The organism is Amycolatopsis nivea (assembly GCF_004522235.1).
Classification (GTDB): domain Bacteria; phylum Actinomycetota; class Actinomycetes; order Mycobacteriales; family Pseudonocardiaceae; genus Amycolatopsis; species Amycolatopsis nivea.
Genome location: NZ_SDLT01000004.1, coordinates 164,604 through 220,361, shown reverse-complemented (window position 1 = coordinate 220,361; position 55,758 = coordinate 164,604). Strand labels below are relative to the sequence as shown.

General features: G+C 69.6%; 50 protein-coding genes (2 of these 50 running past the window's edge). 26 read left to right on the top strand and 24 right to left on the bottom strand.

From position 1 onward, the window contains the following. Both EIZ44_RS06860 and EIZ44_RS06855 read left to right on the top strand, forming a co-directional pair. Positions 1 to 524, top strand: partial view of an SDR family NAD(P)-dependent oxidoreductase gene (locus tag EIZ44_RS06860; RefSeq protein ID WP_134728016.1) — the 3' portion only. It extends 235 nt beyond the left edge of the window; only the last 524 of its 759 coding nucleotides appear in the window; the start codon falls outside the window, past its left edge; the stop codon is at positions 522 to 524. A 15-nt stretch (positions 525 to 539) separates the two neighbouring features. Next, positions 540 to 1,925 (top strand): amidase, encoded by a 1,386-nt coding sequence (locus tag EIZ44_RS06855; RefSeq protein WP_134728015.1) that lies wholly within the window; start codon positions 540 to 542, stop codon positions 1,923 to 1,925. Positions 1,926 to 1,930: 5 nt separating this feature from the next. On the opposite strand, the gene EIZ44_RS06850 is transcribed toward EIZ44_RS06855, so the two are convergent. From EIZ44_RS06850 to EIZ44_RS06835, 4 genes are read right to left on the bottom strand one after another with little or no spacing between them, the layout of a single operon-like run. Beyond that, positions 1,931 to 2,602, bottom strand: a complete 672-nt coding sequence (locus EIZ44_RS06850) for a DUF4276 family protein (protein WP_037809254.1) — start codon at positions 2,600 to 2,602, stop codon at positions 1,931 to 1,933. After that, positions 2,595 to 3,713 carry an AAA family ATPase gene (locus EIZ44_RS06845; RefSeq protein WP_134664586.1) on the bottom strand — a complete coding sequence of 373 codons (1,119 nt, stop codon included), beginning with the start codon at positions 3,711 to 3,713 and terminating at the stop codon, positions 2,595 to 2,597. Before EIZ44_RS06845 ends, EIZ44_RS06850 begins: the two co-directional genes overlap by 8 nt. Before the next feature lie 39 nt (positions 3,714 to 3,752). Beyond that, positions 3,753 to 4,613: an HpcH/HpaI aldolase/citrate lyase family protein gene (locus EIZ44_RS06840; protein ID WP_134728014.1), complete on the bottom strand. Its 861-nt coding sequence runs from the start codon at positions 4,611 to 4,613 to the stop codon at positions 3,753 to 3,755. Continuing rightward, the gene (locus tag EIZ44_RS06835; RefSeq protein ID WP_037809257.1) at positions 4,610 to 5,680 is read right to left on the bottom strand and encodes an HpcH/HpaI aldolase/citrate lyase family protein; all 1,071 of its coding nucleotides are present in this window, start codon (positions 5,678 to 5,680) and stop codon (positions 4,610 to 4,612) included. Before EIZ44_RS06835 ends, EIZ44_RS06840 begins: the two co-directional genes overlap by 4 nt. A 419-nt stretch (positions 5,681 to 6,099) precedes the next feature. Between EIZ44_RS06835 and EIZ44_RS06830 the strand changes: the two genes are divergently transcribed. The 3 genes from EIZ44_RS06830 to EIZ44_RS06820 are packed head-to-tail and all read left to right on the top strand — an operon-like array spanning position 6,100 to position 8,398. Beyond that, on the top strand, positions 6,100 to 6,762 hold the full coding sequence (locus tag EIZ44_RS06830; protein WP_037809258.1) for a hypothetical protein: 663 nt from the start codon (positions 6,100 to 6,102) through the stop codon (positions 6,760 to 6,762). A 41-nt stretch (positions 6,763 to 6,803) separates the two neighbouring features. Beyond that, positions 6,804 to 7,454: an SDR family oxidoreductase gene (locus EIZ44_RS06825; RefSeq protein WP_037809259.1), complete on the top strand. Its 651-nt coding sequence runs from the start codon at positions 6,804 to 6,806 to the stop codon at positions 7,452 to 7,454. Beyond that, on the top strand, positions 7,454 to 8,398 hold the full coding sequence (locus EIZ44_RS06820) for a ribose-phosphate diphosphokinase (RefSeq protein ID WP_037809261.1): 945 nt from the start codon (positions 7,454 to 7,456) through the stop codon (positions 8,396 to 8,398). Before EIZ44_RS06825 ends, EIZ44_RS06820 begins: the two co-directional genes overlap by 1 nt. Positions 8,399 to 8,410: 12 nt before the next feature. On the opposite strand, the gene EIZ44_RS06815 is transcribed toward EIZ44_RS06820, so the two are convergent. Continuing rightward, positions 8,411 to 9,712 carry a D-arabinono-1,4-lactone oxidase gene (locus EIZ44_RS06815; RefSeq protein WP_134728013.1) on the bottom strand — a complete coding sequence of 434 codons (1,302 nt, stop codon included), beginning with the start codon at positions 9,710 to 9,712 and terminating at the stop codon, positions 8,411 to 8,413. A 100-nt stretch (positions 9,713 to 9,812) separates the two neighbouring features. Between EIZ44_RS06815 and EIZ44_RS06810 the strand changes: the two genes are divergently transcribed. Then, a complete protein-coding gene (locus EIZ44_RS06810) occupies positions 9,813 to 11,000 on the top strand; it encodes an amino acid deaminase/aldolase (protein WP_134728012.1) in 1,188 nt (395 codons plus the stop codon). A gap of 4 nt (positions 11,001 to 11,004) precedes the next feature. Here the strand turns inward: EIZ44_RS06810 and EIZ44_RS06805 are convergent, their stop codons facing one another. Beyond that, positions 11,005 to 11,664 carry a TetR/AcrR family transcriptional regulator gene (locus EIZ44_RS06805; RefSeq protein ID WP_037806876.1) on the bottom strand — a complete coding sequence of 220 codons (660 nt, stop codon included), beginning with the start codon at positions 11,662 to 11,664 and terminating at the stop codon, positions 11,005 to 11,007. Between the two features lie 114 nt (positions 11,665 to 11,778). On the opposite strand from EIZ44_RS06805, the gene EIZ44_RS06800 reads away from it, so the two are divergent. The 4 genes from EIZ44_RS06800 to EIZ44_RS06785 are packed head-to-tail and all read left to right on the top strand — an operon-like array spanning position 11,779 to position 15,272. Next, positions 11,779 to 13,101, top strand: coding sequence for a GH1 family beta-glucosidase (locus EIZ44_RS06800; RefSeq protein ID WP_134728011.1), 1,323 nt, complete (start codon positions 11,779 to 11,781; stop codon positions 13,099 to 13,101). After that, on the top strand, positions 13,094 to 14,353 hold the full coding sequence (locus tag EIZ44_RS06795) for an MFS transporter (protein WP_037806877.1): 1,260 nt from the start codon (positions 13,094 to 13,096) through the stop codon (positions 14,351 to 14,353). Before EIZ44_RS06800 ends, EIZ44_RS06795 begins: the two co-directional genes overlap by 8 nt. Positions 14,354 to 14,394: 41 nt before the next feature. Then, complete coding sequence (locus EIZ44_RS06790; RefSeq protein WP_037806878.1) at positions 14,395 to 14,859, top strand: MerR family transcriptional regulator; 465 nt, start codon at positions 14,395 to 14,397, stop codon at positions 14,857 to 14,859. After that, positions 14,856 to 15,272 (top strand): carboxymuconolactone decarboxylase family protein, encoded by a 417-nt coding sequence (locus EIZ44_RS06785; protein WP_043831279.1) that lies wholly within the window; start codon positions 14,856 to 14,858, stop codon positions 15,270 to 15,272. The genes EIZ44_RS06790 and EIZ44_RS06785 overlap by 4 nt, the downstream gene beginning before the upstream one ends. A 43-nt stretch (positions 15,273 to 15,315) precedes the next feature. Here the strand turns inward: EIZ44_RS06785 and EIZ44_RS06780 are convergent, their stop codons facing one another. The 3 genes from EIZ44_RS06780 to EIZ44_RS06770 form a co-directional block, all read right to left on the bottom strand. Next, positions 15,316 to 20,478: an RHS repeat-associated core domain-containing protein gene (locus EIZ44_RS06780; RefSeq protein ID WP_134728010.1), complete on the bottom strand. Its 5,163-nt coding sequence runs from the start codon at positions 20,476 to 20,478 to the stop codon at positions 15,316 to 15,318. 535 nt (positions 20,479 to 21,013) lie between these two features. After that, a complete protein-coding gene (locus EIZ44_RS06775) occupies positions 21,014 to 21,436 on the bottom strand; it encodes a hypothetical protein (protein WP_037806884.1) in 423 nt (140 codons plus the stop codon). Between the two features lie 14 nt (positions 21,437 to 21,450). Further along, positions 21,451 to 21,807 (bottom strand): hypothetical protein, encoded by a 357-nt coding sequence (locus tag EIZ44_RS06770; RefSeq protein ID WP_037806886.1) that lies wholly within the window; start codon positions 21,805 to 21,807, stop codon positions 21,451 to 21,453. 328 nt (positions 21,808 to 22,135) lie between these two features. On the opposite strand from EIZ44_RS06770, the gene EIZ44_RS06765 reads away from it, so the two are divergent. Both EIZ44_RS06765 and EIZ44_RS06760 read left to right on the top strand, forming a co-directional pair. After that, a complete protein-coding gene (locus tag EIZ44_RS06765; protein WP_051728579.1) occupies positions 22,136 to 23,536 on the top strand; it encodes a helix-turn-helix transcriptional regulator in 1,401 nt (466 codons plus the stop codon). Positions 23,537 to 23,552: 16 nt separating this feature from the next. Beyond that, entirely contained in the window at positions 23,553 to 24,443 is an 891-nt protein-coding gene (locus tag EIZ44_RS06760; RefSeq protein WP_134728009.1) for a phosphotransferase enzyme family protein, read from the top strand. Between the two features lie 170 nt (positions 24,444 to 24,613). On the opposite strand, the gene EIZ44_RS06755 is transcribed toward EIZ44_RS06760, so the two are convergent. From EIZ44_RS06755 to EIZ44_RS06740, 4 genes are all read right to left on the bottom strand, one after another. Beyond that, the gene (locus tag EIZ44_RS06755; RefSeq protein WP_037806890.1) at positions 24,614 to 25,642 is read right to left on the bottom strand and encodes a CopD family protein; all 1,029 of its coding nucleotides are present in this window, start codon (positions 25,640 to 25,642) and stop codon (positions 24,614 to 24,616) included. Further along, positions 25,639 to 26,202, bottom strand: a complete 564-nt coding sequence (locus EIZ44_RS06750) for a copper resistance CopC family protein (protein ID WP_167754010.1) — start codon at positions 26,200 to 26,202, stop codon at positions 25,639 to 25,641. The genes EIZ44_RS06755 and EIZ44_RS06750 overlap by 4 nt, the downstream gene beginning before the upstream one ends. Next, a complete protein-coding gene (locus EIZ44_RS06745) occupies positions 26,202 to 26,951 on the bottom strand; it encodes a YcnI family copper-binding membrane protein (protein WP_037806894.1) in 750 nt (249 codons plus the stop codon). The genes EIZ44_RS06750 and EIZ44_RS06745 overlap by 1 nt, the downstream gene beginning before the upstream one ends. A 72-nt stretch (positions 26,952 to 27,023) precedes the next feature. Then, positions 27,024 to 27,569 carry a hypothetical protein gene (locus tag EIZ44_RS06740; RefSeq protein WP_134728008.1) on the bottom strand — a complete coding sequence of 182 codons (546 nt, stop codon included), beginning with the start codon at positions 27,567 to 27,569 and terminating at the stop codon, positions 27,024 to 27,026. A gap of 280 nt (positions 27,570 to 27,849) precedes the next feature. Between EIZ44_RS06740 and EIZ44_RS06735 the strand changes: the two genes are divergently transcribed. The 4 genes from EIZ44_RS06735 to EIZ44_RS06720 are packed head-to-tail and all read left to right on the top strand — an operon-like array spanning position 27,850 to position 31,427. Further along, entirely contained in the window at positions 27,850 to 28,497 is a 648-nt protein-coding gene (locus tag EIZ44_RS06735; RefSeq protein ID WP_037806896.1) for an ABC transporter permease, read from the top strand. Beyond that, positions 28,484 to 29,680: an ABC transporter ATP-binding protein gene (locus EIZ44_RS06730; RefSeq protein WP_134728007.1), complete on the top strand. Its 1,197-nt coding sequence runs from the start codon at positions 28,484 to 28,486 to the stop codon at positions 29,678 to 29,680. The genes EIZ44_RS06735 and EIZ44_RS06730 overlap by 14 nt, the downstream gene beginning before the upstream one ends. Beyond that, a complete protein-coding gene (locus EIZ44_RS06725; protein WP_037806898.1) occupies positions 29,677 to 30,456 on the top strand; it encodes an ABC transporter permease in 780 nt (259 codons plus the stop codon). The genes EIZ44_RS06730 and EIZ44_RS06725 overlap by 4 nt, the downstream gene beginning before the upstream one ends. Continuing rightward, positions 30,456 to 31,427, top strand: coding sequence for a glycine betaine ABC transporter substrate-binding protein (locus EIZ44_RS06720; protein ID WP_051728581.1), 972 nt, complete (start codon positions 30,456 to 30,458; stop codon positions 31,425 to 31,427). Before EIZ44_RS06725 ends, EIZ44_RS06720 begins: the two co-directional genes overlap by 1 nt. Before the next feature lie 58 nt (positions 31,428 to 31,485). Here the strand turns inward: EIZ44_RS06720 and EIZ44_RS06715 are convergent, their stop codons facing one another. After that, entirely contained in the window at positions 31,486 to 31,965 is a 480-nt protein-coding gene (locus EIZ44_RS06715; RefSeq protein WP_037806899.1) for a DUF6474 family protein, read from the bottom strand. A 106-nt stretch (positions 31,966 to 32,071) separates the two neighbouring features. On the opposite strand from EIZ44_RS06715, the gene EIZ44_RS06710 reads away from it, so the two are divergent. The 3 genes from EIZ44_RS06710 to EIZ44_RS06700 all read left to right on the top strand — a co-directional run bounded on the left by EIZ44_RS06710 (position 32,072) and on the right by EIZ44_RS06700 (position 36,073). Continuing rightward, entirely contained in the window at positions 32,072 to 33,718 is a 1,647-nt protein-coding gene (locus tag EIZ44_RS06710; RefSeq protein WP_167754008.1) for a TM0106 family RecB-like putative nuclease, read from the top strand. Between the two features lie 882 nt (positions 33,719 to 34,600). Further along, positions 34,601 to 35,236 carry a PadR family transcriptional regulator gene (locus EIZ44_RS06705; protein WP_043837937.1) on the top strand — a complete coding sequence of 212 codons (636 nt, stop codon included), beginning with the start codon at positions 34,601 to 34,603 and terminating at the stop codon, positions 35,234 to 35,236. 156 nt (positions 35,237 to 35,392) lie between these two features. Continuing rightward, entirely contained in the window at positions 35,393 to 36,073 is a 681-nt protein-coding gene (locus EIZ44_RS06700; protein ID WP_134728005.1) for a class I SAM-dependent methyltransferase, read from the top strand. A gap of 54 nt (positions 36,074 to 36,127) precedes the next feature. Here the strand turns inward: EIZ44_RS06700 and EIZ44_RS06695 are convergent, their stop codons facing one another. Continuing rightward, positions 36,128 to 36,886 carry an SDR family NAD(P)-dependent oxidoreductase gene (locus EIZ44_RS06695; RefSeq protein ID WP_134664552.1) on the bottom strand — a complete coding sequence of 253 codons (759 nt, stop codon included), beginning with the start codon at positions 36,884 to 36,886 and terminating at the stop codon, positions 36,128 to 36,130. A gap of 171 nt (positions 36,887 to 37,057) precedes the next feature. Here EIZ44_RS06695 and EIZ44_RS06690 point away from each other — a divergent pair, with 171 nt between their 5' ends. After that, the gene (locus tag EIZ44_RS06690) at positions 37,058 to 38,365 is read left to right on the top strand and encodes a UDP-glucose dehydrogenase family protein (protein ID WP_134728004.1); all 1,308 of its coding nucleotides are present in this window, start codon (positions 37,058 to 37,060) and stop codon (positions 38,363 to 38,365) included. Between the two features lie 136 nt (positions 38,366 to 38,501). Next, positions 38,502 to 38,882 carry a VOC family protein gene (locus tag EIZ44_RS06685; RefSeq protein WP_037806911.1) on the top strand — a complete coding sequence of 127 codons (381 nt, stop codon included), beginning with the start codon at positions 38,502 to 38,504 and terminating at the stop codon, positions 38,880 to 38,882. A 27-nt stretch (positions 38,883 to 38,909) separates the two neighbouring features. Here EIZ44_RS06685 and EIZ44_RS06680 read toward each other — a convergent pair whose 3' ends face one another. The 4 genes from EIZ44_RS06680 to EIZ44_RS06665 are packed head-to-tail and all read right to left on the bottom strand — an operon-like array spanning position 38,910 to position 42,244. Beyond that, on the bottom strand, positions 38,910 to 39,293 hold the full coding sequence (locus EIZ44_RS06680; RefSeq protein WP_043837928.1) for a hypothetical protein: 384 nt from the start codon (positions 39,291 to 39,293) through the stop codon (positions 38,910 to 38,912). 52 nt (positions 39,294 to 39,345) lie between these two features. Then, the gene (locus EIZ44_RS06675; protein WP_134728003.1) at positions 39,346 to 40,239 is read right to left on the bottom strand and encodes a VOC family protein; all 894 of its coding nucleotides are present in this window, start codon (positions 40,237 to 40,239) and stop codon (positions 39,346 to 39,348) included. Further along, complete coding sequence (locus EIZ44_RS06670; protein ID WP_037806918.1) at positions 40,232 to 40,756, bottom strand: RNA polymerase sigma factor; 525 nt, start codon at positions 40,754 to 40,756, stop codon at positions 40,232 to 40,234. Before EIZ44_RS06670 ends, EIZ44_RS06675 begins: the two co-directional genes overlap by 8 nt. Before the next feature lie 45 nt (positions 40,757 to 40,801). Beyond that, positions 40,802 to 42,244: an MFS transporter gene (locus EIZ44_RS06665; RefSeq protein WP_134728002.1), complete on the bottom strand. Its 1,443-nt coding sequence runs from the start codon at positions 42,242 to 42,244 to the stop codon at positions 40,802 to 40,804. 103 nt (positions 42,245 to 42,347) lie between these two features. Between EIZ44_RS06665 and EIZ44_RS06660 the strand changes: the two genes are divergently transcribed. Continuing rightward, positions 42,348 to 43,193 carry a helix-turn-helix transcriptional regulator gene (locus tag EIZ44_RS06660; RefSeq protein ID WP_037806921.1) on the top strand — a complete coding sequence of 282 codons (846 nt, stop codon included), beginning with the start codon at positions 42,348 to 42,350 and terminating at the stop codon, positions 43,191 to 43,193. On the opposite strand, the gene EIZ44_RS06655 is transcribed toward EIZ44_RS06660, so the two are convergent. After that, positions 43,154 to 43,762 carry a dihydrofolate reductase family protein gene (locus tag EIZ44_RS06655; RefSeq protein ID WP_134664544.1) on the bottom strand — a complete coding sequence of 203 codons (609 nt, stop codon included), beginning with the start codon at positions 43,760 to 43,762 and terminating at the stop codon, positions 43,154 to 43,156. The genes EIZ44_RS06660 and EIZ44_RS06655 overlap by 40 nt on opposite strands. A gap of 135 nt (positions 43,763 to 43,897) precedes the next feature. On the opposite strand from EIZ44_RS06655, the gene EIZ44_RS06650 reads away from it, so the two are divergent. Together EIZ44_RS06650 and EIZ44_RS06645 are read left to right on the top strand one after the other, a co-directional pair. Continuing rightward, on the top strand, positions 43,898 to 45,019 hold the full coding sequence (locus EIZ44_RS06650) for a sensor histidine kinase (protein WP_134728001.1): 1,122 nt from the start codon (positions 43,898 to 43,900) through the stop codon (positions 45,017 to 45,019). After that, on the top strand, positions 45,016 to 45,693 hold the full coding sequence (locus EIZ44_RS06645; RefSeq protein ID WP_037806926.1) for a response regulator: 678 nt from the start codon (positions 45,016 to 45,018) through the stop codon (positions 45,691 to 45,693). Before EIZ44_RS06650 ends, EIZ44_RS06645 begins: the two co-directional genes overlap by 4 nt. Positions 45,694 to 45,773: 80 nt before the next feature. On the opposite strand, the gene EIZ44_RS06640 is transcribed toward EIZ44_RS06645, so the two are convergent. Then, a complete protein-coding gene (locus EIZ44_RS06640) occupies positions 45,774 to 47,336 on the bottom strand; it encodes an acyltransferase family protein (RefSeq protein ID WP_134728000.1) in 1,563 nt (520 codons plus the stop codon). A 194-nt stretch (positions 47,337 to 47,530) separates the two neighbouring features. Between EIZ44_RS06640 and EIZ44_RS06635 the strand changes: the two genes are divergently transcribed. Then, on the top strand, positions 47,531 to 48,682 hold the full coding sequence (locus tag EIZ44_RS06635) for a putative hexosyltransferase (protein ID WP_134664540.1): 1,152 nt from the start codon (positions 47,531 to 47,533) through the stop codon (positions 48,680 to 48,682). A gap of 21 nt (positions 48,683 to 48,703) precedes the next feature. On the opposite strand, the gene EIZ44_RS06630 is transcribed toward EIZ44_RS06635, so the two are convergent. The 3 genes from EIZ44_RS06630 to EIZ44_RS06620 form a co-directional block, all read right to left on the bottom strand. Beyond that, positions 48,704 to 52,378, bottom strand: coding sequence for an FkbM family methyltransferase (locus tag EIZ44_RS06630; RefSeq protein WP_134727999.1), 3,675 nt, complete (start codon positions 52,376 to 52,378; stop codon positions 48,704 to 48,706). Further along, positions 52,371 to 53,549 (bottom strand): flagellar basal body-associated FliL family protein, encoded by a 1,179-nt coding sequence (locus EIZ44_RS06625; protein WP_134727998.1) that lies wholly within the window; start codon positions 53,547 to 53,549, stop codon positions 52,371 to 52,373. Before EIZ44_RS06625 ends, EIZ44_RS06630 begins: the two co-directional genes overlap by 8 nt. 134 nt (positions 53,550 to 53,683) lie before the next feature. Continuing rightward, complete coding sequence (locus tag EIZ44_RS06620; RefSeq protein WP_134727997.1) at positions 53,684 to 55,309, bottom strand: hypothetical protein; 1,626 nt, start codon at positions 55,307 to 55,309, stop codon at positions 53,684 to 53,686. Between the two features lie 143 nt (positions 55,310 to 55,452). On the opposite strand from EIZ44_RS06620, the gene EIZ44_RS06615 reads away from it, so the two are divergent. After that, on the top strand, positions 55,453 to 55,758 hold the 5' portion of the coding sequence (locus EIZ44_RS06615) for a hypothetical protein (RefSeq protein ID WP_134727996.1). It continues 186 nt past the right edge of the window; 306 of the gene's 492 nt are visible here — the first part of the coding sequence; the start codon lies at positions 55,453 to 55,455; its stop codon lies beyond the right edge, outside the window.

The following is a 55,758-nucleotide window of genomic DNA, read 5'->3' as shown; positions in this document are numbered from 1 at the left end:
CTGTCGTGCTGACCGCAGCCACCAACGTCCGGAAACGCCTTCTGGACTACACCCGCGACGAATTCGACCGCGTGGTGGAGCTGAACCTGGGCGTCGCCTTCGAGGTGCTGCGCGCGTTCGGTGCCCCGATGGTCGAGCAGGGCCGGGGAAGCATCATCGGCTTCTCCTCAATCCGCGGCACCACTGTCGAACCCGGCCAAGGCCCGTACGCAGCCACGAAGGGCGGCTTAGTGCAGCTGTTCCGCACAGCGGCCGCTGAGTTCGGACCGTCCGGCGTACGCGTCAACGCCATCGCCCCTGGCGTTGTCGAGACGCCCTTGACCGCACAGATCAAAGCGCGCCCCGACTGGTACGACGCCTACGCCCAGAAAGGCGCCCTCGGCCGCTGGGCGCGCGCGGACGAACTGGCCGGCGCCGTCGTGTACCTCGCTTCGGACGCTTCGACCTTCGTCACCGGCTCCGTCCTGGCCGTCGACGGCGGCTGGACCGCAGTCGACGGCCGCTTTGACCCACCCGCTTCGTGAATCGGAGGTTCCGCGATGACCGAATTGGCTGACCTGACCGCTAACGAGCTGGTAGCCGGGTACCGCGCGCAGACGTTCTCGCCCGTCGAAGTCACCGAAGCCGTCCTCACGCGCATCGATGCCCGCGAACCCGAACTGCGTGCCCTGTACGCGTACGACGCCGCTTCAGCGCGCGAAGCAGCGAAGGCGTCCGAAGCCCGTTGGCACGCCGGTGAGCCTTCCGGTCCCATCGACGGCGTCCCCCTGACGCTGAAGGAAAACATCGCCTCCGTCGGCGTCCCCACGCCCCTAGGCACTGCTGCCACGGCCTTGAAGCCCGCCGCTGCAGACGCCCCCGCCGCAGCCCGCGTACGCGAGTCAGGCGCAGTACTGCTGGCAAAGACGACCATGCCCGACTACGGCATGCTCACCTCAGGTCTCTCGAGCTTCCACGCCGCTTCGCGCAACCCGTGGGACGTCACGCGCACCCCCGGCGGCTCCAGCGCCGGCGCCGCCTCCGCAGCCGCCGCGGGCTATGGCCCCTTGCACGTAGGCACCGACATCGGCGGCTCAATCCGCCTCCCCGCCGGTTGGTGCGGCTTGGTCGGCCTGAAACCCAGCTTCGGCCGCGTCCCGGTGGACCCGCCCTTCCTAGGCCGCGTCGCCGGGCCCCTGACCAGGACCGTCGCCGACACCGCCCTGCTGATGAGCGTCCTGGCCCAACCCGACTCGCGAGACCACCTCAGCCTGCCGCCCGAGCCCATCGACTGGCTTTCCCTGACGGGTTCGCTAAACGGTCTCCGCGTCGGCCTGCACCTCGACCCCGGCGTCGGCCTCCCGGTGACTCCAGCTGTCGCCGACGCGGTCACCGCAGCCGCCGATGTGTTCGCCTCCGCCGGTGCGATCGTGGAACCGGTCGCCCCGTTCCTGACCCGCGAACACCTGAACGGCCTGGACACCTTCTGGCGAGTCCGCGCCTGGTCGGACCTGGCCGCGCTGTCGGAGGAACAGCGTGCGCAAGTCCTGCCGTACATCGCGGAGTGGGCAGCCGGGGGAGCGAATGCGTCCGGTGTGGACACTTACCGAGGTTTCGCCGCCATCGACGCGATCAGCGTGGCAGCCCTGCGAGCGACGGAACCGTACGACGTCGTGCTGTCGCCGACCTGCCCCGTCCTGCCCCCGCCCGCCGACTGGCCATCCCCGACAAACGACCCGACGCGGCCGTTCGAGCACATCGCTTTCACCGTGCCGTACAACATGTCCGGCCAGCCCGCGGTGTCAGTGAACTGCGGCTATACGACGGAGGGCTTGCCGATCGGGCTGCAGATCGCGGGACGCCGGTTCGCGGACCTGGAGGTCCTGCGGGTCGCGGCGGAGTTCGAGAAGCTGCGCGGGGAACAGCGTCCTTGGCCGGTCAGTTGACCCGGCTAGCGTTTCGCCTGCTCCTCGAGTTTGGTTAACCACGCCTTGAAACGCGGGCACTTGCCTTTCAAACCGACTACGCCAAGATCGGCGATCGCCAGCGGTCCTTCGATCACCTTCTGGTAGCCCGCACAGTACTGGAGGAGGCGTTTGGAAGGTGCTGTCTTCGCTCCTCCATTGATCAGTTCCGGGCCTCCGGCGGCGTCGCAGTCCGCGCGGAGACGCTCGGCCAATTCCGGCTCGCCTCTCAGCTCGCTGAGCTGATCAGCAGCCGCGAAAACCCACGATTCGAGTTCGTGCAAGACCAGATTCGGGAGAAAGCGGCGGTCGGGGATGGCCGCCGCGATCTCGTGCTCAACGTGTTCCACCTGGAGTTCCGCCGAACCAGCCGGACGATCGGAGACTCCAGGTGCGTCGGAGGGAAATCCGTAGAAATCGAAGATCGTGGTCAGCGTGGTGAGGGACTTCTGCCCAAGCAGGTGCTGGATCTCCCGGCGGATCTTCGCCCAGGAAGAAACGCCGCCGCGGTGGGTAACCGACGAGGTCTGTGTTCGCACGACCGACACGGTTACGGTTGCCCAGCCGGCCTCCCGCAAATGGTCGACCAGGAGTTCCTGCGCGACTGTCAGTTCCGACTGCCCTTCGACCAACAGGTGAAGGCGTTTGGGGTCAGTCATTCAGGACGCTGCCCCTCGAACCGGGCTGTCCTCCGATGAGGTTCTTCTCCCACAGTTCACCAAGCGAGTAATCCTCGAGCCAGGTCCGCAGCGCGTCGGGATTCGGCTTCCCGAAGGAAGAACTGCCGTCGTGTTGTTCGACCACGATGAGGTCGTCGACAGTGAACTGGTTCATGAGCGTGACCGATTGAGTGGCGATCAGCACCTGGCTGTGCGCCGCCGCTCGCCGAAGCATGTCCGCCAGCACGACGATCGCGTAAGGGTGCAGGCCAAGTTCCGGCTCGTCCAGGACGACCAGGCCGGGCAGCTGCGGCTGCATCAGCAAGGTGGCCAGGCAGACGAACCGCAAAGTGCCGTCGGACATCTGTTCGGCGGAGAAGACCCCGTCGAGGTCTTTGTGGATCCAGCGGAGCCGGACGCGGTCGGTTCCGTATTCGTCGTCGAGGACGAAGTCCTTGAAGAAGGGCGCGACCAGCCGGACTGTGCTGGTGATCCGGCGGTAAGCCGCTTTGTCCTCCGGCCGGTCGCTCCGTCGCAGCCTCAGGAGAACGGGCGCGAGGTTGGCGGCGTCGTCTCGCAGCGCGAGGTTGTCCGCTGTCGGGGCTTGACGTTTGACTGGCGCGTCCCGGCTCGTGTCGTCGAAGTGATAGACCCGGCAGCCCTTGAGCACGGTGTGAATGAGTTCAGCGGCCTCGTCGTGCTCGTCTATCGCTTGTTCTAGGCGCGATTCGCGGTGCCCTTGACCGAGCTCTCGTCGGTACTGCGATTCAGGAGTCGCGCTGCTGATCTCCTCGAGATCGAAGATCAGTTCGTCGTTGGCCGCGGGCACGAGCCGGATGCGGTATTTCGCTGGTGACAGATCGAGGGCCAGTCCAATGCTGGACAGGGCGCTTCCCTTGTAGCCCATTTCGGCGGCCCCGCCGTGGAGACCGACGTACAACCCGAGGTCGCCGTCGACAACGCTGCTCAGCAGACCCAGCGCCTGGATGAAGTTGCTCTTGCCCGCGCCGTTCGCGCCGACCAGCACATTCATGCTGCCGAGAGGCACACGTGCCGAACGGATCGAGGTGAACCCCTCGATGGTGATCGCGCTGAGCGAGTGCCGAGCCATGCGCACACTGTACGGCCGGGCCCCGGCACCCGGCCCGCGTCACTTCGCCCCGATCGCCTCCGCCAACGCCAGCACTCGCCGCGCGTTCTCCACATGCAGGTTCTCGATCATCCGCCCATCCACCGTCACCACGCCGCGTCCCGCAGCCGAAGCCTCCTCGAACGCCGCGATGATCCGCTTGGACCGGTCGATCTCTTCCTCCGACGGCGCGAAGACCCGGTTGCACGGCTCCACCTGCGAAGGATGGATCAACGTCTTCCCGTCGAACCCGTACTGCCGCCCCTGCAAGCACTCCGCCTCGAAGCCCTCAGCGTCCTTGACGTCGTTGTAGACCCCGTCGAGGATCACCTTCCCGGTCGCCCGCGCGGCGAGCAGGCACAGCGAAAGCCCGCCCAGCAACGGGCCCCGGCCCGGTACGAACTCCGCGTGCAGTTCCTTCGCCAGGTCGTTCGTGCCCATCACCAGCACGGTCAACCTTTCCGACGCTCCCGCGATCTCCTCCGCGTGCAGCATCGCGACCGGAGTCTCCACCATCGCCCAGATCTTCGTGTGCTCCGGCGCTCCGCCAAGCTCCAGCGCGCGCTCGATGTTGTGCACCTCAGCCGCCGAGTTCACCTTCGGCACCACCACCGCGGCGGGGCCGGCGGCAGCGGCGGCGCGCAGGTCGGCGTCGTGCCATTCGGTGTCCAGGCCGTTGACCCGGATCGTCACTTCCCGCGAGCCGTAAGTGCCAACAGCGGCGCAGACCCGCTCCCGCGCGGCTTCCTTCGCATCGGGGGCGACGGCGTCTTCCAAGTCCAGGATCAACGCATCCGCAGGCAGAGACTTGGCCTTCTCCAGCGCGCGTTCGTTCGCGCCGGGCATGTACAGCACGGACCGCCGCGGCCGGAGTTCGGTCATGACTGGATCTCCTTCGTCGCGGCGTCGTACGCGGCGGCCAGTTCGGGGTCGGTGGCGGCCAGTTCGTCAGCCAGTTCCACGACCACCCGGCACTGCTTGACCGAGGCGTCGTCCTGCATTTTCCCGTCGATCATCACCGCGCCGGTGCCGTCGCCCATCTCGGCGATCACGCGCCGGGCCCAGGCCACGTCGGCGGGGGACGGCGAGAAAACCTTCTTCGCGATGTCGATCTGCACCGGGTGCAGGCTCCACGCGCCGACGCAGCCGAGCAGGAACGCGTTGCGGAACTGGTCCTCGCAGGCCACCACGTCGCGGATGTCCCCGAACGGCCCGTAGTACGGAAGGATTCCGTTCATCGCGCACGCGTCGACCATCCGCGCGACCGTGTAGTGCCACAGGTCCTGCTGATACGTCGAGCGGCCCTCGTTCAGGTCCTCGCCGACCGGGTCGGTGCGCACCAGATAACCCGGGTGGCCGCCGCCGACGCGGGTCGTCTTCATCCGGCGGCTCGCGGCCAGGTCGGCCGGGCCCAGCGAGATGCCCTGCATGCGCGGCGAGGCGCCGGCGATCTCCTCGACGTTCGCCACGCCGCTCGCCGTTTCCAGGATCGCGTGCACCAGCAGCGGTTCGGTCAGCCCGGCCCGCGCCTCCAACTGCGCCAGCAACCGGTCGACGTAATGAATGTCCTGCGCGCCTTCGACCTTCGGGATCATGATCACGTCGAGCTTGTCGCCGATCTCGGTGACCAGCGTGATCAGGTCGTCGAGCACCCACGGCGAGTCGAGGCTGTTCACCCGCGTCCACAGCTGCGTGCGGCCGAAGTCCGTCGCCTTCGCGATCGACACCAGCCCGGCGCGGGCGGCTTCCTTGCGGTCCGCGCGGACCGCGTCCTCGAGGTTGCCGAGCAGCACGTCGGTCTTCTTCGCGAGGTCGGGGACCTTCGCGGCCATCTTTTCGTTGCCCGGATCGAAAAAGTGGATCATGCGCGACGGGCGCACCGGGATCTGCCGCGGCGGTTGCGGCGCTCCGACGGCGAGCGGGGCGAAGAAGTCCTTCGGCGAGCGCATCCTGGTCCTCCCGGCGGGTACTTGACCGACGGGTAACCCTAAACCGGAGACGCGAACCCCCGCTGCGGCGAAGCTCACCCGCCAACCGGGTGACGCCCGTGACCAGCGGAAGTCCACTGTGGAACCGCGTTGATTAGGCCGATCGGAGTAAGGAACTGCGCCGCTTGCCCTGCCCCGCGAGGGGTGGCGCGACACCCGGCGGAAGCGCTCCGTGCCCACCACTCACCCCCGTCTCACTCGGTTGGCCGCACGGTCGGGCTGAAGTCGAACGACCGCCCACCGACCGGTCACCGACCGCTGAGCGCCGCCGATCGCACGCGGCGGGGCAACCCGGAGACCTCGCGTCTTTGCCCTGGTACTCAGTTCATGTACCGGTTTTCGCCGGTACACGGGAACAGGTGCTTGAAGGAGGCGGACTCGTGGCGGCTACCCCACAGAACACCGAGCGCTCGACGGTCGCCGGCGGTGCGAAGCGCAGCCGGACGACGGCGAGCCGGGTGCTGCCGCCGATCGAGCTCCCCGCGAGCGTCGACGAGCTGGCGCGCAAGGCCGCGGCCCTTCTGGGCTGGAACGGCGTGGTGCTGCCCGCGACGACCCTGCTCGGCCGCAAGGTCAGCATCGTCGCGAAGCTCAAGACCGACGTGCACGCGGAGCGGATCGCGATGGGTGTCGGTCCCGTCGCCGATCGCGCCCTCGTCGACACCTGGACCTGGCCAGAGCTGGCCGCGACCGCACCCGCGCCGGCCGCCGAGATCATCGGCGTCCTCGCGGTCGCCCGGCACTGGCGGACCGCGATGGCCTCCGCGGTGCCCTTTTCGCGCTACGGCGAGGCCGCGATGGTGCTCCCATCGCCTGCCGTGCTGACCGATGACTACGTGACGAACTGCCTGCCGCGCGCCCGCGCGTACGGGCTCGCGGTCGTCACCGCCGACCCGTACGCCACCGCCGACCTCGACCTCGACACCCACCACGACCGGGTGCTGCTGCAGGAGGACCCGGTTTCGCGCTGGGTCAACGAGATGGCCTACGACCTGCTGCTGCGCGAGGACTCCGACGCCCCGGTCCCCGCCGAGGCGGACTGAAGCACCGGCCTCGGGCCGCGCGCGGCGATAGAGTCAGGCTCATGCGAGTCGTCATTGCTGGCGGACACGGCCAGATCGCCCTGCACCTGGAAAAGCTGCTCGCGCAGCGGCACGACGCGCCGGTCGGCATCGTGCGCAACCCCGAGCACGAAGCCGACCTCACCGCCGTCGGCGCCGAGACTGTCGTGCTCGACCTCGAAAAGTCCGATGTGGACGCTGTGGCCAAGGTGCTCGAGGGCGCGGACGCCGCGGTGTTCTCCGCCGGGGCAGGCCCGGGCAGCGGCGAAGGCCGCAAGGACACCGTCGACCGCGGCGCGGCAGTGCTGTTCGCCGACGCCGCGCAGCGGGCGGGCGTCCGCCGGTTCATCCAGGTCGGCTCGATCAACGCGGACAAGGCGGACGACCCCGGCTTCGAACCGGTTTTCGCCGCCTACCTGCGGGCCAAGCGCGCCGCGGAGGAGGACCTCAAGGCCCGCGACCTCGACTGGACGATCCTGCGCCCCGGCCGCCTGACCAACGATTCCGGCACCGGCCAGGTGAAGATCGCGGAGAAGGTCGGGGGTGGGGAGATCCCGCGCGAGGACGTCGCCGCGGTGCTGCTGGCGCTGCTCGACACTCCGGCGACGGCCCGGCGCACGCTGGAGCTGGTCTCCGGCGACGCTTCCATCGCCGACGCGTTGTCCCGGATCTGATGCGCGACATCGCGGTTTTCAGCGGCAGCGCCCACCCCGAACTCGCCGCGGAAATCTGCGTCAACCTGGGCGTTCCGCTGCTTCCGGTGGAGATCGACCGGTTCGCCAACGACTGTCTTCAGGTCCAGCTCCAGGCCAACTGCCGCGAGCGGGACGTCTTCCTGATCCAGCCGCTGGTCAAACCGGTGCAGGAGAACCTGGTCGAGCTGCTGCTGATGCTCGACGCGGCCCGCGGCGCCTCGGCCGCGCGCACCACCGTGGTGATGCCGCACTATTCGTACGCGCGCTCGGACAAGAAGGACGCGCCGCGGATCTCCATCGGCGGCAGGCTGGTCGCCGATCTGATGGTCACCGCGGGTGCGAACCGCGTGCTCACCATGACGCTGCACTCGCCGCAGGTGCACGGGTTCTTCAGCGTGCCGGTCGACCATCTGCACGCGCTGCACGAGCTGGCCCAGTACTTCCGGCAGTACGACCTCTCCGAAACCACGGTCGTGTCGCCGGATTTGGGCAACGCCAAGGAAGCCGCGCATTTCGCCCGGCTGCTCGGCGCCAAGGTCGCGGCGGGCGCGAAACAGCGGTTCGCCGACGACCGCGTCGAGATCACGTCGGTGATCGGCGAGATCGCCGGACGCGACATCATCGTGCTGGACGACGAGATCGCCCGCGGCAGCACGGTGCTGGAACTGCTGGACCGGCTGCGCGAGATGGGCGCGCGGTCGATCCGGGTGGCCTGCACGCACGGGCTGTTCGCCGACGGCGCGCTCAAGCGGATCGGCGGCCAGGAGGACGTCCTGGAGATCGTCTGCACGAACACCGTGCCGGTGCCCGCCGAGGAACGCACGGAGAAATTGCGGATCCTGTCCATCGCCCCGGCGCTGGCCGAGGCGATGCGGCGAATCCACAATGGAGAGTCGGTCAGTTCGCTGTTCGAGCCGAACTGATCCCCGGGCTGATCAGACGCTGCCGAGTACCCGGTCGAGATAGGTGTTGGTGAACGTCCCGGCCGGGTCGCACTCCTTGCGGATCCGCAGGAAATCGTCGAAGTGCGGGTAGCGGGTGCGCAGCACGGACGCGTCGAGGTCGTGCATTTTGCCCCAGTGCGGTCGTCCGCCGACCTGGCCCACGACGTTTTCGAACGCAGTGAAGTACTCGCGGTAGGGCATGCCGAGGAACTGGTGGATCGCGATGTAGGCGGAATCGCGGCCGTTCGCGGTGGACAGCCAGATGTCGTCCGCCGCGGCCACCCGCACCTCGACCGGGAACGCCACCGGATCTTTCAGCCGCGGCACCACCCCGCGCAGCTCGGCCAGCACGTCGAGCACGGATTCGCGCGGCACCGCGTACTCCGACTCCACGAACCGCACCCCGCGATGGGTCACGAACACGCGATGCGACAGGTCGCTGTACTCCCGCGGCGAGGACACCTGGGAGGCGAACGCGCCGAGCGGCCGCACCAGCTTCGGCACCGCGCGGCCGAGCCGACACAGCCCGCCGAACGCGATGTTCTCGGTGAGCTCGTAGTCCACGAACTGCTTCAAGCGGGACAACGGTTTCCGCTCGGCGTCCAGCGGCAGGCGGTTGTTGCGCTTCACCAACGCCTTGCTGCCGTAGGGAAACCAGTAGAACTCGAAGTGGTCGTTGCTCGCCGCGTTGTCGTCGAAGCCGTCGAGGACCTGCTCCAGCGGCTCCGGGCGTTCCTGCGCGGAGAGCACAAAGGACGGTTCGCACTGCAGCGTCACCGTGCTGATCACGCCCAGTGCGCCAAGACCGACACGGGCGGCGTGGAACAACTCCGGACGCTCGTCAGCCGAGCAGCGGACCACCGACCCGTCCGCGAGCACGAGCTCCAGCGCGACGATCTGCGTCGAGATCCCGCCGAACCGCGCACCGGTGCCGTGCGTGCCGGTGGAAATCGCGCCCGCGATGGTCTGCGCGTCGATGTCGCCGAGATTCGTCATGGCCAGCCCGAGCGCGTCGAGAGCGGCGTTCAGGGTGCGCAAAGTAGTGCCGGAACGGACCGTGACCTGCTGCGTTTCCAGGTCAGCGCGTTCGATGCCCGTCCACGCGGTCAGGTCGAGCGCGTCGGAATCAGCGGCGGCGATCGCGGTGAACGAATGCCCGCTGCCCCACGCCCGCACGCGGCGCCCGGCGTCGGCGACCCCGGCCACGACCTCGGCGATCTCCGCCGTGCTGCGCGGCCGGTGCACCCGCTGCGGGGTGGCCTTGGCCGTTCCGGCCCAGTTGCTCCACGTCATTGCGGCACCTGTTCTTCGCTGGAAGGTTCCCACGATAGATGCCGGAACCGTAAGTGAATACTATTCGCGTTTCAAGCGTTGTTGTCGTACCGTAAGTGGCGTGACCACCTCAGCGCACGGGTACGACCTCGCGACGAAGGACCTGGATCCGCCGCTCGCGATCGTCGACCTGGACGCCTTCGACGCCAACGCCGACGACCTGCTGCGCCGGGCCGCGGGCAAGCCGATCCGGGTGGTCAGCAAGTCCGTGCGCTGTCGTGCGCTGCTGGAACGAGCGCTCGCGCGAGACGGCTTCGAAGGCCTGATGTGCTACTCGCTCGCCGAGGCCGTTTGGCACGCTGGGCTGGGCACTTCCGACGACATCGTGGTCGCGTACCCGACTGCCGACCACGAAGCGCTCCGCCGGCTGGCCGCGAGCGAACGCGCCCGCGCGGCGATCACGATCATGGTCGATTCGACCGAACACCTCGACCTCGTCGACGCCGCGCTCGGCCACGGCCACCCGGACATCCGAGTGTGCCTCGAACTCGACGCGTCCTGGCGTCCGCTGCCCGGCGTGCACGTCGGCACTCGGCGTTCGCCGGTGTTCAAACCGGCGCAAGCCGTCGCGGTGGCGCGGAAGATCGTCGCGCGGCCGGGTTTCCGTCTGGTCGGGATGATGGCGTACGAAGGCCAGATCGCCGGACTCGGCGACGCCGCCGGAAAAGGCCTGCAAAACCGGGTGATCGGCTGGATGCAACGTCGTTCCGCGGCTGAACTCGCCCGTCGCCGAGGGGCGGCGGTGCGGGCCGTGCGCGAGGTCGCTGACCTGGAGTTCGTCAACGGCGGCGGCACCGGAAGCATCGAGACCACCGGCGCGGAGGACGTGGTCACCGAGATCGCCGCCGGTTCCGGCTTCCTCGCCCCGACGCTGTTCGACGGCTATTCGCACTTCCAGCCGCGCCCGGCCGCGTTGTTCGCGCTGCCGGTGGTGCGCCGCCCGGCGAAGAACGTCGCGACGCTGTACTCCGGCGGATACATCGCCTCGGGACCGACCGGCCCGTCGCGCGAACCGTCGCCGTACCTGCCGGAAGGCTTGCGCCTGCTGGGTTTCGAGGGCGCCGGCGAGGTGCAGACCCCGGTGACCGGCGAGGCCGCGCGCACGCTGCGCCTCGGCGACCGGGTCTGGCTGCGCCACGCGAAAGCCGGGGAACTGGCCGAACGGTTCCTGGCGTATCACCTCGTCCGCGGCAGCCAGGTGGAGCGAACCGTCCCGACTTACCGCGGCGAGGGCCAGAACTTCGGTTAAGCGTTCAGTCGCCGAATTTGCTTGCCAGGTAACCCTTCACCACGTGCTTGGCCTCGGCGACGATCCGCTCGTCCCCGTTCGGGTCGCGGCGGAAGGCGAGTTTCAGCAGCGCGTCCGCCGTTTCGTTGGCGATCGCGATGGCGAACCGGAGTTCGTCGGCGGGGCGGTCGACGTGTCCGCGCAGGATTTCGACCAGCGAATCCGCGATGACCGAGTTGTTGTCGCGGTCGTCAGCCAGCAGCCGGACGTCGATGACGTCTCCGAAGTGGACCTTCGAGAATCCCGGCACCTCGCGGTGCATCTGCAGGTAGATGTCGAGCACCGAGTCGACGATGTTCCACCAGTGCTCCGGGCTCAGCTGCTGCAGCCGCTCGTTCACCGCGGCCACGAACCGTTCCAGGTTCCGTTGCGTCAGCGCCTGCACGACCGCGCGTTTGTCCGGGAAGAACTGGTACAGCGACCCGACCGCGACGCCCGCGCGTTTGGCGATCAGCGTGGTGGTGAGCGCGTCGTAGCCCAGCTCGTCGATGAGCACGGCGCTCGCGTCCAGCATCTGTTCCACTCGCCGGGCGCTGCGTTGCTGAACCGGCTTTCGCCGCAGCGGTGTGGGTTCAGCCTGGGTCTCGGCCACGTCGTTCCTCGGAGTCTCTCGCGATTCACTCATCTGATCTGGGACTTTAGCGCCCCGCGGGGCTTCCCCCGAGACGAGTGACGACCTAACATATGAGAACTTTTCACGTTCACCCGCGAGGGTGTCCGAAGGCAAGGGGTGCTCAGCGTGGACCATCCGACCTTCCCGCCCGACTTCCTGTGGGGTGTCTCGACCTCGGCGTTCCAGATCGAGGGGGCGACGGCCGAGGGCGGTCGCGGACCGTCCATCTGGGACACGTTCACCGCCGCCGAAGGCAAGATCGCCCGGGGCGAGGACGCCAAGGTAGCGGCCGACCACTACCACCGCTACTCCGAGGACATCGCCCTGATGGCGGAACTCGGCGTCGGCGCCTACCGGATGTCGATCGCCTGGCCGCGCATCCAGCCCGACGGCTACGGCAAGCCCAACGCGGAGGGACTTGCCTTCTACGACAAGCTGATCGACGAGGTCTGCGCCGCCGGAATCGCCCCGGCGATCACGCTGTACCACTGGGACACGCCGCAGGCGATCGAGGACAAGGGCGGCTGGCGCTCCCGCGACACCGCCTTCCGGTTCGCCGAATACGCCACGATCGTGGGGGAGCATTTCGCCGATCGGGCGAAACTCTGGATCCCGCTCAACGAGCCGATGGTCATGTCGATCTACGGCTACGGCATCGGCGAGTACGCCCCCGGCGAGTTCCTGCTGCTCGACGCGCTCCCCACCGCGCATCACCAAAACCTCGCGCACGGACTGGCCGTGCAGGCGCTGCGCGCGGCCGGCGCGACCGGCATCGGCTCCGCGAACAACCACTCGCCGATCTGGCCCGAGCACGACACCCCCGCCGACCGCGAAGCCGCGGACTGGCTCGACGCGCTGATCAACCGCACCTTCGCCGACCCGATGCTGCTCGGCAGCTACCCCGAACAGGTCCACCCGCACCTGCCGGACAACTTCGCCGACGACCTCGCCACGATCGCGCAGCCGCTCGACTTCTACGGCGTCAACTACTACGAACCCCAAGGCGTGACCGCCCCCGGCGAGGGCAACCCGCTGCCGTTCGAACTGCGCCCGATCGAGGGTTATCCGATGACCACCAACGATTCGCCGATCGTCCCGCAGGCGCTGCGCGAACTGCTGGTGTCCTTCCACGAGCGCTACCGCGAGCACCTGCCGCCGGTCCAGATCACCGAGAACGGCTGCAGTTTCGCCGACGAACCCGCCGCCGACGGCAGCGTCCCCGACCCCGAGCGCATCGAATTCCTCGACAGCCACCTGCAAGCCCTGCGCGAAGCGATGGATGCCGGCGTCGACGTGCGCGGATACTTCGTCTGGTCGCTGCTGGACAACTTCGAATGGTCCAAGGGCTACGCGCCCCGCTTCGGGCTCGTGCACGTGGACTACGAGACACAACGCCGCACGCCCAAGGATTCCTTCGCCTGGTACCGGAAGCTGGTCCGCCATGAGTGACACCGCCGCCGCTGTCCCGGAGGTCTTCGCCGAGCCGGTCAAACGCGTCCGCGCCGGGTGGATGACGCTGCTGTTCCTCGCGAACATCGCGCTGTGGCTGGGCGTTTACGCGCCGATCCAGGTTCTGCTGCCGCAGCAGGCCGAACTGCTCGACGCCGCGCACAAGGAAGCCGTCTTCGGCATCGTGACCGGCATCGGCGCGGCCGTCGCGCTCGTCGCGAACCCGGCGATCGGCCTGCTCTCGGACCGCACCTGCTCGCGGTTCGGCAGGCGGCATCCGTGGACGATCGCGGGCGGCGCGCTCGGCGCGGCCGGGCTGCTGGTGCTGGCCGAGGCCCCGAACGTCGTCGTGATGACGATCGGCTGGTGTCTCGTGCAGGCCGGGCTCAACGGCATGCTCGCGACGCTGATGTCCGGCATCGCCGACCGGGTCCCGGTCGGGCAGCGCGCGCAGGTCGGCGGGCTGGTCGGCATCGCGCAGATGCTCGGCACCGTGCTCGGCGCGGTGGTGGTCGTGGTGATGCTCGACCTCGCCGGACTGCCGCTCGGCTACGCGGCCTGCGCCGCGATTGTGCTCGCCGGCGCGGCGGCGTTCGTGCTGCGCACGCCGGACGCGCGGCTGCCGGTGGAGTTCCGGCCGAGCGGGCGGATTCGCGAAATCCTCGCCGACCTGTGGGTCTCGCCGCGGCGGCATCCGGACTTCGCGTGGGCGTGGGCCTGCCACTTCATGATCAACCTCGGCAACGCGTTCGGCACGCTCTACCTGCTGTTCTTCCTCAAGGACGCGGTGCATTACCCGGATCCGGACAGCGGCCTGCTGATCATGATGGGCCTGTACGGCGTGGCTTTGGTGATCGGCGCGGTGCTGGCCGGGCACTTCTCGGACAAGTCCGGCAAACGCAAGCCGTACGTCCTCGGCTCGGCGGCGATCATGGCGTTGGCCGCCCTGCTGCTGGTGATCTGGCAGAGCTGGCCGGTGGCGCTCGTGGCGTCACCGCTGCTGGGAGTCGGCTTCGGCACGTACATGGCGGTGGCGCTGGCGATGCTCACGCAGGTGCTGCCCGCGGCGCAGAACCGGGCGAAGGACCTCGGCGTGGTCAACATCGCGAACTCGCTGCCGCAGGTGGTCGCGCCGCTGCTCACGACGTTGATCCTGCAGTGGCTGGGCGGGTATCCGGGACTCTTCGCGGCGTCCGCGGCGGCGACCTTGCTGGCCGGGGTTTTGGTGACTCGCGTGCGGTCGGTGGGTTAGCGCTTGCGTTTGAGCGCGCTCACAGGCTTAGCGTCTTCGGCATGGAGAAGGAAGACGCGCTGACCGAAGCGCTGCGGCTGGCGATCGACCCGCCGGGCACGGTGTCGGTCGAAGCGCTGCGGGAACTGGCCCGGGACGACGACGCGAACGAGTGGGACATCGCGACCACGGCGGAGCACCTCGGGCTGAACCCGCACACGCTGCGGTACTACGAGCGGATCGGGCTCGTCCAGGTCGCCCGGGACAGCGCCGGGCACCGCGTTTACGACGCCGCGTCGGTGCGCCGGCTGGTGTTCCTGACGCGGATGCGCGTGTCCGGCATGTCGATCAGCGACCTGCGCCGCTACGTCGAGCTGATCGAGTCCGGCGCGGACACCGTGCCCGAACGGCGCGAAATGCTCCTGGAGCACCGCGACACCTTGCGCGCGCAGATCGCTCAGCTGCAGCTCTCCCTCGCCGCCACCGAATACAAGATCGCCACTTACCAGGAAGGCCCCCTGCCGTGACCCAGTACGACATCGACAGCCCGGAAAACCTCGCCCGCCGCAAGCACGGCATCGAGGTGCTGTCCCGCATAGACGGTCACCAGGGCGAAGCCGTCATCGATTCCCTCGCCGACATCAACCCCGCGCTCGGGCACCACGTGGCCGCGTTCGCGTTCGGCGACATGTACGACCGGCCCGGCCTCGACCCGCGCAGCCGCCAGCTCGTCACCCTCGGCGTGCTGACCGCGCTCGGCGGCTGCGAACCGCAGCTGAAGGTGCACATCGGCGCGGCGCTGAACGTCGGGCTCAGCCGCGAGGAAATCACCGAGGCGCTCATGCACTCGGCGGTCTACGCGGGATTCCCGCGAGCGCTGAACGCCACCTTCGCCGCGCGCGAGGTGTTCGCCGCCCGCGACGCGGAGGAAACCGCCTGACGTCCGCGGAGCCCGGCCCGGTTCTCGTGCCGGGCTCCGGAGATCACCAGCCGCGGTTCTTCCGCGCGTCCTCCGCCAGCTTGTCGGACTTGGCTTTCGCCTCCGCGGCGGCGTCCTTGACGTCCTGTTTGCTGGGCTCGCCGACCTCGTCCAGGTACTTCTTCTTGTCCGGGTCGTTCCACCCCTCCGGGTCGTACTTCCCGTTTTCGAGGTCGTCCCAGTCCTTCTTGGTCGGTCCGATGCCCTGCTCGTTCCGGTTGCCCCATTCGGTGCGCATCTGGTTTCCGTCGAGCGGCTTGTCCGGGCGCTTCCAGTCCGGATGCGAGTCCTTGTTGATGTCCACCGGGTTGCCCTTGTCGTCAAACCGGTGCGGGTTGCCGTCCGGGGCCTTGTTGTACTCGTCGATCGTCGGATGCCGCCCGGACGGCGAGGGCAGATCGTGGAACCGCTTGATCATGTCGTCCACGTCTTTTTCGGTGTAGTTCTTGGGGTTTTCCTTGAGGTCGGTGAAGTCGAGGAAGGACTTGTGCCACTTCTCGAATTCTTCCTTCGTGCCGCCGGGCCAGTCGAAGTCCGCGCTGTCGCCGATGTCGCGGGTGGCCCGGTTCATTTCCTTCGGATCGGTGATGCGGTCCGCCTGCTGCCCGATCGGACGCCAGTTCTTGTCGAGATCCGGGTGGTCCTTGTGCTTGTAGCCGCCGCTCTTGTCCAGCGAATCGCTCGGCCACTTCGGGTTCTCGCTCTTGATCTCGTCATCCTTGCCGACCTTGAGCTTGCCCGCGATCCCGTCCTCGATGTTGCCGATCCTGGTGGAGACGCCGCCGATCCCGGCGTTGGTGTGCTGCGGGCCGAGCGGCAGGTTCTTCGGCTGGTTGTGCAGCTTCGGCAGTTCGTCCTCGCCGTATTTCTTCGTCAGCGCGCTCTGCTTGTCGACCGGCTGCTCGTGCACCCAATTCTTCAGCCCGTCCCGCATTTTCTGGAACGAGATGATGTGCCGCTGCGCCACGTCGCTGCCGGCCTTGTGGAACGGGTCGTTCTTGTCGCCGGTCTGGTTCTTGCGCGCGTTCTTGGCGTCCGAGTTCCACGCCATCCGGTCCCAGACGTCCGGGTCCTTCTTTTTCTTCGCGTTCGACTTGCCGCCGGAGCCGCTGGAGCCGTCGTCGTCGGCGTCGCGCTTGCGCTTGCCTTTGCCCTTGCCGCCGTCGGCGGCGGCGGATTTGCTGCTGCCGCCGCCGTTGCCGGCGTTGTGCTTGGCCGTGGAATCCGCGGGCGGCGGGTCCGTCGCCTTGCCTTTGCCCTTTCCGCAGCCTTCGAGGCCGAGCGGGTCGTAGGCGGCGAACGGGTCGGAGACGTAGGCGGCCGGGTTCGGCCCGCCCTCCAGCCCGAGCGGGTCCTGGCTGAGGTAGCGCGCGGCGGCCGGGTCGTAGTAGCGGAAAACGTTGTAGTGCAGGCCGGATTCCGCGTCGGCGTACTGGCCGGGGAACTGCAGCGGGATGCCGCCGGGCTGGACCCGGCCCCACAGCGAACGGTGCGCGGTCCAGGCGAGGCCGCCGTGCTCGTCGATCAGTTCGGTCGGCGTGCCGATGGCGTCGGTGACGACGGACGCGAACCGGTCGCCGCCGGGGCCGCGTTCGAGCTGGGTGACCGGTTCGTCGCTGCCCGGCCTGCGTTCCCAGGTGGTCGTCCGGCGCACTCCGGCCGGATCGGTGTGCACCTGCTCGATGAGCACGAAGCCGTCCCACACGAACCGGGTCGATTCGGCGACGGAACCATCGGCGAGCAGCCGTTCCTTGGCGATCCGGCGGCCGAGCGGGTCGTACCGGTAGCGCCACTGCGCGCCGTCCGGCGTGCGCAGGCCGGTGAGCAGATCGCCGGTCCAGGCGTATTCCCACACCCGCACGCCGCCCGGATGCACCTCGCGGTGCCGGATCCGGCGGCCGAGGGAGTCGTAGTCGGCGGACAGGCCGGGGCTGCCTGACCAGGCGGTCAGTTCTCCGGCCGGGTTGTAGCGCAATTCCTCCCGGCCCGTCGGGGAGGACACCGTGACCACGCGGCCGGCGGGATCCCGGGTGAAGGCGGTCTTCCCGGCGAGACTGTCCTGCACCGCGGCGAGGCTGCCGTCCGCGTAGTACTCGAGACCGCGCCGCTGCACCGGCGTTGTTCCACGGGAAACCTGCTGCGCGGTGACCAGCCCGCGCGGGCCGAACGCCTGCTGCAGGATGCTGATCCCGTCGGTGTCGCGGGCGAGCACACGGCCCTCGTCGTCCAGCCGGTAGCGCACGGTGTGTCCCGCCGTGGTCAGCGAAACCGGCCGGTCTTCCTCGTCGAGGGTCCACACGCTCTCCGCGCCGGACGGCGTGCGGCGGCGGATCGTCTGGCCCTGCTCGTCGTAGGCGAAACGCACCTCGACGCCGTCGATCGCCTCGCGCACGACCCGGCCGTACAGGTCGCGGTCGAACTCCACCACCGAATCCGCGGACTCGACCCGCACGACGTTGCCGACCGGGTCGTAGGCGTAGCGCACGGTGCGGTGCGGGCCGCGGACCTCGACCCGGTTGCCGAGCAGGTCGTACTCGTTCTCGGTGACCGAACCGTCCGGCTCGGTCACCCGGATCGGCTGCCCGGCCGCGTCGTAGGCGTAGGTGCGGGTCCGGCCGTCGAAATCGGTCTGCGCGACCAGCCTGCCGAGCGGGTCGTAGGTGTAGGTCCAGGTGCGGTTCAGCGGATCGGTGACCGAGGTCAGCCGGAGTTCGGTGTCGTAGGTGTAGCTGGTGCGCGCGCCGGAGGGGTCCACGACCGCGGTGACCACGTCGAACGGGCCGTACTCGCGCCGGGTCACCCGGCCGAGCTCGTCGACGTGCTCGATCTCGTTGCCCTCGCGGTCATACCGCCACAGCGCGCGCTCGCGGCGCACCCCGATCCGCGACGCGGGTTTGCCGTCGACCGTCCAGCCCAGCTGCGTCCGCCCGCCGCCGACCTCGGGCGCCGAACGCGGCCTGCCGAATTGGTCCAGTTCCGCGGCCGGGTCGGCTGCCTCGGGCTCGGTCGCGAAGAACTCAGGCAACTCGAGCGCGGACCCGGGCTGGTCGTACCGGCGCTGCCAGCTCCTTCCGTTGCCGTACACCGTGATCGCGGCCAGTTCGGCGCCGTCGTGCTCCAGTTCGGCGAGGCTGCCGTCGGGACGGGCGATGGTGAGCGGCGTGCCGTCGTCGGCGTAGGTGTACTCGGTGACCCGGCCGAGCGGATCGACCCGGCGGAGCAGATTGCCGTAGCGGTCCCATTCCGACAGCGTCATGTTGCCCAGCGGATCGGTCTCCCGGACCGGACGGCCTTCGAGGTTGTACTCGTACTCCGAAACGTGGCCGAGCGAGTCAGTGAACCGGGTGATGCGGGCGGCGGTGTTGTACTCGAACGCGCCGTTGTAGAAGCCTTGCGCGCCTTCGGTGCGCACGCAGCGGCCTTCGGCGTCGTAGACGTAGCGATAGCTGACGCCGTTGCGGTCTTCCCAGCTCGTGACCCGGCCGTCGGGGTCGTAGGTGTAGCGCTTCGCGGTTCCCGAGGAGTTGACGACCTCGGAGAGATGGCCCTGGTAGTTGTAGCGGTATCCCCGCACGACGACGTCCGGAGCCGGGCCGGCGCCGATCATCCGCAGTTCGGTGATCCGGTGCCCGTTGGTGCGGAAGCCGACCTGGATCCCGCTCGAATGCGTGAGCAGCACGGGCGCGCCGGTGTCCGAATAGGACAGTTCGGTTCGCGAGCCGTCGGCGTCCTCGATCGAACGCAGCGGCAATGTCTTGCCCTCGCCGGAAAACCGCATCGTCCGGTCCGGCCGCACCTGCTCGATGGTGCAACTGCCGTCAGCGTGTTTGGTCAGCGGCCAGCGCGCGCCCTCGAGCGGCAGCACCGGTTCGTCCCCGGCGGGCATCGGGTAGTAGAGGATGACGCCTTCCGGCCCGTAGTACCGGAGGTATTCCTCGCCGTACTCCAGCCGCTGGTCCACAGTGGACGTCCACGTCGAGCCGAACCAGCGCCCGGAGCGGTAGGACGAGCGATGCGTCCGCCGCACCAGCAGGTGCGCCAGTTCGAGGTCGAAGTCCTCGACGAGCACCTCGCCGCTGGAGATGACGACCGGGTCGGTCAGGCAGGGCGGATCGCCGTCGCCCTCGTTTTTCGCGTTGGACGCTTCGGTCTTGTCTTTGTCCTTCGCCGGATCGGAACGCTCGTTCCCGCCGCGGTCGTTCGTGCCCGCTCCGCCACCGGATCCGCCCTTGTCTTTCCCCGGTTCGCGCGGCGGCGGCTCGTGGTTCGCGCCGCCCTTGTGTTCGCCCGGACCGTCGTGCGCGCCGGAAGTGTGGGTGGATTCGTCCTTGCCGGGCGGCGGTTTCTCGTTCGGCGTGTCCTTCGCACCGGAGGTCTTGATGTCCTTCGGCGGGTGCGTGGCGTCCTTGCCGCCGGACTTGATGCTCTTCATCGACTTGGCGACATCGTCGAACAGACCGCGCGCCTTGGTGAGCAGCTTGCCGAGTTCCTTGAGCGCCTTGGTGAGGTTCTTGACCAGTTCGGCGATCTGCTTGGCGGTCTTGGCCACCAGGTTGACCACCTGCGGCACCACCCAGGCCATCCCGATGCCGAGGGTGAACAGCACCTGCAGCGCCCACGAGATCAGGTGCGCCACGACCTGGGCGATGATGTCGCGCACCAGCATCCGCACCGCGCCGACGACGTCGCCCGCGGTCTTCACCCCGCTGCCCGCGCCCTCGCACGCCTGCGCGGCGCCTTCGAGCGTCTTGGCGACCTCCTCGGCCTGTTTGCGGTAGGCGTCGGCGCTGCCGCCCTCCCAGGACTCGATGTCCTTTTTGACCTGTGCGGCCAGATCCTGCGCGACGGAACTGACCTCTTTGGAGACGTTCTTCCAGGTCTCGGAGTACGCGTGGACCTGGTCCGGGTCCCCGGCCAGCTTGTCCAGTGCTTCCTTGAGCGGACCGACGTGCTCGATCAGCCAGCCGACGCCCGCGGCGAGGATCGCGCCGAACGGGTCCATCACCGCGGCGAGCGCTTCCATGCCGACCCCGACCGCGCCCATCACGGTCGCCGCCCAGTCGCCGGACTCGATGCCGTCCTTCAGGCCCTTTCCGGCCTCGAGGATCGAGATGCCGGAGATCGCCGAGGTCGAGTCCTTCTTTTCGGCAACCAAAGGATTCGACATGCCCGGCCTTTCTCCCTGCTCACCACGATCTCGCGCGCGGCCGAATGCGAACGGACACGCCCCCCGCAGCAGATTACCGACGGCCGGAGAACGTTTGCCGTGGTGTTGCGCGGAATTACCGCGCCGGTGCCCATGCGCCGCCGCGAATACGACAAACCCGCAGCGGGCTCCGAGGAACCGACGGCGGGTCTGGGAAGTGGAACCGCGGGCCGGTGCCGGTCGGGGGAGGGGAGTGCAACGGCACCGGCCCGCGGAGTTCTGGGTCGCGACCGGCGCGGGGCGGCCGGTGCGATGATCTTCAACCTAGCGTCCGATTACTGCGTCCGCTAGGTGTTCTGCCGGACATTTTTCGATTAATCGCGTTAAGGCTGGGGGTGGCCGAGGGCGGTCCGTCTCGCTCGGGGGGACGGACGGACCCACCCTCGGCCGGGCGAGGATGCCGGGCGACCTGACCGGTCGGGGAAGCCGGACGATCGCGCGCTCGCCAGTCGAACCCAGGTGGGGCGATCCGCCCGGAAGCACCCCACCCGAGAGGTCAGGCGCTGACCGGACGCGGCTTCACCAGCGCGTGCCTGCCGGTCGTCTCCGCCGGCGATTCGGCTCGCCGGTTCTGCCCGGGAACCGCCGGGACCGCGGCGCGGCGGCGCGCCGGGCGGTGTCCGGCAGCCGACAGCGCCTGCGGGGCCAGCCCGCCCGCGACCAGGTGCTCGTGCGCTACCTGCCACACCGAGCACGGGGCCTTGCAGCGGTGCCAGCGCGTCGAGCAGGTGGGGCAGTCGCCGCGCTCGTCGGGCTCGTGCGCCTGCAGCATCGCGCGCCAGCCCTCGGCGAGCCGGGGAAGTTCGGAGCGGGCGACCGAGACCAGCGACGGGGCGTCGGCGCGTTCCGCCAGGTCGGACAGCATGTCGAGGCGCTCCCACACGGCGTTGCGGAGAACCTGACCGAGAACCTGATCCATGGGGAAACTCACCGTCACCTTTCCGCCATAGTGGCGGCTTCGTTGAGCGCGGCCCGGAGCTGGCCGAGCTGGCCGGACGTGAGGCGGGCGGTCTCCCCAGGCGGAGAAACCACTACGACCTCGTCGTCCTCGACGAACACCGTGACAGCGCGCTCGCGGCTGATGAGATCTCCGCACTGCACGCGCCACACGACCTGGCCGCCCTCGAAATGCCGCACGCCCGCGGTACGCGGGTCAGCGGACACCGAGGCGGCGACGGCGGAAGCGACAGTAGGCGGCACCGGACGTGCCGTGGCGATTCCCGGTGCGGGCCGAACGGACCGCACCGCGGTCCCGGCTTGTCCTCCACCGAGCGAATCCACGAACTCCACTGTCCCTCCACGCTTTCTCGTCCCGGGCCGCTGCACCTTGCGGGATGCATCAGCGCCGGCAGATCTGTGTCGTCGGGTCCATCGCTCTCCGTGATCGCCGCGGGTGACCGGGCGCTGACGGAGATCTGGCAACTACAGTGAAGTGAAACCGGGTGCGAGAGAAGGTCGAAACCGCGTCATAGCGGTGACCGGACCGCGTTCCACGGTAAGCGGTCAGCGGAGTTCGGCCCTGCCGATCAACGCGTGCGTCCGCGCGTTTCACAAGGTTCTCGCGTGTGCTTAGGGTGCTGATCAGACGCCCAGGAGACGGTGAGGGGGCGCAATGGCAATGGATGCCAGTGCTGGCAGTGGTTCCGGAGTCGCTAACACCGACGCCCGGTCAGGCAATCCGGTTCCGGCCGACGCCTGGGAACAGCCCGAGATGCGGGAGGCGCTCGCCGCCCGCGAGGTCAGCGCCGTGTACCGGCTGTTGCGCAAACACGGGGTATCGCAGCGCCAGATCGCCGCGATGACCGGCCAGTCGCAGTCCGAGGTGTCGGAGATCCTCAAGGGTCGCCAGGTCATGGCCTACGACGTGCTCACGAGAATCGCCGACGGCCTGGGTGTCCCTCGTGGATACATGGGTCTCGCCTATGACGAGACCACGGCGATACGGGTCGTCGGCGCGTCCGACGGCCGGCAGGCTGAGGAGGACGAGTCCGTGAAGCGACGGAGGTTCCTCGCGCACGCCGCCCAGGTCACGATGGGTGCGGCGGTGTTCGGTCCGGAATCCGGCACGTGGTCGGAGGCGCCCGCGCGCACTCCCGCCCCCGGGCGCATCGGGACGACCGACGTGCGCCAGGTCGAGGCGGCGACCAGAGCGTTGCGCGCGCTCGATTACCAGTACGGCGGCGGGTTCTGCCGCGACGCCGTCGTCGCGCAGCTGTCCTGGGGCCAGCAGATGCTCGACTCCAGCGCGGCCGAGCAGGTGAAGAACCGGCTGTACACCGCGATCGCCGACCTGCACAGCCTCGCCGGATGGACGTCGTTCGACACCGGCCTGATGGACTCCGCGCGCGGCCATTTCGCGCAGGCGCTCGACCTGGCCAAACAGGGCGGCGACCACCACCTGGTGGCGAACGTGCTGTACCGGATGGGCCGCGTCTACCTGCACCAGGACGCCGCGAACGACGCGCTCAAACTGTTCCAGCTCGGCCAGATCGCCGCGCAGGAATCCGGTTCCGAGCTGGCCGTCGCCGTGCTCTGCGCCAACGAGGCGTGGGCCTACGCGATGATGGGCAACGAGGAGCAGTCGGTGAAGCTGCTCGGCCGGTGCAAGGACGAATTCGCGCGCGCCGACCTGGCCACGGCCGAATCGTGGGTCAAGTTCTTCAACGAGACCGACGTCTACGCGATGACCGGCACCGTGCACACCGTGCTGGCGATGAAGAACCCCGAGCACACGAAGTACGCGATCCCGGCGCTGAGCCGGGCGGTCGACACCTACACCGACGACATGGCGCGCAGCAAGGCGTTCATGCTCAGCGCGCTCGCCACGAACCACCTGCTCGAGGGCGACATCGACCACGGCGTGAAGATCGGCGGCAAGGCCATCGAATGCGCGGAGAGCATCAAATCCGCGCGGGTCAAGGACCGGATGCGGCCGCTGCTGGCCGAAGCCGAACGGCGGCGCAACAACCCCGACGCCCGCGACCTCGCCGACCGGCTCAAGATCTTCTACGCGGCCTGAGCCGACCGGATTCGCCTTGCCCGAAGGCAGGTTCACCCCTGCGAAACTGCGCCAGGTGCTGGCGGATGTCTGCGCTCGGCTCGGCTTCGACCCGGCGGGCGCGCGGCTGCTGCGGTTCACCAACAACGCGGTGTTCGCGCTGCACGGGGCACCGGTCGTCGTGCGGATCGTCGGCTCCACCAAGCTGCGCCACCGGGTCGGCACGGTCGTGCGCGTCGCCGAGCATTTCGCCCGGCACGACGTGCCCGCGGTCCGGCTGCTGTCCGGGGTCGAGCAACCGCTTGACGTGCACGGATATCTGGTCACCGTGTGGGATCTGGTGCCGTTCGCCGGACCGTCGCCGACGCCGGCCGACCTGGCCGGACTGCTGCGGCGGGTGCACGCGCTGCCCCCGCCGGACGGCCTTCCCGCATGGGAGCCGCTGCGTTCGATCGAGGCCAGGGTCGCCGACGCGGAGGAACTCGCCCCGGCCGACCGGCGGTTCCTCCTGGAGCGCTGCGCCGAGGTACAGGACCGCCTCGACACCCTGGATTTCCCGCTGGCCAGGGGATTCGTGCACGGCGACGCGCATCCGGGAAATGTCCTGCCCGGCCCGGACGGCCCGGTGCTGTGCGATTTCGATTCCTCCTGCGTCGGCCCGCCGGAATGGGATCTGACGCCGCTCGCCGTCGGCCGCGAACGGTTCGGCGACCCTCCGGCCCGGTACGCCGAGTTCGCCGCCGCCTACGGGTTCGACGTGACGGTTTGGCCGGGGTTTTCGGTGCTCAGGGCGGTGCGGGAGCTGAAGCTGACGACGAGCGTGCTGCCGATCCTGCGCAGTCATCCGCCGGTGCGGGCTGAACTCCGCCGTCGGCTGGCGGACCTTCGCGCCGGCCGGACGGCCACCGCGTGGACGAGATACCGCTGAACGGCATTCTGCACGTGCATTCGCCGACTGCAGATGACCGTTCGCCGCTTTCCGTCGATGGCTCACGAGGTATCGCTGCGCAGCGATAATTCGGTCCGGCAGATCGCCCCGGATAGCGTACTGCTAGTCCCATTGTGCAAGTTGCGGCTACCCGCCGTCACCTCGGCCGGTCAGGACACCGCGACCGGGGCTCGGGTGAGCACCACGGCGAACCCGAAGGCGAGCCCCATGACGGTCAATTCCAGCGTGGCCCACGAGGCGAGCGCCGTCCGCTGGTGTCGCACGATGCGCGGCATCAGCCGCCACCGCAAGTTGGCGGCCAGCAGCGCGATCGCGCCGGTGCACAGCACCTTCAGCACCATCAGCTGGCCGTACGGCGTGGTGAACACGCCTGCCCAGAAGCCGATCGTCGGGTTGGCCAGGATTTCCACGATGCCGTTGAACAGGCCGGTCACCGCGGAGAGCGCCAGGCACAGCGTCGCCAGTTTCGAGAACCGCGGCAGCGCGTGCGCGAGCAGCGTCCGGTTGGCCGCCAGCAGCACGATCATCGCGCCGAGGCCGCCGCACCAGGCGACCGCGCTCATGACGTGCAGCTCCATCGAGATCATCGTGTAGTCGTGATAGGCCCAGTTCGACGCGTGGCCGGTGACCGGCAACGGCAGCAGCGCGAACATGCCGAGACCCACCCGCACCTCGGCGGGCACCTTCTCGCCCTTGCGCAGCGCGACAAACCCGAGCACGGCGTGCAGCAGCGCGAGCACGGCCACGATCACCAGCGCCTTGCCCGCGCCGACCTCGGCGATGTAGTTGCCGATGTCGCCGCCGGTCAGCATCCGCTTGCCCGGCTTGTACTCCGCGGTCTGCAGGATCAGCGCGACCACCGCGGTCGCCGCCCAGACCAGCGCGGCGGCGACGGCGGCGGGACGGGCCCGGCGCATGACCGGTTCGGTGAGTTTCGGCCGGTCGTACCCGACCAGCACGGACAGCAGGGCCAGCCCGATCGTCGCGACCGCCGCCAGGTCCAGCAGCACGCGCACGATCGGGATGGCCGCCGAGACCACCTCGCTGGGTTCCACGACACCCGGAATGGGCGAGGACGCGGTGAGCGCGATGCCGATCAGCGCGCCCAGCAGTCCCGCGACGACCACGCAGGCGAGCGTGGCCCAGCGGACCGCGGAGGTGGTCTCGGCTCGCGTCACTGGTCCGCCTTGTCCGATCCGGGGTCGCGGCCGGTGCGCAGCGCGACGGTGAGGCCGATCGCGAGCAGCACCACCGCACCGGCGATCCACACCCAGATCGGCACGCCGCTCGACGACGAGGACGCCGCCGGGGCCGACTGGGCCGGAGCACCGGCCGCCTTGGCCGCGTCGCCCTTGGCAGGGGTGCCGTTGCCCGCGGTGGTGAGGGTGAACGGGATCTCGCCGGACACCGGGTGCCCGTCGGCGGAGAGGACCCGGTAGCCGACGGTGTACTTGCCCGCCGGGCCGAGCGGCCGCAGCGGCGCGCTGAGCACGTTGTTCTCCACCGTCACCGGACCCTCGGCCCACTGGCTGCCGTCCGGGCCGGTCACCGCGATCTGGTTGACGTCGGCGTTCTGCACGTACTGGTCGAACGTGAGCGTGACCTTCGCCGGGCCCTTGGCGAGCGACGCGCCGTTCGCCGGGTCGGAGTTGATCAGCACGTTGTGCGCCAGCGCCGGGGTGGCCACGGCGAGCAGGGCCACCCCGGAGATCGCCAGCGCGAGGAGCGCTTTACGCATTACTTGGTTCCTTCGGTCTTTCCTGCGGCGGGACGGCGGGAACGCAGCACCGCGCCCGCGCCGACGCCGAGCCCGAGCGCGCCGACCACGAGGCCGGCCCCGCCGAGCCAGCGCGCCGTGTTGTCCGACGACGACGCGGCCTCAGCGTTCTCTCCGGCAGCTGTGGTCTGCGTGTGGCCGCCGTGCTCCGAGGATTCGGCGGCGGCGAGCTTGATGGTCGGGGCCGGGTGCTCCGGCTCCTCGCCGCTGGGCGGGGTGGGCTGGTTCCAGTCCACCACTTTGCCACCCTCGTACGTCTGGATCGCCGGGAACTCCAGCTGGTCGACGTTGGACGGCAGCGGGCCGCCGCTGATCTCGAACTCCTGGAATTCGGTCGAGCCGATCTTGGTGCCCGGCTGCGCGGTCCAGACGACCTTCGTGACCGCCTCGGTGATCTTCGTGCCGGACGCGGTGGTCACCGGCTGCGGCAGCTTCGACTTGGTGACCTCGGCGGTCCAGCCGGGGATCGGCTTGGTGCGGATGTTGCCGATGCCGTAGTCCGGTTTGACGTCGATCTCGACCTTGATCGTGCCGAGCTTCGCGTCCTCGTTCGGGACGCGGAAGAAGATCGTGCCGTAGCCGCCCTTGGCCGGCTGGTCGCCGTAGACGTTGGCGGTCACGTGCGCGGACGCGATGCCGGCGCCGAGCAGACCGGTGGCGGCGACGGTCGCGGCGAGCACGCCGGCACGACGGAAGACATGGTGGGACACAAGTTCTCCTGAACAGGGAAGGGCCGGCGGAGGACGAGGCCTGCGCCGGAAAAGGGAAAAGAAGGTGCGGGTTCAGGAGAGCCGAGGAGGTCCGCGTCGGCCCCGGACGCGGCGAAGTTCGACAGTCAGCAACGGCATCGCCCCAGCCGCACGCGACCGCGCGATCCCGGCAGCCGCCACCGGAACCGGCAACGGCCGGACCAGCAGCGGAAGAATGACCCGCAGGACGTGCAGCACCGCGAGCAGCATCGCGTCCGCCCGCGCCAGCACCAGCGCGGTGAGCAGCGTCGCGACTGCGTGCGCGACGGTCATCGCCCAGCCGTCCGGCGCGGCGGGCGCACCGGACGGGTCGTGCCCGCCGAGCGTCGTCAGCACCAGGTGCATCACGAGCTGCCCGCCGCCGAGCACGGCGATCGTGCCGAGCGGTCCTCGGGCGCGCCCGGCGAGCGCGGTGGCGGTCCAGCCGAGCAGTCCGGTGAGCAGGAGAGTGAGCGCGGGATCCGGCAGCCCGCCGTCGGCGACCGCGTGCGCGGTGACGGCGAGTGACGCCGAACTCAGCGCGAGCAGTCCGCCGCGGACAGCGGCGAGTGCGCCGCGATGCCGGGCTGGAGTGCTCATTCGGGCAGCTTAACGGCACTCCGGTGGGTGACTGAAGCGTCTCGAATGGTGAGCACCTGCGGAAAACGCACAGGTAGGCGGGTCTCGATCCGGTAAAAACCGCTCGGTGGAGCGCTGTGCTTCGGTTGCCGACCCCTCGCTGATGCGAAACGGTGGGTAATCACAACCGAGAAGTGGGGGTTTCGACCGTATCCGTTCCGGGTAGTCACCCTGCCGATTGATGGGCTACTCCGAACGGGTGACGTCCGGGGCTCGCAAGCTGGCGGGAGAACGAATACGGATGAACCTCTTCGAGTACATCTCGGACCGGTGGGGAAGGCTGCTGCTCCAGGCGTGGCTGCACACCAGCATGGTCGTGCAGTGCACGATCCTCGCCGCGATCCTTGGCGTGCTGATCGGCATCGCCGTCTATCGCAGCCCCATCGGCTCCGCCGTCGCCACGGCGCTGGCCAGCACGATCCTCACCGTCCCGTCGTTCGCCCTGCTGGGTCTGCTGATCCCGCTTTCGGGCCTCGGCTCGACGACCGCGGTGATCGCGCTCGTGCTGTACGGCCTGCTGCCCATCGTCCGCAACACGATCGTCGGCCTCGACGCGGTCGACCCGGCGATCACCGACGCCGCCCGCGGCATCGGGATGAGCAGGCTCTCCGTGCTCACCCGGGTCGAACTGCGGCTGGCCTGGCCGGCGATCCTCACCGGGATGCGGGTCGCCACGCAGATGCTCATGGGCATCGCGGTGATCGCGGCCTACGCCAAGGGCCCCGGCCTCGGCGCGGAGGTCTTCTCCGGCCTCACCAACGCCGGGAGCACGAACTCCCTCAACCAGGCCCTCACCGGCACCGTCGGCGTGGTCATCCTCGCGCTGGTGCTCGACGGCATCTACGTCCTGATCAAGCGATTCACCATTTCTAGGGGTGTCCGTGGCTGAGCACACTGCGACCGAAGAAAACGTCTCCGGCGTCGAGATCGAACTCGACCACGTCACCAAGCGCTACTCCGGCACCCGCGCCCCGGCCGTCGACGACTTCTCGATGGTCGTGCCCGCGGGCAAGATCGTGGTGTTCGTCGGCCCGTCGGGCTGCGGCAAGACCACCACGATGCGGATGATCAACCGCTTGATCGAGCCGACGTCCGGCCGGATCACCATCGGCGGGCAGGACGCGCTGAAGCTCGACGTCGACACCCTGCGCCGCCAGATCGGCTACGCGATCCAGCAGGCCGGGCTGTTCCCGCACTTCACCGTCTCGCAGAACATCGCCGTCGTGCCCGGCCTGCTCGGCTGGGACAAGAAGAAGGTGACCGCGCGGGTCGAGGAGATGATGGACCTGGTCGGGCTCGACCCGGTCGATTTCCGCGACCGTTACCCGCGCCAGCTGTCCGGCGGCCAGCAGCAGCGCGTCGGCGTGGCCCGCGCGCTCGCCGCCGACCCGCCGGTGCTGCTGATGGACGAGCCGTTCGGCGCGGTCGACCCGATCACCCGCGGCAACCTGCAGGACGAACTGCTGCGGCTGCAGACCGACCTGAAGAAGACCATTGTCTTCGTCACGCACGACTTCGACGAGGCGGTCAAGCTGGGCGACCGGATCGCGGTGCTCGGCAACCAGTCGAAGATCCTGCAGTACGACACCCCGGAGTCGATCCTGGCGAACCCGGCCGACGACACCGTCGCCGGTTTCGTGGGTGCCGGCGCTTCGCTCAAGCAGTTGACCCTGCTGCGCGTGCGCGATGTCGAACTCCAGCAGGACGCGCTCACCACCACGATCGACGAAGCGCCCGCCGACGTGCGCGAGAAGCTGAGCAAATCGCGCAAGCCGTTCGCGCTGGTGCTTGACCAGCGGCGACGGCCGATCCGCTGGGTGCACGTGCGCGAACTGACCAACGCCACGTCGCTGGGCTCGGTCGGCAAGCCGCTGCGCGACATCGTCAGCCTCCAGTCGACGCTGCAGGACGCGCTCGAGGCGATGCTCGCCGAAGGCGGTTCGGTGCCGGTCACCGGCGCGCGCGGCGAGTACGCGGGCACGATCAAGCTGGACACCGTCATCGCGACCATCCAGCAGCTGCGCGACGAGCACGCCGACGACCACGTCGACGAGGACGGGGCCACGGCATGACCGCTGCCGTCGATACCGGATTCAGCACCGAGTCAGGCTCCCGCCGCGCGGAACGCGTCCGCCTGTTCGCCCAGCCCGCCGTGGTCGTGCTGATCGTCGCGGTGACGCTGATCTGGGTGTTCGCCAGCGGGCTCACCGCGACCGAGAAGGAAACGCTGAACGCGGAGTCGCTGCTCACCGCGCTGCGCGACCACGTGGCGATGACCGTCGTGGTCACCGCGATCGTGGTGCTGGTGGCGGTGCCGCTCGGCATCATCGTCACCCGGCCGTGGGCGAAATGGCTCGCGCCGATCTTCCTGGCCATCGCGAACATCGGACAGGCCGCGCCCGCGCTGGGCGTGCTGGTGCTGTGGTTCATCTTCACCGGCGCGGTCGGCGGGCTGTGGGTCGCCGCGCTGCCGCTGGCGTTCTATTCGCTGCTCCCGGTGCTGCGCAACACGATGGTCGGCATCCAGCAGGTCGACCCGTCGCTCATCGACGCCGGCCGCGGCATCGGGATGTCCGCGCAGAAGGTGCTGTGGCGGGTGGAATTCCCGCTCGCGGTTCCGCTGATCCTGGCCGGCCTGCGCACGTCGCTCGTGCTGGCGGTCGGCACCGCGACGTTCGGCATGTTCGTCAACGCGGGCGGGTTCGGGCTCCTGATCGACACCGGCTACAAGCTCAACCTGACCAAGGTGCTGATCACCGGTTCGGTGCTGGCCGTCGCGCTGGCACTGCTGGTGGACTGGCTGGGCGCGGTCGCCGAGCAGTACTTCGGACCGAAGGGACTGCGCTGATGAACGTCCTGAAAAAGGCGGGCGCGCTGGTCGGCGCCGCCCTGCTCGCCGGGACGCTCTCGGCGTGCGGGCTCGACGTCAACACCTCGATCCCGTTCAAGATCGAACCCGGGTCCATCCGGCCGATCCCGTCGCTCGAAGGCCAGCGCGTGGTCGTCGGGTCGAAGGACTTCACCGAGAACATCATCCTCGGCTACATGGCCGAAATGGCGCTGAGCGCGGCGGGCGCGGACGTCATCGACCTCACCGACATCAAGGGGTCGAACTCGTCGCGGCAGGCGCTGCTCAACGGGCAGACCGACGTGACCTGGGAGTACACCGGCACCGGCTGGATCAACTACCAGGGCAACGAGCTGCCGGTGCCGGGCGGGGAGAAGGCGCAGTACGAGGCCACGAAGAAGGCCGACGCGGAGAAGTACGGCGTCACCTGGCTGAACTACTCGCCGCTCAACGACCAGTACGCCTTCGCCACCACCGAGGCGTACGCGGCGAAGAACAACCTCAAGACCACGTCGGACCTGGCGAAGTTCCTCACCACGCACCCGGACCAGAACCGGTTCTGCCTGGAGACGGAGTTCACCAGCCGCCAGGACGGGTTCCCGGCGGCGGTCAAGGCGTACGGGTTCAAGAACCCGAAGATCGAGAACTTCGGGATCGGCACCATCTATTCGGCGGTGGCCAACGGCACCTGCCCGGTCGGCGAGGTCTTCACCACCGACGGCCGGATCTCCGGGCTGAACCTGCGCGTGCTCGAGGACGACAAGAAGGCGTTCCCGCAGTACAACGCGGCGGCGACGCTGCGCACGGAGTTCCTGAACCAGCACCCGGAAATCCGCGGCCCGCTGGAGACGGTGGCGGCGGCGCTCGACAACAAGCAGATGGTCGAGCTGTGCAAGAAGGTCGACGTCGACGGCAAGGACGCGGGCACCGTCGCGCACGACTGGATGCTGCAGAAGGGCTTCATCAAGTAGCGCTTCCCGGCAGCGGAAAGGGCCCCTTGAGTTCGCTCAAGGGGCCCTTTCGCCGGGTTCAGATGCCCAAGCGGTGCAGCAGCTGCTCTTCCAGCCGTTCGAGCTCGCCGGTGACCGCCCGGTGCGCGGCCTTGCGCCGGCCCGCGGGCATGCGCTCGGCGGCGCGCACCGTGGCCGACAGCTGCTCCAGCGTCGACTGCGTTTCGGCGGCGAACTTCTGGTCCTGCTCGGTCGCCTTCGCCGACTTCTTCAGCTCGCCGAGCCCCTGCACGAGACCCGCGATCCGGGCGTGCAGCGCCGCGCCGCGGCCGGTGTACTCGCCGAGCTGGTCGACGGCGACACCCAGCTTGCGGGCCTGGTAGCGGTCGTACGCCTCCCGCGCCGCACCTGCCGCGCGGACCGCGTACGGCGCGAGCACCGGCAGCACCGCCGGTCCGAGCACCTTGGCCACCGCGACCGCGTTCTTCGCCTTTTTTGGGGTGATCCGGGCTTCACCCTCGTCCTTTTTGGCCTTGTCTTGCTTGGCCTTGCGCGCCATGGCCGTTACCTCCCACGCCTTCTCCGGATGAACTTACTGGTCCCCGACCTGACGGGCATGTCGGCTCGCGCGGGGAATGTCGTACCCACGATCTATTGTGATCGCTATGGGAGACGAGGTGTTGCTCGACGCGGGAGCAGTGAGTCGTTGCCGCCGCCGGGTGCACCTGGAACACGACCCGGCGATGCGCGACGTGCCGCTGCCGCCACCGGATCCGACCGCACAGCAGCGCATCGACGACGCGACCGCGCACCGCGAGGAAATCCTCGAACAGCTGGTCGCGGCGTCGGGGCCGGAGGCGACCTGGGCCCGGGTGCCGCGCACCGCGTCCGCTGGCGAGCGGGTGCGGCTCACCGAGCAGGCGTTCGCGGACGGCACGCAGTACATCTGGGGCGCGCTGCTGCCCGCCGACCCGGTCGGGCACCGGCGCGGCGGCATCGACCTGCTCGTGCGCGTCGACGACGGGTATGTGCCGGTGCTGGTGGTCCGGCACCGGATCACCGACCGCGGCCAGGGCGCGCCCACCACCGCGATGACGGAGCTGGATCCGGCGCGCCGTTCGCCGGACGAGCTGCGCAAGGTGCGCTCGCAGCCGCGAGACCAGCTGCGACTCGCCCACCTGCGGCGAATGCTGGAGACCCGCGGCTTGGCGGCCGGCGGGCGCGCGCTCGGCGGCGTGATCGGTCTGGACGCGGACGTCGTCGTCTGGCACGACCTCACCGCGGGCACCTGGCCGGGCGGCCGCAGCGCACTGGACGAATACGACGCACGCTTCGCGGATCGGCTCGCCGTCGCGACCGCTGCCGCCACCGGTGCCGAAGCGCTGGCCGCGCCCTCGCGGGTGCTGGAGTGCCGGCGGTGTCCGTTTTGGGCCACGTGCGAGGTCGTCCTCACCGAAACACGTGACGTGAGCCTGGTCGTGCGCGGCGAGGACGCGGGCGAGCTGCGCCGCGTCGGAGTGTCCACTGTAGACAAGCTGGCCGCGCTGGACCCGGCCGCCGAGATGCCGCCGATGAACTGGACGGGCGGCACGTTCTCGGACGCGATCATGCTGGCCCGGGCGTGGCTGGCGGATCTGACGGTGGTGCGTCGCACGCCGAAGATCGAGGTGCCGCGCGCGGACGTCGAGGTCGACGTGGACATGGAAAGCTTCGGCGATTCCGGGGCTTACCTGTGGGGGACGCTGCTGTCCGGAGTGGACATCGGAGTGCCGCAGGGGTACCGGGCATTCGCGACCTGGGAGCCGCTGCCGACGGTGGACGAGGCGCGGTCGTTCGCTGAGTTTTGGGCGTGGTTCACCGATGTTCGTGAGCGGACGCTGGCCGCGGGGCTGACTTTCCGGGCGTATTGCTACAACGCGCTCGCGGAGAACCGGTGGCTGTTCGGGTCGGTCGAACGGTTCGGGGAATACTCCGGGATCCCGGAGAAGCGGACCGTTCAGTCCTTTGTGGACTCCGATGAATGGGTCGATCTGTTCCGCAGCGTGACGGATCAGTTCCTGTGCTCTCGGGGCAAGGGGCTGAAGGTGATCGCCCCGGTGGCCGGGTTCGCCTGGCGGGATCCGGAGGCTGGTGGCGAGGCCTCGATGCGGTGGTACCGGGATGCGGTGGGGATGGACGGCGCGGTCCCTGATGACGAGCAGCGGGAACGGTTGTTGCGGTACAACGAGGATGACGTGCTCGCGACCAAGGCCCTGCGGGAGTGGATGAGCGGGCGGGCTCAGGTTGAGGTTCCGTACATGTTGGATATCTGAGGTCTGTTGCTCAGGTGGTGTGGGCTGTGATTCTTGGGCGTTGGGTTCCGGCGCGTCTCAGTTCTCGGGTTTGGGTTCCACCCGCTCCTCGGCTCACTGGATTGGGTTCCACCCGGGCTTGGGTTCCGCCTGCCCCCTCGGCTGGGCTTGGGTCCCACCACCCCTCAGCCTGATTGTGACTACGGGCGGCGGGTGCTTGTCAAGGCGGGAAAGATGCCTTGACAAGCACCCGCCGCCCGTGTTTTTGGCTTCGTATCGGGGTTGTGGGGGTGTGGGTGGGTTGTCCTCGCGCTCGGTGCGGTGTCGCTTCGTGGAGGTTTTGCTAGGCCCGGCGTTGCCGGTCCCCGGGCGTTGCCGGAAGGTTTCGTTGGGCGCTGGTCTTGCCTGGATGACTCGGGCGGTTCGCAGCCCGCGGATTTGGCGGATGTCTCGCAAGACCCGGCCTTGCCGGGCAGTTCGTCGGGGTCTGGTCTTGCCCGGGTGACTCGCGAGATCCGACCTAGCCAGGCGGCTCGTCAGGCTCCGGTCTCGCCGCGTACCTCGCGAGATCCGGCCTTGCCGGGCACTTCCCAGATCCCTGGTTCGTGCACCTCGCCGGATCCCTTGCCCGCCTCCCGTGCTGCTAGGCGGTTCTCGCGGCCCGCTCGAGCTGCGTCCCCGGCTCGCTCCCGCGCCCTGCACCGCCCGTCGGATCGTGGCCGCGCGCCTCAGCCAAACCTGCGGGTGTCTCGTCTGCCTGCCCTGTTGCTCACACCCGGTTCCGTCCTCCAACCCCCGCGTCCAGCCCCAACCTCGCCACCGGCCCGACCTTCCGCCATTGCCGCCAACCCCGCTTCTCCCTATACTCGTCCACGAGTACTCGCCCACGAGGAGGTCGAAAGCGTGAAGCGGCGAAAGGTTTCCAACTTGCTGGGCCTCGCCGTGCTGGCCACCGTGTTCGAGCGGCCGATGCATCCGTACGAGGTGGCCTCTCTCCTGCGGGAACGCGGCAAAGAGGGCGACCTGAAGATCAAGTGGGGCTCCCTCTACACAGTCGTCGGCAACCTCGAAAAGCACGGGTTCCTCGAGGCCGTCGAGAACGTGCGGGACGGGGCTCGGCCGGAGCGGACCGTTTATCGGATTACCGACGCGGGCCAGGCTGAGCTGGAGGATTGGGTCGCCGAGTTGCTCGCGGTGCCGGATTTGGAGGCCACGCGGTTTCACACGGGGCTGTCGGTGATGCTCGCGCTCGGGCCGGACGTGGTCGATCAGCAGTTGCGGCATCGGGTCGGCGAGCTGGACCGGCTGATCGGCGACCGTGTCGAGGCGTTGGCGAAGATGCGGGCTGAGCTGCCTCGGCTGGTTCTCGTCGAGGCGGAGTACCAACTGGCGATGTGGCGCGCGGAGGCCGAATGGGTTCGCGGGCTGCACGAGGAGCTGACCACCGGCGCGATCCCGGGGGTCGAGGAGTGGCGGCGTTACCGGGAGACCGGGGAGCTGCCTGACATGGCCGCCTTCGTCGAGAACGAGGGCGAATAAAGAGGTCCCGGAGGAGGTGCTGGCACACCGCCGCCGGGACCGGGAACCGTCGAACTGGAAACCGCGAGGTGCGGGAACCTGTCTTCAGGCTGCGCTGACAAGGATACGGCCCCGCGGCGAACCGGTTCGGTCTCAACCGAACAGGGAGAAAACACGATGGGGAACACCCAGGTCAAACGCCACCGTACGAAACTGCTGCCGGAGATGGAGGGGCCGGTCGCCCGGGCGTACGCGCGGGGACGCGGTACCGAACCGCAGCGAATTCAGTATCGCGAAACGGCCGAGATGCTGGCTTCGGAGCTGACCGAAGGCTCCGACGTGCTCGAGGTCGCGCCTGGGCCGGGCTTCTTCGCGGTGGAGCTGGCCCGCACCGGGCGGTGCACGATGACGGGGCTGGATGTCAGCCGGACGTTTGTCCAGCTGGCCAGGGAGTACGCGCATGAGCAGGGCGTCTCGGTCGATTTCCGTCGCGGTGACGTGGCGGCGATGCCGTTCGTGGACGGCTCGTTCGACTTCCTGATCTGCCAGGCGGCGTTCAAGAACTTCGCCGACCCGGTGGACGCGCTCGACGAGATGCACCGGGTGCTGCGGCCGGGCGGGGTCGCGCTGGTGCAGGACTTGAGCAAGAGCACGACCGACGCGGAGCTGGACGCTGAGGTCGCGCGGATGAAGCTCGGTCCGGTGGCCACGTTCACCACCGTTCGCACGCTGCGCGCGCTGCGGCGGCGGGCGTACACGCCGGAGCAGTTCCGCGCGACGGTCGCGGAGAGCAAGTTCCGCACCTGCGAGGTGACCCCGGACGGGATCGGCCTCGAGGTGCGGATGCGCAAGGAGTGACCGGGCGAGTGGCTGTGCCGCTGAGGGGGCGGCACAGCCACTCGCGAGGCGGGGTCAGCGCGGGGCCATCCGTAGCGAGCCGTCCATGCGGACGACCTCGCCGTTGAGGTAGTCGTGGTCGATCAGCGACAGGGCGAGCTGCGCGTACTCGTCCGGCCGCGCCAGCCGCTTCGGGAACGGCACCCCGGCGGCGAGTCCGGCGCGGAATTCGTCGCTGACGGTGGCGAGCATCGGGGTGTCGACGATGCCGGGGGCGATCGTCAGCACGCGGATGCCGTGCGAGGCGAGGTCGCGCGCGGCGGGCAGGGTCATCCCGACCACGCCGCCCTTGGACGACGCGTACGCCACCTGCCCGATCTGGCCGTCGTACGCGGCGACGGACGCGGTGTTGATGATGACGCCGCGGGCGTCGTCGGCCAGCGGTTCGGTCTTCGCGATCGCCTCGGAGGCGATGGTGACCACGTTGAACGTGCCGATCAGGTTGATCTGGATGACCTTCGCGTACAGCGCGAGGTCATGCCTGCCCTTGCGGGACAGGATGCGCGCGGACGGTCCGATGCCCGCGCAGTTGACCACCGTGCGCAGCGGTACGCCCGAGCCCGCCGCGGTGTCGACGGCGGCCTGCACCTGGTCCGGGTCGGTCACGTCGGCCTCGACGTAGGTGATGCCGTCGATCTGCTCGGCCTTCTCGATCGAAGGCGCGAGGTCGAGGGCGAACACCCGCGCGCCTTTCGCGGCCAGCGCCTTGGCGGTCGCGCCGCCGAGTCCGGACGCGCCACCCGTGACGAGCGCTGCGGTGTCGGTGATCTGCATCTTCAGCCTTCCTCCTGCTCTCGGTGCCGCGGTGCACCTCCGCGCCCAGGTTAACGTTCGTTCGCATCCCTGTCGGAGTGTGTCGCCTCACCCGCTGTCGTCGCGAGGAGTATTCGGCCGCGACCGCTTCCGTTAGCACTGAGGTCAACTCCGGCTGTCACCTTCAGCGTCATGAGCTCAGCTCGGATCGTGGTGGTAGGGACGGGATACGTCGGATTGACCACGGGGGCTTGTCTCGCGAGCCTCGGGCACCGCGTCACCTGCGTTGACGTGGACGTGGCGAAAGTGAACCGGCTGTCGGCCGGGCGCGTGGACATCCTCGAGCCAGGACTGGCCGAACTGGTCTCCCGCGGACTGGCGAACGGACGGCTGTCGTTCGTCGTCGGCGCGCGGGAAGCCGTTCGCGGCGCGGAGGGCGTGTTCCTCTGCGTGCCGACGCCGATGGGCGCGGGCGGGTCCGCGGATTTGCGCGCGGTGGAATCGGTGACCGCCGAGATCGGCGACGTGCTGCCGGCCGGCTGCGCGCTGATCACGAAGTCGACGGTGCCGGTCGGCACCGCGAAACGGATCCAGGCGATGGTCGGCCGCGCCGACGTGCCGGTGGTCTCCAACCCCGAATTCCTGCGCGAAGGCACTGCGGTGCAAGACTTCCTGAACCCGGACCGGATCGTGGTCGGGTCGGATTCGCACGCGGCCGCCGCGTGGGTCGGGCAGTTGTACGGCGACCTCGCCGCACCCGTCGTGGTCGCGGACGCGGCGAGTGCGGAACTGGTCAAGTACGCGGCGAATTGCTTTCTCGCGCTCAAACTGTCCTATGTGAACTCGATCGCCGAACTGTGCGAACGGCTCGGCGCGGACATCGACCTGGTCACCGAAGGCATGGGCTACGACCGGCGGATCGGCCGCACCTTCCTCAAACCCGGCCCTGGCTGGGGCGGTTCATGCCTGCCCAAGGACACCAGCGCGCTGGTCAAGGTCGCCGAATCGGTCGACTACGACTTCCGGATGCTGACCTCGGCGATCGACGAGAACATCGCCCAGCGCGACCGGATCGTGGCGAAGATCGCAGGAGCCTGCGGCGGAACGCTGGCCGGCGCGCGGATCGGCGTGCTGGGCCTGGCGTTCAAGGCGGGCACGAACGATCTGCGCGATTCTCCCGCCCTGGCAGTGTCTTCGGTGCTGGGCGCGCTCGGCGCGGAGATCACCGCGTACGACCCGGCGGTCTCCGGCGGCATCGCCGGGATGACCGTCGTGGACGACCCGTATCAGGTCGCCAAGGACGCGGATGTCGTTGTGGTGCTTACCGAATGGGCCGAGTTCCGCAATCTCGACTGGGTCGCGATCGCGGACGCGATGGAAGGCGACGACGTCGTCGACACCCGCAATCTGCTCGACCCGCGGATGATTCTCGACGCCGGGTTGTCCTGGCAGGGAGTCGGGCGCCCGCGCGCGGCCCGGCGGCGAGTTCCGGTTTTCTGATTGGAGATCCGCTTCGGTTGCGCTATGCTCCTCGGCGGCATCGCGTGTCGGTCACCGGCTGGGTGAGGCATGGAGGTGCTGGGATGCCTTGTGGAGGCATTGCTTCGTGTCACTTTCTCTTGAACTGAATCACCTGATGGTCCCGTCCCGGAACAACCGGGAATCCGCCGAATTCTTCGCGCACCTGCTCGGATTCGAGATCGGCGAGGAATGGGGCCCGTTCATCCCGGTCGAAACCAGCAACGGCGTGCGGCTCGACTTCGCGACGGTGCCGGACGCCGATCGCAAGCTGCAGCACTACTGTTTCCTCATTCCGGAAGACGACTTCGACGCGTTTTTCCTGCGGTTGAAGGAAACCGGGGTCGACTACCACGCCGGACCGGGCGGGCAGGGCCCCGGCGAGATCAACCACAACCACGGCGGACGCGGCGTGTATTTCCTCGACCCGGGCGGAAACGGGATCGAGGTCATCACGCAGCCGTACGAGCCGGAGCGGAAACGGCCCGCGAGCTGGTAAGTCCTTTGTAGACGGACGGCGGGCGGGTCACAGCGGAAGCGAGGCCCACCCGCCGCCCGCGGCAAGCAAGGTCCGGACGCTCTCCGCGTGGTCGGAGAACGCGGCCAGATCGGCGTGCAACAGCGCGGCCCGCTCGGAATCGAGCGGGTCCGCGTCGTCGCGCCACAGTTCGAGCGTCCAGTTGGCGGCCAGGATCATCGAGCGCACCAGTCCGGCGACCGCGGAATCCGGCCGGTCGTACGCGGCGAGGATTTCGTCGCAGGTGGTGAAACACCGTTCCAGACCGCGGACGGCTTCGGCGGGCGTGCCGTCCCAGTCCGGTCCCGGCCAGGCGCACGAGCCCAGCGCGAGCCACAGCTGCCAGCCGGCGGTCAGCTCGGCTTCGTCGCGGGGCGTCCAGTGCGCGGCCATCCCTTGAGTGTGCGCCCCGCCGGCCGGTTTGCCGCCGGGGTTTTGGCCGAGGTCACGTGCGTGGCTGTTCCCACAGCCAGAACTCGATCCCCTGGTCGTCGGCACAATCCGCCGTTCGGCCGTACGGCTGGTTCTCCACCTCGCCCGCCCGGCCGCCGCCCTCGCGCACCCGGCCGAGCGCGGCCTCGAGGTCGTCGACGGCGAACATCAGCTTCCAGCCGGACTGCAGTTCCGGCCCGCCCCACAGCCCGCCGGGCAGGCCGTCGCCCTCGATGCGCCAGGCGGTCGGCAGGCTGCCCTGGTTGAACTGCCAGCCGAGCACCGCGCCGTAAAACGCCTTGGCCCGGCCGTCGTCGGGCACCTGGAAGGTGAAGTACCCGGCCTCGCCGTGCCGGTACGTGCGCTCCCCGGGCGTTTTCGCTTGTGGCGCGGCCTTTCCGACCAGCCAGCGCTGACCGTAGGGGTCGCGAATCACCCCGTTCAGCCCGTAGCCGCGGTCCTCGACCGGGCGCAGCAGTTCCGCGCCCAGTTCCACGGCCCGCCGCGCCGCGTCCTGCGGATCGGGCACCTCGACGCGCACCAGCGCGCCGCCCTCCGGCGCGACGACATTGCCCAGCTCGGGGAACTCCTCGGCCAGCATCAGCACGCTGTCGCCGATGTCCAGTTCGGCGTGCCCGACCCGGCCGTCGTCCATCACGATCGGCTCGGCTCGGCGCCGTGCGCCGAAGACCTCGACGTAGAAGTCGAGCGCGGCGCGCGCGTCGGTCACGACCAGGTACGGCGTCAGCGCACCCGCTCGGGCCTGCTGCGGCGTGGTTTCGGTGGTGGTCATCTCCGCTCCGTTCAGGATCAGTCGGCGGAGGTCGTCCCGCAGCTGCTCGGCGAAGGCCGGATCGGGGTCGGCCGGAGTCGAAGGCAGTGCGAGCGCGTCGAACGGTTCAGGCATCGCGTCCCTCCTTCTCCTGGTAGCCGCGGCGGAACGCGGTTTTGGCCCGCGTCAGCAACGCCTCCGTCGCGTGGATGGTCCGGCCGAGATGCGCCGCGACGTCGCGCACCGGGAGGCCGTCGACGTACCGCAAGGTGAGCACCGCCCGATGCGAGACGGTCAGCGTTTCGAGCACCTGCCGCGCACGCAGGGCGTCGAGCTGCTCGTCCCAGGGATCCTCGACGTCGCATCCGGCGTCGTGCACGAGCCGCAGCCCGCGCTGTTCCCGTTCGGCGCGCCGCCAGTGGTCGGCCAGCTTGTGCCGGGCCACCCCGATCAGCCAGGGCGTGCTCACCGGCGGCGCGTGCTCCTTGCGGCAGGCGGCGACCGCGCCGAGGAACGTCTCCGACGTCAGTTCCTCCGCCAGCACGCGGTCGCCGCACCTCGCGAGCAGGTAGCCATAGACCTCCGGCAGGGCCTTCTCGTAGAGGCCGAGCAGCGCGAAGGCCGGGTCTGGCTGCACCCGAGGTTCCGTCACATCTCCATCGTCGTCCGGGAGCGGAGTTTTCCGTCGGTCGAATTCTCAGCGAGGATCGGGCAGTTTGCGAGCCAGCCCGCTCACGAGCAGCGCCAGCACCGCCAGAATCCCGATGACCAGCACGAACGCACCCTGGTAGCCCATCGCGCCCGGCACGCTCAGGCTGGCGAACAGGCTGCCCAGCACCGCGACGCCCAGCGCCAGCGACGTCTGCTGGGTTGTGGTCAGCACACCGCCGCCGACCCCCGCCAGGTCGGCGGGCACCCGGGACAGCACGACCCGGAACAGCGTGCTCATCGCGAGCCCGTTGCCGACGCCGATCAGCACCATCGCCGGGGCCAGCTGCCAGATCGACAGGTCCGGCCAGTCGAGCAGCGCGGTTCCGGCGAGCGCGAGCAGCCCGACGGCGAGGATCACCCCGCCGATCGGCACGATCTTGCGGCCGAAGCGGGCGACGAGGCGGCTGCTGACCAGCGAGGTCGTGAAATACGCGACGGCCATCGGGGTCAACGCCAGCCCGGCGCCGAGCGGACCGAGGTGCAGGCCGTTTTGCAGGGTCACCGCGTAGACGAACATGAACGAGCCGAAGGTGCAGAAGAACGGCACCGCGACGGTCAGGCCGTGCCGCACGCTCGCGGTGCGCAGCAGGGCAGGCGGCAGCAGCGGGGTGCCGCCCGCGGCTTCGAGGTTCCGTTCCGTGCGGGCGAAGCCGAACGCCGCGAACGGGAAGATCACCAGCAGCGCGATGCTCCACCACGGCCAGCCGAGCGCGCGGCCCTCCATGATCGGGATCAGCAGCGACAGCAGCGAAACGGCCAGCAGCACGGTGCCCCAGCGGTCGACGCCGAGCGGGTTGCTCGCCCGGCTGTCCGGCACCGTGCGGCGCGCGAGCAGCAACCCGACGATCCCGATCGGCACGTTGACCAGGAAGATCGGCCGCCAGCTCAGGTCCCACACGTTGGCGGCGACCAGTGCGCCGCCGAGCAGCTGGCCGACCACGGTGGCGATGCCGCCGGTCGCGCCGTACATGCCGATCGCGCGCGAGCGGCGTTCGCCGGAGGTCCCGGCTTGGATGATCGACAACACCTGCGGCAGCAACAGTGCCGAAGCCGCGCCCTGTGCGACGCGGGCGATGACCAGCGTGGCGGCGTCCGGGGCGACGCCGCAGGCCAGCGAGGTGAGCGTGAACAGCGTGAGGCCGAGCAGGAAGAGCCTGCGGCGGCCGAAGGTGTCGCCGAGCCGTCCGCCGAGCACCAGCAGCACCGCGTACGCGATGCCGTAGCCCGCGACGACCAGTTCGAGCGTCGCGGTGGACGCGTGCAGGTCGGCATCGATGGTGGGCAGGGCGACGTTGACGATGAAGAAGTCGATGATCGGCAGTGCCGCCCCCAGCAGCACCGTGATCAAGCCGGCGGACGAGAGGCCCGTCCTCTCCGACGTCCCGACAGCGGCGGTGGCCGTCGCCGGGGCAGTGGTGGTAGTCGTCATGAGTACTACGTTCCGCCGCCGCAAACCCTGGTACCAGGTGTGCTTTTATCCTGGTACTGGGACTACCTGGTAACAGGCTTGGCACTGTGCTTACCTGGTACTCGTGACCAGTGGCATCGAAGACCGCCTGCGCCGGACCGAGCTGGGGGAGTTCCTCCGCAACCGGCGCGGACGCATCACGCCCGAGCAGGTCGGCCTGCCGCTCGGCGGCCGCAGGCGCACGCCGGGGCTGCGCCGCGAGGAAGTCGCGCAGCTCGCCGGGGTGGGGGTCACCTGGTACACGTGGCTCGAACAGGGCCGCGACATCAACGCCTCCGAGCAGGTGCTCAGCGCGATCTCCCGCACGCTCCGGCTCGATCCGCACGAGCACGTGCACCTGTTCACCCTCGCCGGCGCGCCGGAGCCGGTGACGGAGAAGAAGCACTGCTCCGCGATCACGCCGTCGATGCAGGACATGATGGTCCAGCTGGAACCGTTCCCGGTCGCGGTCCGCAACGCGCGCTTCGACGTGCTCGGCCACAACGCCGGCTACGACTGGCTCATGGGCGGCGTCGACGCGATCCCGTACGAGGAACGCAACACGCTCGTCCAGTGCCTGCTCAATCCGCAGTGGAAAGAGCGGATGGTCGACTGGGAGCAGAACGTGCCGCGGATGGTCTCGTCCTTCCGCGCGGCGATGGCCGAGCACGTGGGCGAGCCCGGCTGGAAGTCGCTGGTCAAACGGCTTCGGGCGGAGTCTCCGTGCTTCGAGGAACTGTGGAGCCAGCACGACGTGAACACCGAGCTGGCCAAGAGCAAGCGCTACCTGCACCCGGACGCGGGCCTGCTCACCTTCGACTTCACCTACCTCTACGCCGGCCGCCGCTCGGAGATCCGGATGTCGGTCTACACCCCGGCGAACGACGAGACTCACGCGAAGCTGCTGGAGTTCGTGCCCAAGACGCGGTAGTGCAGGTGGGTCACGCCCTCGCCAGGCGTGACCTCGGGCGTGCCGAGCCGCACCGGACCGAAGCCGAATTCGCCGAAGAACGGCACCCCGCCGCCGAGCAGGACCGGCACGAGGTCGATCCGCACCGCGTCGAGCAGCCCGGCCGCCAAGCACTGCCGCGCCATCTCGCCCGCGTTCACGCCGACGTCGCGGCCGTCGGCCAGTTCTTTCGCCCGCGCCACCGCGACCTCGATGCCTTCGGTGACGAAGGTGAACGGCGAGCCCTCCCAGCCGGCAGGCGCCTCGTGCGTCACCACGACCACCGGCCCGCCGAACGGATGCGTCCCGCCCCAGCCCGAGGTCAGGTCGAACAGCCGCCGGCCGACGAGCAGCGCCCCGGTCGACTCCAGTTGTGCGCGCATGACCTTCGCGCTCGCCGGGGACATGCGCAGCGAGCGTCCCGGCTGCGCGGTCGGCACCTCCTCGGTGCCGCTGCCCAGCCAGCCGAAGAGCAGATCGAACCCGGATTCGCCCGGCCCCGCCACGAACCCGTCCAGCGACATGCTCGCCCCGGCCACTACCTCGCCCATCACCGTCTCCTTTTTTCGCCGTTTGCCTGGTGAACGGAGCCGGATGAGAGTTCTCGACATACCGCGCCGCGCGTAGTCCGATCCCGCGCTTCACGACGGACGCGCCCGCCCGGCTTCCCCGGTAGCTTTCGCACCATGCACTACTGGTGGCGGGCGCAGAACCCGTGGTTCGGGCGGGTGTTCCGGACCTTCGTGGTGCTCGCCTTCGTGCTCGGCGGCTCCAGTGCGTCCGGCCGCTGGCAGCACGCCCCGCATCCGCTGAGCCCGCTCGGTGCTGCTTGGCTGGCCGCGACCGTGCTCACCTTGCTGCTCGTCCACCGGTACCCGCTGCCGCTCTTCGTGCTCACCGCGGCCTCGGCGTACGCGTACTACCTGTCCCCGGAGCCCGGTGGTCCGGTGATCATCGTCCCCACCATCGCGTTGTTCGTGCTTACGCGGCGGAAGGGTCCGGTGGTTGCCGGAAGCACCGGTGCGGCGGTGCTGGTGGGGGCGTACGTGGTCCACATCATCACCGCGCAAACGTTTGCGGTCAGCGCCTGGGCACTGTTCGCCGTGGTCTGGATGGCCGCCGTGATCGGCATCGCGACCGCGGTCCGGTTCCAGTTCGCCGCCGTCGCCGCCCGGCGCGAGCAGGCCGACGAGCACCGGCACCGGATGGCCGAGCAGGAGCGGCTCCGGATCGCCCGCGAGGTGCACGACGTCGTCGCGCACAGCCTCGCGATGATCAATGTCCAAGCGGGCGTCGCCGCGCACGTCGCGGACCGGCGGCCGGAGGAGGCGAAAGAGGCACTGCTCAACATCAAGGCCGCCAGCGCGTCCGCGCTCAACGACCTCCGGGCGACGCTCGCCGTGCTCCGTTCCGGTGAGAACCGCGCGCCCGCGCCGAGCCTCGCGCAGGTCGACGAGCTGCTCGACCACGCGCGAGCCGCCGGGTTGGCAGTCGAACTGCACGGCGAAGCCGGCGAGCTGCCCGCGCCGGTGGACGGCGCGGCGTACCGGATCCTTCAGGAGTCGCTCACCAACGTCGTCCGGCATGCCGACGGGGCACAGCGCGTCGAGGTCCGCTTCGAGCGGAAGCCGGGCACGCTGGTCCTGATCGTGCGCGACGACGGCCGCGGCACCGTCCAGCCGACGCCCGGGCACGGTCTGCGCGGCATGCGGGAACGCGCGACGGCGCTCGGCGGCAGCGTCGAGGCGAGCGTCACCGGGCAGGGTTTCCAGGTGCGGGCGGAACTGCCCGTGGAGGGGGAGAAATGACCATCCGCGTCGTACTGGCCGACGACCAGGCCCTGGTCCGCGCCGGATTCCGGCTGCTGCTGGACACCGAGGACGGCTTCGAGGTGGCCGGCGAGGCGAGCGACGGCGAGCAGGCCGTCGCGCAGGCGGTCGAGCACCGGCCCGACATCGTGGTGATGGACATCCGGATGCCCGGCACCGACGGTCTCGAAGCGACCCGCCGGATCACCTCGCACCCCGACCTCGGCGGGGTGAAAGTGCTGGTCCTGACCACGTTCGACGTCGACGAATACGTCTACGAGGCACTCCGCGCCGGGGCCAGCGGGTTCCTGCTGAAGGACACCGAACCGGTCGAACTCCTGCACGCGCTGCGCGTCGTCGCGGCGGGGGAGGCGCTGCTCGCGCCGACCGTCACGCGCCGGTTGATCGCCGAGATCGTCGGACGGCCGGAGCACCGGCGGATCGACACCTCAGCCGTGCAGGAGGTGACCGAACGCGAACGCGAGGTGCTGGCGCTGGTCGCGGGCGGGCTGTCGAACGACGAAATCGCCGCCCACCTGGTGATCTCCACGGCGACCGCGCGCACGCACGTCAGCCGCATCATGACCAAGATCGGCGCGCGCGACCGGGCGCAGCTGGTGGTGCTCGCGTACGAATCGGGCCTCGTCACCCCGCGCCGCGGCTCGCACGAATGAGCTAAGCCGGGAGTGTGAGTTACGCCGTGTCGGTGAACGTCGTCCCACCGTCGCACGCCTTACCGGAAGAGCATCACTGCTCAGCGAGGGGTGTGGCGGAAGGAGTTCCCGTGGCGTGGGAGATCGTCGTGGTCGCCGCGCTGGCCCTGGTTTTCCTGGTCCGGCTGGTAGCGCAGCTCCGGCGGAGCTGACGGACGCCGGCGCGGCGGCATCGGCCGGCGCACCGGCGGCTCGGCGGTGCAGTCGACGGCTGATTCGACAGGACGCGCCCGGTGCGCGCCCCCGTTCGCACGCGGCGGCATCGCGCGCGGCGCGTCGTTCGGCGGCGGAGCTCCGTTCCTCGGCATCCGCCCGTTCTGCACCGGACGCGGCCGGGGCGCCGGACGACGCGGCGGCAGCGGTTCGGCGGGAATCTTCGGGATCTCAGCGGTCACTTCGGCGTCCTCGACGAGCTGAGTCGTTTCGCCCGGAGTTTCGACCGGCGGTTCCACCGGGGGCTCAGGCATTTCCGGCGCGGGCGGAGGCGGCTTCGGCTTGTGCGACAACCGTCGCGCCAGCGAGTGGCTCGGCCGTTCCACGAACCGGTAGCTCAGTTCGACCACCCCGAACACCGCCGGGATCACGATCAGCAGCGCGATCGGCAGCGGCACCGCCGGGCGCAGCAGTTGCAGCAGCACGAACGTGACCAGCATGTGCAGCAGGTAGATCGAATAGCTGCGCTCGGACAGCATGGTCCAGATCTTGCGCTGCTTCAGCCGGTCCTCGGCGAACATGCCCATCAGGAAGCAGGCGACGGCGAACGCCAGCGCGAGGTTGTACGAGCTGTCCACGCGGCCGACGTTGATGACGTCCGCCAGCACGTACAGCGACCAGGCGCAGCCGCCGTACAGCGCGCCCGTCCAGAGCGGGATCTGCTTCTTGGTCGTCGCCCAGACGACCTGGCCGATGACCATCGCGGGCAGGTACGAGACGTTCACCGCGAACAGCGACCACGACGGTCCGAGCTGGGACCGGCTCATCATCACCACGAAGATGAAGGTCAGTTCGACCGCGATCGCGAGCCACACCCATCGGCGCAGCAGCGGCAGCACCGCCATGAGCAGCAGGTAGAAGATGACCTCGACGATCATCGTCCAGGCCACCGGCACCAGCACGATCTGCGGGTAGATCAGGTAGTTGACCAGCGTGGTGTTGGTGAAGACGGTGAGCGGGTTCAGCGTCTGTGCTTGGCCGGTTGACGGCGGGTGCAGGTTCACCAGCAGCAGGAACGCGGTCAGCAGCACCACGAACAGCATCGGCGCGTAGACCCGGATGAACCGGTTGAGCGCGAACCGGCCGGTGCCCTGGCGCAGCGCGATCGGCGTCACGACGAAACCGCTGACCAGGAAGAAGAACGGCACCGCGATCTGCCCGATGCCCTGCTTCGACATGTGCATCGGATCGCTCGTGAGCGCCTCGATGAAGTCGACGTACGGGGCTTTGTCGTTCTTCGCGATCACCCACGGATGGGCGATGTGGCTGTAGAAGACCAGCAGCGCGCCGAGGCCGCGGCCGATGTCGATGAAGACGATCCGGGTTTTCTTCGCGGGCGCGGACGAAGGGTCGGCCAGGGCAGCGGAATTCGGCTCGGCCAGCGTGCTCACCCCCGTCTTCCGCTACCGACAACCTCGTGCAGGTTACCGCCTCGCACCCCCGCCCCGGACGTACTCCCCGCAATTGGCGGTAAGCAGGGGATTAGTCACAACACCCGTTCTGGCCTCGGATTATGTGGTCGCCAGGTACGATCAGGCAGGAATTCGTCCGGTTTCACGCTAGGTAGTTCAGGAGTTCGGGGAGCGTGCAGCAGTCCAGTCTCGACGGTCCCGTCGAGCCTTCGCCGACGCTGCGCGCCGCTTTCCGCCAAGCCGCCCCCGCGATCAGCCTCTACCTGCTGTTCCAGCTCGTCGCGTTCGGCGTGCTGTGGATGATGAGCTGGAAGGCCGACGTGTCGCCGGGCCGGTTCATCGACAACTTCGACGCCAACTGGTTTCTCTCGGTCTCCCAGCACGGCTACGACCAGCCGGTCGTGCACGGCGCCGACGGGCTGCCGGTCGAGAACAGCCTCGTGTTCTTCCCGCTGTACCCGGCGACGGTGGCGCTGCTGACCCTGGTCGGGATCCCGCCGCTGGCGGCCGGGATGACGATCTCGCTGCTGGCCGGGTGCGCGGCGGCGTGGGGCCTGTTCGTGCTGGGCCGCGACCTGGCCGGACCGCGGGTGGGCCTGCTGGTCGCGGTGCTGTGGTCGATCGGGCCCGGTTCGACGGCACTGCACCTGGCGTATTCGGAATCGCTGCTGATGGCGCTCGTGTCCTGGACGTTCGTGATGCTCGCCCGCCGCGAATGGCTGGTCGCGGGCGGGTTCGCGGTGCTGGCCGGGCTGACGCGGGCGAGTTCCGGTGCGTTGATCGCCGCGGTCGGCATCGCCGCGCTCATCGCGGTCTTCCAGCGGCGCGACGGCTGGCGCCCGTGGGCAGGCGGGCTGATCGCGCCGCTCGGCCTGCTGGGCTACCTCGGCTACGTCTGGATCCAGACCGGCCGCCCGGACGGCTGGTTCTGGCTGCAGAACGCCTGGCAGATGCACTTCGATTTCGGCGTTTTCACCTGGACGCAGGTCCGCGAAGGCCTCACCTCGGACAACGCGAGCTGGATCACCGTGACCGCGCTCGTCGTGCTCACCGCGGTGGTGCTGCAGTTCTGGACCTGGGCGACGAAGCTGCCGTTGCCGTGGCAGATCTACGGCACGCTCACCGTGGTGATCGCGCTGTGCTCCTCGAACTTCTTCCAGTCCCGCGCGCGTTTCCTGCTGCCGGCGTTCGTGCTGACCGTGCCGGTCGCGCTCATGCTGGCGAAGCTGCCGAACCGGGTGCTGGCGGTGCTGCTGCCGGTGATCACCGTCGGAAGTGCCTGGTACGGCGCGTTTCTGCTGACCATCGCGCACGTGGCACCGTGAGGCACCACGTGCGCGATCAGGTCAGGGCGCCAGCCACAGCGTGACGAATTCCTTCTCGTCCGCTTGAGCGGCGGCGATGATCGCCGAATCTTCGAGCACCTGGTCGGACGGGCCGTCGTCGGTGACCACCTTCAGCGTGTAGCCGAACGAGCGGTACCCGGCGAGCACGACGGCCGGGTCGTCGCCCAGTTCCGCGATCGCGCCCGGGTCGAACTCGCACACCACGTGCGGCCGGTCGCGGCGCAGCACCTCGGCCAGCCCCGCCAGCGCACGGTGGTCGCGGCCCTGCAGGTCGACCTTCACCAGGCTGATCCGCTGCTCGGTCACCTCGGGCACGGAATCCAGCCGCACCGCCGGTACCTCGACGCCGGAACCGTCCACGGTGACCCGGTTGTCGCCGCTGTTGCCGGGGGTCGCCTGCGCCAGGTGCACGGTGCCGGGCTCGTCCCACGCGGCCGACTCGACCACGGTGACCAGCTCGCCCGCCGCCGCGGGCAGGTTGACCTCGACGTTGCGGCGCAGGTACGCGGCGTTGACCGGATCGGCCTCCACCGCGATCACCCTGGTCACTTCCGGAGTGGCCCGCAGCAGCCGCAGCGTGTGGTAGCCGACGTGCGCGCCGATGTCGAGGAACGCGCCGTCCGCCAGCGAAGCCATCAGCTCGGCCTCGCTGTCTTCCCAGGACCGGTGGAACAGGATCCACGGCAGCATGACCTCGTCGACCGGCATCAGCAGCGCGCCGACGTCGCACTGGACGACGTCCGCCCCGCGCGGCACCGGAGCGTGCCGGAGCCGCGCCGCGTCCCGCATCGCGCTGACGTCGAGGGTCACCCGCTGGATGGCCTTCTCGTCGGCGTCGAGCCGTTCGTCGCGCCGCGCGAACATCTTGTGCACGGTTCCCGCGGCGGCTTCGACCTCCGCGCCGACGCCGTCGTAGCCCTCGGCGAGCTTCGCCACGTCCGCTTCGAGATTGCGCAGCGCCAGGTCCGTTTCCGGAGCCTGCCGACGCAGCTCGTTGACCGTGCCGCGCAACGCTTCGAGCCGTTCGCCGAGCGTGCGCGTGGACAGCGCGGCGCGGCGCGATTCGTCGATGTTGCGTTCCAGGCCTTCGATCCGGTCCAGCAACCGCCGGTTGCTGTCCTCGGTCGCCGCGAGCAGCGCACCCATCACCTGGCGCTGGTGCACGTCGTAGTGGTCGATCGCGCGCAACACGGCCTTGCGCAGCGCGGGCGCGAGCGGCAACCGCGACGGCGCGCTCGCTTCCGGACGCCAGCGCAACGCCTCGGTCGCCTGCTGCAGCGGGCTGAGCGGGTGCTCCGGTGGCGGGGTCGCGGCGCGCTGCCGCTCCTGCCACGTCTCGTGCGCCTGCTCCAGCTCACGCCGCATCCACTCGGCCGCGGTCGCCATCGACCGCTCGCGCAGGACGACCTCCCGCGCGCGCCGGCCGCGTGCGGTCGCCTCGTCCGGGTCGTCGGCGATCTGCACCATCGCGGCCGCGGCGGCGTTCAGATCGGGCTCCGCCCAGACCGCGTCGGCGTGGTACGGGTAGTTGCCCTCGCCGACCGGGACCAGCCGGTACGGGATCGGCCAGCCGGTGGACTCGTCGAGGAATTCCGTGGTGCTGGAGTAATCCGTCGAAATCACCGGCATCGCACGGGCCATCGCCTCGGCGACGGTGAGCCCGAAACCCTCGCTGCGGTGCAGCGAAACGTACGCGGTGCTGGTCTCGTACAGCTCGTGCAGTTCGGCGACGCTGAGGTAGCGCTCGACCAGTTCGATCCGGTCGTCGCCGCGGACCACCGCGCGCAGTCGTTCGGCGGCCTGCGGGTGCAGCTTCGCGTTGATCGCCTTGACGGTGAGCCGGACGTCCTCGCGCCCCGGGAACGCCCGCTGGAACGCTTCTACCGCGCCCCAAGGGTTTTTGCGCTCCGCGACGCTGTTGAAGTCGAACGCGAACAGGAACCGCACCGGCTCGCCCTTGTCGCGCGCGGGCGGCGACGGCTCGCCCGGATCGCGCACCGGCACCGGGATCGTCTTGACCGGGATCGTCGAATGCGCGGCGAACGCGCGACGGCAGAAGTCGCTGACCGTCCAGACCTCGTCGAGCATCCCGAACGCTTCGTGCTGCCACTGCGGGAAGTCTTCGAGTTCCCACGCCCACAGCCCGATCCGGTAGCGCCCGGCGCCGACCTCGGGGTGGTTGGTCAGGATCGTGCGCGTCTGGTCCGCGTTCACCGCGAACACGCTGACCGGGAACCGCGGATCGCCGACGGTCGCGGGCCGCTCGATGCCGGTGCGGTTCGAGACCGCCTTCTCCTCCAGCACCGTGGCCACCGGCACGCCGCCGGTCTCGATCGCCTCGAGCACGATCCGGCCCATCTCGCCGAGCCCGAGCTCCGCGGTCAGGTAGCCGAGCAGGTTCACGCCGAACTCGTCGTGCGGCGGACGGGTCGAGACCGGTTCGGACGGCAGCGCCCACTCCGGCAGCCCGGCCTCGGAGACGCCGGATCCGGCGCACCAGTGCCGGAAGCCGTCCGCGTCGTCGCCGTAGGGGTGCGGGAACGCCATCTGCAGGTCGATCCGCGACGCCCAGATCGCGTGCGTCAGCCGGTTCAGCCCGGCCGCGGCCTGGCCCTGGTCCTCCGGAGTCGCGAGCCATTCGCGCAGCGCGAGCCCGCCGTCCTCGGCGTACGCGTGCGGCGGCGCGGGCTTCTTCTTGCGCTCGGCCTTGATCCAGCCCTCGCGGAAAACGCGCCGCGCGAGCTTCGGCACCGGCGTGCCGTCCTGGAAGTCCTTGAAGCCGTACGGAATCGAGTCGAGCGACTCGGCGTACCCCGCTTCGCGCAGCTTCGTGCCGTACGAATCGCAGATCGCGCGAAGGTCGTCGTTGTGCGACAGCAGCACCCGCGGCTTGCGCGCGCAGTGGAAGCTCAGCAGCCACGGCTTCTCCGGCCGGTAGCCGCTGAAGTGGAAGAACCGCAGCTTCGCGCCGCCCGCGGTCAGTGCGCCGTCCTTGTCCCGGCCGATCGGCCGCTCGTGGAGGTTCCAGTACGCGACGTCGAATCCGGGGTCGGTGACGACGTGATGCCGGAACAGCGACGGCACCTGGTCGACCCAGCGCTGGTCGGTGAACAGCTGCTGCTCGGGCGCGACGATCGCGTCGTGGCGCAGCCTGCCCGCCCAGAAGTCGAGGAACGGCCCGGCGCCGCGGCCGACGCCGATGAAGCCGAGGTTGAACATGCCGGTGCCCATGATCACCGCGTCGTCCGGCTCCATGCCGTCCTGCGGCAACGGGGTCAGGAAGTGCGGCGCGAGCACGATGTCGTGCGTTTTGGCGAGCTCGGCGACCTCGGGGATCGGCGCGAACAGCTCGATGTCCGGGTCGAGGTAGATCGCCGCCTCGGACTCTTTGAGCAGCTCGCGCAGCAGATACGGCTTGACCGACGTGGCGAGTTCGGTGACCGAGTACGCGGTCGCCATCCGCAGGTAGTCGTCCTCGTCGATGCCGAACGCGGCCGGGCCGACGACGGTGAGTCCGTCGCCGGCCCGGTCCGACTGATCGCGCGGGGCGTCGATGACCGCGATGACGAAGCGGCCGCCCGGATGGTGCTCGAGGTAGGAGCGGGCCAGCACGCGCGCCGCGGGCACGTAGTTGCGGGCGACGATCGTGCAGGCGGTGGTCCCGGGCTCAGGCATCGGCGGTCAGCACCGTGAGCTGCTGGTTCAGCGCGGTGGTGAAGTCGGTGGAGGTCTGGCTCTTGCCGGACACCTCGACGCGGACGACCACGTTCCCGTGCGCGTAGTGCCCGCGCGACTGGGCCGACTGGCCTTCCTTCGCGTCGATCGAGGTCGCGTACACGCCGTTCGGGGCGGTGGTGTCGCGCTTGGCCCCGTTCGTGACCTGGACCTCCATCAGCTTCTCGGCCGCGGTCTTCGCCGCGGTCGGGCTGCTGGCCTGGGCGAGGAACAGCGTGATCAGGTTGCCGTCTTCGAGGTGGTACACGACGAACTTGACCTTGGACACGCCCGCCGCCTGGTAGGCGCTCAGTTCCTGCGGGTTGAGGTACTTCAGCGTGTCGACCTGCGAGAACGACGTGATGTCGTCGTGCGTCTCGGCCTTGCCCGGCATGGTCGCGACGCCGAGCGGGTCCGGCGGCTTCGGGGCCGAGGACGGACCGGGCTGGTGCTGCGCGGTGGTCTGCTCGGTGCCGCCGCCTCCGCTGTCGCGGCCCCACAGCCAGTACGCGCCGAACGCGATGCCGGCCAGCACGATGACGGCGCCGACGATCGCGCCGATCTTCTTGCCGTTGCTCTTCTTCGGCTTGTCGCTGAAGTACTCCGGACCCTGGCGGACCCATTCGGAGTCGCCACCGGACGGGCCGAGCGGCGGGAGATCGCCGCCGCCCCACGGCGGGGTCTGGTCGCTCTCGGCGGCGTTCCACGGCTGCTGCTGCGGGAAGCCCCCGGGCGGCGAGGACGGCGTGCCCTGCGGGAACCCGCCGGGCGGGGAGTAGTGCGCCTGCGGCTGGTGCTGCTGCGGCTGCACCACCTGGGTGCGCTCGGGACCGGCGTCCGCGGGCGGCTGCTGGGTCTGCCACGACTGGACGACCTGAGTGCGCTCGGCACCGCCGTCGGCGGGCGGCTGCTGCGGAGCCTGCGGCTGCTGCTGCGGGACGCCTCCAGGCGGGCTGACCGGCGCGATCACCTGGGTCGAGTCCGCGCTCTGGTTCTGCGGCGGGGCGGGCTGGTCCTGCTGGCCGACGGCCGAGGACAGCACCTGATCACGCCGGATGCGATAGTCGTCCGCGGACAGTCGCCCTGACGCGAGCTCCTCGTCCAGCCGGCGCAGCTCCTCCTGCCAGGACACCAGGGCCCCCCTTATCTGTCGGCATGGCGACGGTCAATGCGTCGTCGCTACCCGATTGTGTGTGACGACGTGGACATTGTGCACGGGTCCGACCCCGCGTGACCTGGCGGGTGGCCTTGTGCGCCGGGGTGTGTTCAGCCGGCGGGCAGCGCGGCCGCGACCTTCGCGCGGATCTCTTCCATCCGCGAGCGCAGCACCGCCGGATCCTGGCCGACCGGGCCCGACACGCCGATGCCGACCGACACGCCGCCCGAGGTGTACCAGAAGGCCATCACGCGTCCGGCCGGGCTGCTCCCGGTGTAGAGCAGATCGGTGGCCGCCGGGCCGAGCGGGCTGCTGTCGAACCCGCCGGTGACCAGGTTCTGCCGCAGCCCCTGGACCAGCTGACCGGCCTGCGCCTTGGACGGCGCCGGGACCGCGATGAGCGTCGTCCCGCCGTCGGTGCCTGCGTAAGCGTGGTAGACGAGCTGATCCGCGCCCGCCGCGCGCATGAGGTTCGCGTCGGCGTCGGAAACGGCCTTGGCCTGGACCGCCTTGTCCAGCGCCATGGTCGAGTTCTCCGGGTTCGGCGTGCCCGGCAGCGTGGGCAGCTTGTCCTCGAGCGACGCCGGCTGGGTGTTCGGCGCGGACGACGCGGCGGGCGGCTGCGCTGCCGTGTCGTTCGAGTCGTTCTTGTTGCCGAGGAACCAGATGCCGCCGACGACCAGCGCCAGCACCACGAGCACGGCCAGCGACAGGAACAGCCACGTCGGCTTGCCGCGGCGAGGCTTGGCGTCGTCCTCCCAGAGCCGGCGCGGCTCCGGCTGGCCGTTCGCCGGGATCGCGCCGAAGACCGCGGTGGGCCGGTCGTCGGCGGGGCTCGGCGCGGTGGTCGGCCGGTCGGTGGAGAACGGGGTGCCCGGGGTGTGCGAGAAGGCGGGCTGCGGCTTTTCGGCCGACGGGACCGCGGCCCCGGAATTCAGGAACGATTCGACCGCGGGCGGTTCCGGCGCGGGCATCGCCGGGTTGGTGCTGGCCCAGCCGACGACCGGCTGTTGCTGCTGACCCGGTTGCTGCTGGCTCGGCTGTTGCTGCTGGCCGGGGGTGTGCCACTGCACGGGGGCGACGCCCGGCCAGGTTCCCGGCTGGGCGGGCAGCTGCGGTTGAGGCTGGTGCGGCGGAGGCGGTCCGGCTTGGCTCGGCGGCTGCGTGACCGGGGTCTGCGGCTGGGCTGCCGGGCTCTGCGGCGGGCTGGCCGGGCTCTGCGGCTGCGAGAAGAAGGGCGCTGCCGCGTCGGTCGTGGCTGCTGAGCTCGTCGCAGCCGCCGGGCCGGTGGTGGTTGCTGAGCTCGTCGTCGCAGCTGAGTTGGCGGCGGGCTGCTCGGGTGCCGCGGTGTCTCCGGGCGGGGTGCCCAGCCGGAGCGTGCTCGTCGGGTCGTGCTCCGGCATCGTCGCCACGACCTGCGTAGCGCTCGCGCTGTTGTCGACGGAAGCACCCTGGGCCGGGGTGCTCGCGCTGCCGGTGGAGGTGCTCGGCTCCGCCGCTGCCTGGCTGTCCGATCCGGCGGGCGTCGCGGTGGCCTGGGCGGCCGGTGTGCTCCAGGTGGGTGACTCGCTCGCCGACGGCGCGTCCTGCCGCAACGGCGACGCCACTGGCGAAGCCGCCCCGCCGCCCGACGCCTCGGCGAGCAGTTCGTCGCGCTGGCGGCGGTGTTCGGCGTGTCCGAGGCGGCCGGCGGCCAACTCCGCGTCCAAGCGCCGGAGCTCTTCCTGCCAGCTCATCACGCAACCCCCTGTCACCGGTTCGGGCGACAGTGTTCCACGCGCTCTGGCTCCGTGGGGCTCAGGTGCACAAGATCAGCCCAGATCAGGCGTCCGCTTCGCGAGACCGCCAGGAAAACCGGCGGGTCCGTACGATCGGGATCATGTCCTCCGCGCGCGGTGCGCTCGCCGCCCTTGCCGTGGATCGGCTCGCCGGTCTCGACATCACCGCTGCCGAACTCGTCGAGGCCGGGGCGCGGGCCGTCGGCGAGGGCCTCGACGCGCCCTCCCTTGCCGAACTGGCCGGCCTCGACCACCGGAACCACCAGGCGGTTTCCGCCGCGTTCTCGCACGTGGTCGAGGAGCTGGGCATCGAACTCCCGGCCGACGCCACCGCGGCCCAATGGCAGCTGCTCGGCGAACACCTCGGCGAGATGGTGCGCGGCGACGTCCGGCTCGCCGTGGCCGCG

Excerpts from the sequence above, each read along its gene's own strand:
- EIZ44_RS06765 (WP_051728579.1), top strand. The coding sequence starts at position 22,136 with ATGGATGCCAGTGCTGGCAGTGGTTCCGGAGTCGCTAACACCGACGCC.
- EIZ44_RS06665 (WP_134728002.1), bottom strand. The coding sequence starts at position 42,244 with ATGACGACTACCACCACTGCCCCGGCGACGGCCACCGCCGCTGTCGGG.
- EIZ44_RS06740 (WP_134728008.1), bottom strand. The coding sequence starts at position 27,569 with ATGAGCACTCCAGCCCGGCATCGCGGCGCACTCGCCGCTGTCCGCGGC.
- EIZ44_RS06630 (WP_134727999.1), bottom strand. The coding sequence starts at position 52,378 with ATGCCTGAGCCCGGGACCACCGCCTGCACGATCGTCGCCCGCAACTAC.
- EIZ44_RS06620 (WP_134727997.1), bottom strand. The coding sequence starts at position 55,309 with ATGAGCTGGCAGGAAGAGCTCCGGCGCTTGGACGCGGAGTTGGCCGCC.
- EIZ44_RS06650 (WP_134728001.1), top strand. The coding sequence starts at position 43,898 with ATGCACTACTGGTGGCGGGCGCAGAACCCGTGGTTCGGGCGGGTGTTC.
- EIZ44_RS06700 (WP_134728005.1), top strand. The coding sequence starts at position 35,393 with ATGGGGAACACCCAGGTCAAACGCCACCGTACGAAACTGCTGCCGGAG.
- EIZ44_RS06725 (WP_037806898.1), top strand. The coding sequence starts at position 29,677 with ATGACCGCTGCCGTCGATACCGGATTCAGCACCGAGTCAGGCTCCCGC.
- EIZ44_RS06790 (WP_037806878.1), top strand. The coding sequence starts at position 14,395 with ATGGAGAAGGAAGACGCGCTGACCGAAGCGCTGCGGCTGGCGATCGAC.
- EIZ44_RS06820 (WP_037809261.1), top strand. The coding sequence starts at position 7,454 with ATGCGCGACATCGCGGTTTTCAGCGGCAGCGCCCACCCCGAACTCGCC.
- EIZ44_RS06850 (WP_037809254.1), bottom strand. The coding sequence starts at position 2,602 with ATGACTGACCCCAAACGCCTTCACCTGTTGGTCGAAGGGCAGTCGGAA.
- EIZ44_RS06805 (WP_037806876.1), bottom strand. The coding sequence starts at position 11,664 with ATGAGTGAATCGCGAGAGACTCCGAGGAACGACGTGGCCGAGACCCAG.
- EIZ44_RS06750 (WP_167754010.1), bottom strand. The coding sequence starts at position 26,202 with ATGCGTAAAGCGCTCCTCGCGCTGGCGATCTCCGGGGTGGCCCTGCTC.
- EIZ44_RS06815 (WP_134728013.1), bottom strand. The coding sequence starts at position 9,712 with ATGACGTGGAGCAACTGGGCCGGAACGGCCAAGGCCACCCCGCAGCGG.
- EIZ44_RS06835 (WP_037809257.1), bottom strand. The coding sequence starts at position 5,680 with ATGCGCTCGCCGAAGGACTTCTTCGCCCCGCTCGCCGTCGGAGCGCCG.
- EIZ44_RS06685 (WP_037806911.1), top strand. The coding sequence starts at position 38,502 with ATGGTCCCGTCCCGGAACAACCGGGAATCCGCCGAATTCTTCGCGCAC.
- EIZ44_RS06710 (WP_167754008.1), top strand. The coding sequence starts at position 32,072 with ATGGGAGACGAGGTGTTGCTCGACGCGGGAGCAGTGAGTCGTTGCCGC.
- EIZ44_RS06690 (WP_134728004.1), top strand. The coding sequence starts at position 37,058 with ATGAGCTCAGCTCGGATCGTGGTGGTAGGGACGGGATACGTCGGATTG.
- EIZ44_RS06655 (WP_134664544.1), bottom strand. The coding sequence starts at position 43,762 with ATGGGCGAGGTAGTGGCCGGGGCGAGCATGTCGCTGGACGGGTTCGTG.
- EIZ44_RS06780 (WP_134728010.1), bottom strand. The coding sequence starts at position 20,478 with ATGTCGAATCCTTTGGTTGCCGAAAAGAAGGACTCGACCTCGGCGATC.
- EIZ44_RS06735 (WP_037806896.1), top strand. The coding sequence starts at position 27,850 with ATGAACCTCTTCGAGTACATCTCGGACCGGTGGGGAAGGCTGCTGCTC.
- EIZ44_RS06775 (WP_037806884.1), bottom strand. The coding sequence starts at position 21,436 with ATGGATCAGGTTCTCGGTCAGGTTCTCCGCAACGCCGTGTGGGAGCGC.
- EIZ44_RS06645 (WP_037806926.1), top strand. The coding sequence starts at position 45,016 with ATGACCATCCGCGTCGTACTGGCCGACGACCAGGCCCTGGTCCGCGCC.
- EIZ44_RS06855 (WP_134728015.1), top strand. The coding sequence starts at position 540 with ATGACCGAATTGGCTGACCTGACCGCTAACGAGCTGGTAGCCGGGTAC.
- EIZ44_RS06715 (WP_037806899.1), bottom strand. The coding sequence starts at position 31,965 with ATGGCGCGCAAGGCCAAGCAAGACAAGGCCAAAAAGGACGAGGGTGAA.
- EIZ44_RS06795 (WP_037806877.1), top strand. The coding sequence starts at position 13,094 with ATGAGTGACACCGCCGCCGCTGTCCCGGAGGTCTTCGCCGAGCCGGTC.
- EIZ44_RS06695 (WP_134664552.1), bottom strand. The coding sequence starts at position 36,886 with ATGCAGATCACCGACACCGCAGCGCTCGTCACGGGTGGCGCGTCCGGA.
- EIZ44_RS06840 (WP_134728014.1), bottom strand. The coding sequence starts at position 4,613 with ATGACCGAACTCCGGCCGCGGCGGTCCGTGCTGTACATGCCCGGCGCG.
- EIZ44_RS06845 (WP_134664586.1), bottom strand. The coding sequence starts at position 3,713 with ATGGCTCGGCACTCGCTCAGCGCGATCACCATCGAGGGGTTCACCTCG.
- EIZ44_RS06675 (WP_134728003.1), bottom strand. The coding sequence starts at position 40,239 with ATGCCTGAACCGTTCGACGCGCTCGCACTGCCTTCGACTCCGGCCGAC.
- EIZ44_RS06720 (WP_051728581.1), top strand. The coding sequence starts at position 30,456 with ATGAACGTCCTGAAAAAGGCGGGCGCGCTGGTCGGCGCCGCCCTGCTC.
- EIZ44_RS06825 (WP_037809259.1), top strand. The coding sequence starts at position 6,804 with ATGCGAGTCGTCATTGCTGGCGGACACGGCCAGATCGCCCTGCACCTG.
- EIZ44_RS06680 (WP_043837928.1), bottom strand. The coding sequence starts at position 39,293 with ATGGCCGCGCACTGGACGCCCCGCGACGAAGCCGAGCTGACCGCCGGC.